This window comes from Sulfurimonas indica (genome assembly GCF_009192995.1).
In the GTDB taxonomy this organism is placed as follows: Bacteria; Campylobacterota; Campylobacteria; order Campylobacterales; family Sulfurimonadaceae; genus Sulfurimonas; species Sulfurimonas indica.
In genome coordinates this window covers 57,438-108,919 of record NZ_SDID01000009.1, presented here as the reverse complement: position 1 = coordinate 108,919, position 51,482 = coordinate 57,438, and the positions used below count along the sequence as shown (strand labels likewise).

55 protein-coding genes (1 of these 55 only partly in view) are annotated in these 51,482 nt (G+C 37.6%); 29 read left to right on the top strand and 26 right to left on the bottom strand.

The features are described from left to right. The first annotated feature begins 405 nt into the window (after nucleotides 1-405). Entirely contained in the window at nucleotides 406-1,626 is a 1,221-nt protein-coding gene (locus ES948_RS06440) for an OmpP1/FadL family transporter (RefSeq protein ID WP_152184129.1), read from the top strand. Nucleotides 1,627-1,819: 193 nt separating this feature from the next. Here ES948_RS06440 and purM read toward each other — a convergent pair whose 3' ends face one another. Together purM and ES948_RS06430 are read right to left on the bottom strand one after the other, a co-directional pair. Beyond that, a complete protein-coding gene (gene purM, locus ES948_RS06435; RefSeq protein ID WP_152184128.1) occupies nucleotides 1,820-2,818 on the bottom strand; it encodes a phosphoribosylformylglycinamidine cyclo-ligase in 999 nt (332 codons plus the stop codon). Then, the gene (locus ES948_RS06430; protein ID WP_152184127.1) at nucleotides 2,818-3,018 is read right to left on the bottom strand and encodes a YgaP family membrane protein; all 201 of its coding nucleotides are present in this window, start codon (nucleotides 3,016-3,018) and stop codon (nucleotides 2,818-2,820) included. The genes purM and ES948_RS06430 overlap by 1 nt, the downstream gene beginning before the upstream one ends. Nucleotides 3,019-3,213: 195 nt before the next feature. On the opposite strand from ES948_RS06430, the gene ES948_RS06425 reads away from it, so the two are divergent. The 3 genes from ES948_RS06425 to dapF all read left to right on the top strand — a co-directional run bounded on the left by ES948_RS06425 (nucleotide 3,214) and on the right by dapF (nucleotide 5,221). After that, nucleotides 3,214-3,762, top strand: coding sequence for a spermine/spermidine synthase domain-containing protein (locus ES948_RS06425; protein WP_152184126.1), 549 nt, complete (start codon nucleotides 3,214-3,216; stop codon nucleotides 3,760-3,762). Further along, entirely contained in the window at nucleotides 3,762-4,358 is a 597-nt protein-coding gene (coaE, locus tag ES948_RS06420; RefSeq protein ID WP_152184125.1) for a dephospho-CoA kinase, read from the top strand. The genes ES948_RS06425 and coaE overlap by 1 nt, the downstream gene beginning before the upstream one ends. A 104-nt stretch (nucleotides 4,359-4,462) precedes the next feature. Continuing rightward, nucleotides 4,463-5,221: a diaminopimelate epimerase gene (gene dapF / locus ES948_RS06415; protein WP_152184124.1), complete on the top strand. Its 759-nt coding sequence runs from the start codon at nucleotides 4,463-4,465 to the stop codon at nucleotides 5,219-5,221. Between the two features lie 11 nt (nucleotides 5,222-5,232). On the opposite strand, the gene prfA is transcribed toward dapF, so the two are convergent. Both prfA and rpsT read right to left on the bottom strand, forming a co-directional pair. Then, the gene (prfA, locus tag ES948_RS06410) at nucleotides 5,233-6,300 is read right to left on the bottom strand and encodes a peptide chain release factor 1 (protein WP_152184123.1); all 1,068 of its coding nucleotides are present in this window, start codon (nucleotides 6,298-6,300) and stop codon (nucleotides 5,233-5,235) included. A 12-nt stretch (nucleotides 6,301-6,312) separates the two neighbouring features. Further along, the gene (gene rpsT, locus ES948_RS06405) at nucleotides 6,313-6,573 is read right to left on the bottom strand and encodes a 30S ribosomal protein S20 (RefSeq protein ID WP_152184122.1); all 261 of its coding nucleotides are present in this window, start codon (nucleotides 6,571-6,573) and stop codon (nucleotides 6,313-6,315) included. Between the two features lie 208 nt (nucleotides 6,574-6,781). On the opposite strand from rpsT, the gene glmM reads away from it, so the two are divergent. From glmM to ES948_RS06370, 7 genes are all read left to right on the top strand, one after another. Continuing rightward, nucleotides 6,782-8,122 (top strand): phosphoglucosamine mutase, encoded by a 1,341-nt coding sequence (gene glmM / locus ES948_RS06400; RefSeq protein WP_152184121.1) that lies wholly within the window; start codon nucleotides 6,782-6,784, stop codon nucleotides 8,120-8,122. Further along, nucleotides 8,115-8,570, top strand: coding sequence for a signal peptidase II (gene lspA, locus ES948_RS06395; RefSeq protein WP_152184120.1), 456 nt, complete (start codon nucleotides 8,115-8,117; stop codon nucleotides 8,568-8,570). Before glmM ends, lspA begins: the two co-directional genes overlap by 8 nt. A gap of 48 nt (nucleotides 8,571-8,618) precedes the next feature. Further along, nucleotides 8,619-9,914 carry a trigger factor gene (gene tig / locus ES948_RS06390; RefSeq protein WP_152184119.1) on the top strand — a complete coding sequence of 432 codons (1,296 nt, stop codon included), beginning with the start codon at nucleotides 8,619-8,621 and terminating at the stop codon, nucleotides 9,912-9,914. Between the two features lies 1 nt (nucleotide 9,915). Further along, nucleotides 9,916-10,506 carry an ATP-dependent Clp endopeptidase proteolytic subunit ClpP gene (gene clpP / locus ES948_RS06385; RefSeq protein ID WP_152184118.1) on the top strand — a complete coding sequence of 197 codons (591 nt, stop codon included), beginning with the start codon at nucleotides 9,916-9,918 and terminating at the stop codon, nucleotides 10,504-10,506. Between the two features lie 12 nt (nucleotides 10,507-10,518). Beyond that, nucleotides 10,519-11,574 carry a GGDEF domain-containing protein gene (locus ES948_RS06380; protein ID WP_152184117.1) on the top strand — a complete coding sequence of 352 codons (1,056 nt, stop codon included), beginning with the start codon at nucleotides 10,519-10,521 and terminating at the stop codon, nucleotides 11,572-11,574. A 16-nt stretch (nucleotides 11,575-11,590) separates the two neighbouring features. Next, the gene (gene def / locus ES948_RS06375) at nucleotides 11,591-12,121 is read left to right on the top strand and encodes a peptide deformylase (protein WP_152184116.1); all 531 of its coding nucleotides are present in this window, start codon (nucleotides 11,591-11,593) and stop codon (nucleotides 12,119-12,121) included. A gap of 80 nt (nucleotides 12,122-12,201) precedes the next feature. Next, nucleotides 12,202-13,710, top strand: coding sequence for a YifB family Mg chelatase-like AAA ATPase (locus ES948_RS06370; protein ID WP_152184115.1), 1,509 nt, complete (start codon nucleotides 12,202-12,204; stop codon nucleotides 13,708-13,710). Here ES948_RS06370 and metH read toward each other — a convergent pair whose 3' ends face one another. Continuing rightward, entirely contained in the window at nucleotides 13,711-17,193 is a 3,483-nt protein-coding gene (metH, locus tag ES948_RS06365) for a methionine synthase (protein ID WP_152184114.1), read from the bottom strand. A 201-nt stretch (nucleotides 17,194-17,394) separates the two neighbouring features. Between metH and ES948_RS06360 the strand changes: the two genes are divergently transcribed. The 8 genes from ES948_RS06360 to aroC all read left to right on the top strand — a co-directional run bounded on the left by ES948_RS06360 (nucleotide 17,395) and on the right by aroC (nucleotide 24,892). Beyond that, nucleotides 17,395-18,030: a recombinase family protein gene (locus ES948_RS06360; RefSeq protein ID WP_152184113.1), complete on the top strand. Its 636-nt coding sequence runs from the start codon at nucleotides 17,395-17,397 to the stop codon at nucleotides 18,028-18,030. 19 nt (nucleotides 18,031-18,049) lie between these two features. Next, nucleotides 18,050-19,495, top strand: a complete 1,446-nt coding sequence (gene ccoG / locus ES948_RS06355; protein ID WP_152184133.1) for a cytochrome c oxidase accessory protein CcoG — start codon at nucleotides 18,050-18,052, stop codon at nucleotides 19,493-19,495. A 551-nt stretch (nucleotides 19,496-20,046) separates the two neighbouring features. Then, on the top strand, nucleotides 20,047-21,111 hold the full coding sequence (locus ES948_RS06350) for a YeiH family protein (protein WP_152184112.1): 1,065 nt from the start codon (nucleotides 20,047-20,049) through the stop codon (nucleotides 21,109-21,111). Nucleotides 21,112-21,209: 98 nt separating this feature from the next. Beyond that, nucleotides 21,210-21,677, top strand: coding sequence for a hypothetical protein (locus ES948_RS06345; RefSeq protein WP_152184111.1), 468 nt, complete (start codon nucleotides 21,210-21,212; stop codon nucleotides 21,675-21,677). Then, the gene (locus ES948_RS06340; protein WP_152184110.1) at nucleotides 21,677-22,723 is read left to right on the top strand and encodes a tetratricopeptide repeat protein; all 1,047 of its coding nucleotides are present in this window, start codon (nucleotides 21,677-21,679) and stop codon (nucleotides 22,721-22,723) included. Before ES948_RS06345 ends, ES948_RS06340 begins: the two co-directional genes overlap by 1 nt. Continuing rightward, a complete protein-coding gene (rnhA, locus tag ES948_RS06335; RefSeq protein ID WP_152184109.1) occupies nucleotides 22,698-23,126 on the top strand; it encodes a ribonuclease HI in 429 nt (142 codons plus the stop codon). Before ES948_RS06340 ends, rnhA begins: the two co-directional genes overlap by 26 nt. 12 nt (nucleotides 23,127-23,138) lie before the next feature. Then, on the top strand, nucleotides 23,139-23,819 hold the full coding sequence (rnc, locus tag ES948_RS06330; protein ID WP_152184108.1) for a ribonuclease III: 681 nt from the start codon (nucleotides 23,139-23,141) through the stop codon (nucleotides 23,817-23,819). Further along, nucleotides 23,819-24,892 carry a chorismate synthase gene (aroC, locus tag ES948_RS06325; protein WP_152184107.1) on the top strand — a complete coding sequence of 358 codons (1,074 nt, stop codon included), beginning with the start codon at nucleotides 23,819-23,821 and terminating at the stop codon, nucleotides 24,890-24,892. The genes rnc and aroC overlap by 1 nt, the downstream gene beginning before the upstream one ends. Before the next feature lie 6 nt (nucleotides 24,893-24,898). On the opposite strand, the gene ES948_RS06320 is transcribed toward aroC, so the two are convergent. The 16 genes from ES948_RS06320 to ES948_RS06250 all read right to left on the bottom strand — a co-directional run bounded on the left by ES948_RS06320 (nucleotide 24,899) and on the right by ES948_RS06250 (nucleotide 36,852). Beyond that, nucleotides 24,899-25,639, bottom strand: coding sequence for a DUF4395 domain-containing protein (locus ES948_RS06320; RefSeq protein WP_152184106.1), 741 nt, complete (start codon nucleotides 25,637-25,639; stop codon nucleotides 24,899-24,901). A 10-nt stretch (nucleotides 25,640-25,649) separates the two neighbouring features. After that, entirely contained in the window at nucleotides 25,650-26,354 is a 705-nt protein-coding gene (locus ES948_RS06315) for a DUF302 domain-containing protein (RefSeq protein WP_188109470.1), read from the bottom strand. Between the two features lie 308 nt (nucleotides 26,355-26,662). After that, nucleotides 26,663-27,103, bottom strand: coding sequence for an MOSC domain-containing protein (locus tag ES948_RS06310; protein WP_152184104.1), 441 nt, complete (start codon nucleotides 27,101-27,103; stop codon nucleotides 26,663-26,665). A gap of 164 nt (nucleotides 27,104-27,267) precedes the next feature. Beyond that, nucleotides 27,268-27,582 (bottom strand): thiosulfate oxidation carrier complex protein SoxZ, encoded by a 315-nt coding sequence (gene soxZ, locus ES948_RS06305; RefSeq protein WP_152184103.1) that lies wholly within the window; start codon nucleotides 27,580-27,582, stop codon nucleotides 27,268-27,270. A gap of 45 nt (nucleotides 27,583-27,627) precedes the next feature. Next, the gene (locus ES948_RS06300; RefSeq protein ID WP_188109469.1) at nucleotides 27,628-28,080 is read right to left on the bottom strand and encodes a thiosulfate oxidation carrier protein SoxY; all 453 of its coding nucleotides are present in this window, start codon (nucleotides 28,078-28,080) and stop codon (nucleotides 27,628-27,630) included. 19 nt (nucleotides 28,081-28,099) lie between these two features. Further along, the gene (locus ES948_RS06295; RefSeq protein ID WP_152184101.1) at nucleotides 28,100-29,245 is read right to left on the bottom strand and encodes a c-type cytochrome; all 1,146 of its coding nucleotides are present in this window, start codon (nucleotides 29,243-29,245) and stop codon (nucleotides 28,100-28,102) included. Nucleotides 29,246-29,247: 2 nt separating this feature from the next. Then, nucleotides 29,248-30,621 carry a sulfite dehydrogenase gene (gene soxC, locus ES948_RS06290; RefSeq protein WP_246153834.1) on the bottom strand — a complete coding sequence of 458 codons (1,374 nt, stop codon included), beginning with the start codon at nucleotides 30,619-30,621 and terminating at the stop codon, nucleotides 29,248-29,250. Between the two features lie 278 nt (nucleotides 30,622-30,899). Continuing rightward, nucleotides 30,900-31,169 (bottom strand): hypothetical protein, encoded by a 270-nt coding sequence (locus ES948_RS06285; protein WP_152184099.1) that lies wholly within the window; start codon nucleotides 31,167-31,169, stop codon nucleotides 30,900-30,902. Continuing rightward, nucleotides 31,169-31,309: a hypothetical protein gene (locus ES948_RS10855; protein ID WP_188109468.1), complete on the bottom strand. Its 141-nt coding sequence runs from the start codon at nucleotides 31,307-31,309 to the stop codon at nucleotides 31,169-31,171. Before ES948_RS10855 ends, ES948_RS06285 begins: the two co-directional genes overlap by 1 nt. Before the next feature lie 5 nt (nucleotides 31,310-31,314). Next, nucleotides 31,315-31,914 carry a DUF2231 domain-containing protein gene (locus ES948_RS06280; RefSeq protein WP_152184098.1) on the bottom strand — a complete coding sequence of 200 codons (600 nt, stop codon included), beginning with the start codon at nucleotides 31,912-31,914 and terminating at the stop codon, nucleotides 31,315-31,317. A 92-nt stretch (nucleotides 31,915-32,006) separates the two neighbouring features. Further along, nucleotides 32,007-33,035, bottom strand: a complete 1,029-nt coding sequence (locus ES948_RS06275; RefSeq protein WP_152184097.1) for a DUF6781 family protein — start codon at nucleotides 33,033-33,035, stop codon at nucleotides 32,007-32,009. A gap of 10 nt (nucleotides 33,036-33,045) precedes the next feature. Further along, nucleotides 33,046-33,321 (bottom strand): HP0495 family protein, encoded by a 276-nt coding sequence (locus tag ES948_RS06270; RefSeq protein WP_152184096.1) that lies wholly within the window; start codon nucleotides 33,319-33,321, stop codon nucleotides 33,046-33,048. Next, nucleotides 33,302-33,772: a cyclic pyranopterin monophosphate synthase MoaC gene (gene moaC, locus ES948_RS06265; protein ID WP_152184095.1), complete on the bottom strand. Its 471-nt coding sequence runs from the start codon at nucleotides 33,770-33,772 to the stop codon at nucleotides 33,302-33,304. The genes ES948_RS06270 and moaC overlap by 20 nt, the downstream gene beginning before the upstream one ends. Nucleotides 33,773-33,815: 43 nt before the next feature. Beyond that, nucleotides 33,816-34,394 (bottom strand): molybdenum cofactor guanylyltransferase MobA, encoded by a 579-nt coding sequence (gene mobA / locus ES948_RS06260; RefSeq protein WP_152184094.1) that lies wholly within the window; start codon nucleotides 34,392-34,394, stop codon nucleotides 33,816-33,818. Between the two features lies 1 nt (nucleotide 34,395). Continuing rightward, the gene (locus ES948_RS06255; RefSeq protein ID WP_152184093.1) at nucleotides 34,396-35,529 is read right to left on the bottom strand and encodes an OmpA family protein; all 1,134 of its coding nucleotides are present in this window, start codon (nucleotides 35,527-35,529) and stop codon (nucleotides 34,396-34,398) included. A 63-nt stretch (nucleotides 35,530-35,592) separates the two neighbouring features. Next, nucleotides 35,593-36,852: a 3-isopropylmalate dehydratase large subunit gene (locus ES948_RS06250; RefSeq protein ID WP_152184092.1), complete on the bottom strand. Its 1,260-nt coding sequence runs from the start codon at nucleotides 36,850-36,852 to the stop codon at nucleotides 35,593-35,595. A gap of 212 nt (nucleotides 36,853-37,064) precedes the next feature. Between ES948_RS06250 and ES948_RS06245 the strand changes: the two genes are divergently transcribed. From ES948_RS06245 to ES948_RS06230, 4 genes are all read left to right on the top strand, one after another. Then, a complete protein-coding gene (locus ES948_RS06245; RefSeq protein ID WP_152184091.1) occupies nucleotides 37,065-38,288 on the top strand; it encodes a NifS family cysteine desulfurase in 1,224 nt (407 codons plus the stop codon). A 175-nt stretch (nucleotides 38,289-38,463) separates the two neighbouring features. After that, nucleotides 38,464-39,444, top strand: coding sequence for an iron-sulfur cluster assembly scaffold protein (locus ES948_RS06240; RefSeq protein WP_152184090.1), 981 nt, complete (start codon nucleotides 38,464-38,466; stop codon nucleotides 39,442-39,444). 57 nt (nucleotides 39,445-39,501) lie between these two features. Then, entirely contained in the window at nucleotides 39,502-40,089 is a 588-nt protein-coding gene (locus ES948_RS06235) for a 2OG-Fe(II) oxygenase (protein ID WP_152184089.1), read from the top strand. Between the two features lie 53 nt (nucleotides 40,090-40,142). Then, nucleotides 40,143-41,384: an EAL and HDOD domain-containing protein gene (locus ES948_RS06230; protein ID WP_246153833.1), complete on the top strand. Its 1,242-nt coding sequence runs from the start codon at nucleotides 40,143-40,145 to the stop codon at nucleotides 41,382-41,384. On the opposite strand, the gene ES948_RS06225 is transcribed toward ES948_RS06230, so the two are convergent. Together ES948_RS06225 and ES948_RS06220 are read right to left on the bottom strand one after the other, a co-directional pair. Further along, nucleotides 41,365-42,507: a sensor histidine kinase gene (locus tag ES948_RS06225; protein WP_152184088.1), complete on the bottom strand. Its 1,143-nt coding sequence runs from the start codon at nucleotides 42,505-42,507 to the stop codon at nucleotides 41,365-41,367. The two genes, ES948_RS06230 and ES948_RS06225, sit on opposite strands and share 20 nt — an antisense overlap. Continuing rightward, the gene (locus ES948_RS06220; RefSeq protein WP_152184087.1) at nucleotides 42,500-43,153 is read right to left on the bottom strand and encodes a response regulator transcription factor; all 654 of its coding nucleotides are present in this window, start codon (nucleotides 43,151-43,153) and stop codon (nucleotides 42,500-42,502) included. Before ES948_RS06220 ends, ES948_RS06225 begins: the two co-directional genes overlap by 8 nt. Nucleotides 43,154-43,189: 36 nt before the next feature. Here ES948_RS06220 and ES948_RS06215 point away from each other — a divergent pair, with 36 nt between their 5' ends. The 4 genes from ES948_RS06215 to ES948_RS06200 all read left to right on the top strand — a co-directional run bounded on the left by ES948_RS06215 (nucleotide 43,190) and on the right by ES948_RS06200 (nucleotide 47,402). Then, nucleotides 43,190-43,966 (top strand): TrmH family RNA methyltransferase, encoded by a 777-nt coding sequence (locus ES948_RS06215; protein WP_188109467.1) that lies wholly within the window; start codon nucleotides 43,190-43,192, stop codon nucleotides 43,964-43,966. Between the two features lie 3 nt (nucleotides 43,967-43,969). Next, nucleotides 43,970-45,337, top strand: a complete 1,368-nt coding sequence (gene dbpA, locus ES948_RS06210; RefSeq protein ID WP_152184085.1) for an ATP-dependent RNA helicase DbpA — start codon at nucleotides 43,970-43,972, stop codon at nucleotides 45,335-45,337. Nucleotides 45,338-45,448: 111 nt separating this feature from the next. Beyond that, a complete protein-coding gene (locus ES948_RS06205; protein ID WP_152184084.1) occupies nucleotides 45,449-47,131 on the top strand; it encodes a sensor domain-containing diguanylate cyclase in 1,683 nt (560 codons plus the stop codon). Nucleotides 47,132-47,183: 52 nt separating this feature from the next. Next, a complete protein-coding gene (locus ES948_RS06200; protein WP_152184083.1) occupies nucleotides 47,184-47,402 on the top strand; it encodes a hypothetical protein in 219 nt (72 codons plus the stop codon). On the opposite strand, the gene ES948_RS06195 is transcribed toward ES948_RS06200, so the two are convergent. Genes ES948_RS06195 through ES948_RS06185 form a run of 3 tightly spaced genes read right to left on the bottom strand, consistent with a single transcriptional unit; the run spans nucleotide 47,393 to nucleotide 50,763 of the window. Continuing rightward, entirely contained in the window at nucleotides 47,393-47,944 is a 552-nt protein-coding gene (locus ES948_RS06195; protein ID WP_152184082.1) for an RBBP9/YdeN family alpha/beta hydrolase, read from the bottom strand. The genes ES948_RS06200 and ES948_RS06195 overlap by 10 nt on opposite strands. An 11-nt stretch (nucleotides 47,945-47,955) precedes the next feature. Further along, nucleotides 47,956-49,974, bottom strand: a complete 2,019-nt coding sequence (locus ES948_RS06190) for an EAL domain-containing protein (RefSeq protein WP_152184081.1) — start codon at nucleotides 49,972-49,974, stop codon at nucleotides 47,956-47,958. 3 nt (nucleotides 49,975-49,977) lie between these two features. Continuing rightward, nucleotides 49,978-50,763 (bottom strand): DUF234 domain-containing protein, encoded by a 786-nt coding sequence (locus ES948_RS06185; RefSeq protein ID WP_152184080.1) that lies wholly within the window; start codon nucleotides 50,761-50,763, stop codon nucleotides 49,978-49,980. A gap of 219 nt (nucleotides 50,764-50,982) precedes the next feature. Between ES948_RS06185 and ES948_RS06180 the strand changes: the two genes are divergently transcribed. Then, the gene (locus tag ES948_RS06180; protein WP_152184079.1) at nucleotides 50,983-51,231 is read left to right on the top strand and encodes a hypothetical protein; all 249 of its coding nucleotides are present in this window, start codon (nucleotides 50,983-50,985) and stop codon (nucleotides 51,229-51,231) included. 138 nt (nucleotides 51,232-51,369) lie between these two features. After that, a protein-coding gene (locus ES948_RS06175) for an HvfX family Cu-binding RiPP maturation protein (protein ID WP_152184078.1) crosses the window boundary here: on the top strand, nucleotides 51,370-51,482 show its beginning. It continues 328 nt past the right edge of the window; the window shows 113 of its 441 coding nt (coding positions 1-113); the start codon lies at nucleotides 51,370-51,372; its stop codon lies beyond the right edge, outside the window.

The following is a 51,482-nucleotide window of genomic DNA, read 5'->3' as shown; positions in this document are numbered from 1 at the left end:
TTTCCCTTTTTAAATCCCTAATCACTTTACTTTTTACACTCTTTTTACATTTTTTAAGTACTATTCTGTCATATATTTTTGTGATTAGAATGTGACAATTATGTTACAAAACTGCACAGTATTATTTTTTTATCACAATTTCCTTTTTATAAGATATCTTTTAATTTATGATGTTTTTTATCATTTTTACTGATATTTCCTCTTTAAAAGCCACTTTTATAAATAAAAACTATAAAAAAAACTACTATTTCCTATAATACAAGTGATTTTAATTGCAAATATAATATTTTTTTATATTGTTTACTTTTCATTTAAGATTCACTTAAAATTTAATCACCTATAATGCTTGCAATCGAAATAGCTTTATTGCTATCTCAATATTTTGATAACTCTTAAGGAGAGAAAATGAAAAAAACAATTAAATTGGCTCTAGTAGCTTCTTTAGCTTTAGGTGCAACTTCTGCATTTGCAACAAATGGTGCGGCATTAATCGGAATGGGTGCAAAAGCTCGTGGTATGGCTGGAACTGGAATCGGTATGAGCCATGGTGCAGAATCAGCTTTAGTGAATCCTGCTTTGATTACTTCTGTTGAGTCAACTGAAATCTCTTTTGGTGGTACACTTTTTATGCCAAATGTTAAAAACTCTAATGATTTAACACCTATTGGTGGAGCAAATGGAAGCGCAGACAGTGATGCTGATATGAATGTTATTCCAGAAGTATCTTTGGCTACAAAGATTAATGATAATTTTTATGTAGGTATCGGTATGTGGGGTACTGGTGGTATGGGTGTTGACTATCGTAAAGCAACAACTGATGCACAAATGAATATGGTTACAAATCTTCAATTAATGCAGTTTGGTGTACCTTTAGCATATAAATTGGATGCTTTTAGTATAGCAGTAACACCAATTTTACAATATGGTTCGTTGGATATCAACTATATTGCTCCAGCAGCATTTGGTGGTAATCAAAAAGGAGCAGGTGTTGCACAGGATTTACAATTTGGTTTTAATATAGGAGCTTCGTATGAATTAAATAATTTAACTGTTGGTGCTATATATAAATCTAAAATTGACATGAAATATGATGGAGTTTTATCAAATACTGTTGATTTATTTTCTTCAACAGGTGTATATAATAATGATAAGTTGTCTACACCTGCTGAAATTGGTATTGGTGCTTCTTATGTAATGGGTGAGCATACTGTAGCAATTGACTATAAGCAGATTCAATGGTCTGATGCAAAAGGGTATAAAGATTTTGAATGGGATGACCAAAATGTAATCTCTTTAGGTTATGAATATACAGCTGATACATGGGCTGCGCGTGTAGGTTATAATTATGCTTCAAGTCCAATTTCTGAGCAAAACTATACAGGTGTCAATTCTGCAAATTTATCTGCTGGTGTTGTTAATACATTTAACTTGTTAGGATTCCCAGGTATTGTTGAGTCTCACTATGCAATTGGTGGTACATTTAATCTTAATAAACAGACTTCAGTTGACTTAGCATTTAATTATGCTCCAGAAAAGACTGAAACATATGCTAACTTTGCTGGAAGTACAATTACAACGAAACACTCACAAACAGCTGTAAGTGCACAGCTAACATTTGACTTCTAGTCACTAAAAAGAAATTCTCCTCTCTTTTTAGCGTATCGCCTTTTGGCGGTACACTTTTCTTCTTTAAAAGTTTTTCATATTTATAAATTTACTTCTTTGGTTTTAGTGTTATGTTTTGTAGTAGTGATTGCAATATTTTGATTGTAGATTGAAGCCCAGATAGGCCTCAAGTTTTTTAGAAAGTAGTGTTGTATTAAATGAGTTTCGCTTCGCGAGGTCCCTCTTTTATCTCACCGATAAGATAAGAGCCATCTGCAGTTGCCAAAACTTTCTCGACATTAGCATCTTCTACAACGAAAATCATTCCTACACCCATATTAAATGCACGGAACATCTCATCTCTGTCGATGTGTTCACTCATAAGTTCAAAGATAGGAAGTACTTTGATGGCATCTTTTTGTACTTCTGCCATCAAGTTTTCAGGAAGTACACGAGGAAGGTTTTCTACGATTCCACCACCTGTGATGTGTGCCATGGCTACTATCTCATCTTTAAGTGCTTTAAATGTCTTTACATAGATGTTTGTAGGTTCTAGTAGAGTTTCGATGAGTGGTTTTCCATTAAACTCGTCATCGAATTTCATATTCATTTTTTCAAAAAGAACTTTTCTTGCAAGTGAGAAACCGTTTGAGTGCAGACCTGAAGATGGAAGTGCAATTAACTTGTGACCAGGGCGAACAAGGCTTACTCTATCCATCTCGCTCTTTTCTGCTACACCTACTGCAAAACCGGCAAGGTCATAATCATCTTCTGAGTACATTCCGGGCATCTCAGCCGTTTCACCACCAATAAGTGCACATTCACTTCTCACGCAGCCCTCAGCGATACCTGCTACTACATTTGTAGCGATATTTACATCAAGTTTACCTGTTGCATAGTAATCAAGAAAGAAGCTAGGAGTCCCAAAGTTACATATTAGGTCATTGACACACATAGCAACAAGGTCTATTCCTACAGTATTGTGAATACCGCTATCAATTGCAAGTTTGAGCTTTGTACCAACACCATCCGTTGCTGCAAGCATTACCGGCTCTGTAAATCCAGTTGGAAGCTCAAATGCACCTGCAAATGAACCGATGCCACCAAGAACACCTGGGATTTTTGTACTTTTGACTAAAGGTTTGATATTTTCAACAAAGTTGTTTCCTGCGTCTATGTCGACACCGGCATCTTTATAGGAAATTTGACTCATTATTTTTGCTCCGAATCTTGAGGTAAGTCACATTTTTTGCTGACAATGCAGAGTGGGCAGAAGTTTGCGATACCGGCTATGAGAGGGAGAATTCCCAAATAGAACCAGTAGATACCAGTAACAATACCAGCAGCGATAAGGGCAATGCCCAGGATGATACGAAAAACTCTACAAAACGATCTGATTTTATTAAAATCCATTGTGATACCTTTAGATTTATATTAATTTGTTGTAATTATATCTATAATTAAGTAAAATTAATCCAAAAGTGGATAAAATCCTCTTCAACTTCAGAAACTTATTAGTAAAATAAAAACGAGAACAAATCCTCGCTTCGATCATGAGCCTCTTATTTTATTTTACTAATAAGTTAAAAGTATAAGGATAATAAAATAATGAAAGATTTTATATATAATGAAATGATGGTACATGTACCACTATGTACGCATAAAGAGCCAAATAATGTACTTATAATCAGTAGTGAGGCTGCGCCTTTGGTAAGCGAGGTGCAAAAGCATATCGATGATATCAGCTGTGATGTAATCTCTGCAGATGCAAATGCTTTGCGTGAGGTAAAAGATGGTGCTTGTGATGTAGTGATTTGTGAACTTGAAAAAGACGCGGCAGTTTTAGCACATATCAATCGTGTTTTAAATGAGACAGGGCTTGTTGTTATGCCAATTAGCTCACTTGAAAATGAAGAAGAGAATAAAAACCTGATGAGTATCTTAGGCAAGTATGCAAAAATTGTAATGCCATATAATCTTGGGAATTGTGAGATGGCACTTTTGGCTTCAAAAGAGTACCATCCAACAGCGGACATCATCCTACAGCGTGCTGATATGCTTGATGGATTAGAGTATTATAATTCAGATGTACACCCTGCTGCATTTGCTATGGGAAACAATGTGCGTAAGGCATATAAAGGTATCATTAAAAACTAATGGCTTATGAGTATGCTATCGCACTGACCGGTTCCATCGCAACAGGAAAAAGCACTGTTGCTTCCCTGCTTGCTCTTAACGGAATGCGGGTTATTGATGCCGATAGTATCTCTCATAAGATTTTAGATGATTCGGTAGAGTGGGTGCGCGAGACTTTTGGGGATGAGTATATCTCCAATGGAAAAGTTGACCGTGCAAAACTCGGCTCTTTTATCTTCTCTCACGAAGATGCGAAAAAAATGCTTGAGGCATATCTGCATCCAAAGATAAAAGCAGAAATTGAGCGTCAAAGTGAAAAACAGGATAGCTTTAAATTTCCCTATCTTATCGATATTCCTCTCTTCTTTGAAAATGCCAACTATCCGATCAAAGATAGTGTTGTTGTTTATACGCCTAGTGAGATTCAGCTGGAGCGTTTTATGAAACGAAATGGCTACTCAGAGGAGGAGTCACGCAAGCGTATTGCTTCACAGTTACCGATTGATGAGAAACGCGATTGTGCAACATGGGTGATAGATAACTCAAAAAATCTCAAACACTTGCAAAATGAAGTAGAGAACTTTGTAGAGAAGATAAAAAAGATATATAATAAGTAAAAAAGAGTCGAAATAACTCTTCTTGCCGATAGGCAAAGCTTTAGTGACTGAATATAATTTTAGCTTTGCTGAAATTATATGAGATTTATTAATAGGAGACAAAGATGAAAGTAGCAAAATATAGTGCCAATGGAAATGATTTTGTAATATTCCATGCCGATAAAAAAGAAGAGCGCTATGATTTGGCACGTGAGCTTTGTCATCGTCAAGAGGGAATTGGTGCGGATGGGCTCATCGTTGTTGTGCCCCACGCAGAGTATGACTTTGAGTGGGAGTTTTATAACTCTGATGGAAGTCATGCAGATATGTGTGGTAATGGCAGTCGTGCTTGCGCGCACTATGCTTACAATAATAATCTCGCACCTGCAGTCATGGACTTTCTCACGGGTGCAGGTGTTATTCATGCAGAAGTGACAGACAATACGCCTAGAAGTGGTATGGTACTCTCAGAGCTTACTCCTCCTGAGATAATTGATGACTCTATAGAGTTTAATGGTCACTCTTGGTGGCTGGTAAATACAGGTGTTCCTCATTTAGTACGTTTTACAGATGATATTTCTCAGTTTGATATAGAAGAGGCACGTGAGCTTCGTTATGTCTATAATGCCAATGTCAATGTGATGTATGTTGAAGATGGCAACCTTCGTGTACGAACCTATGAACGTGGTGTAGAAGATGAGACTTTGGCTTGTGGAACTGGAATGGCAGCTTGTTTTTACAGAGCTTACAAAGAGGGTAAAGTACAAAATAACATTGAAGTTTATCCAACAAGTGGAGATACTCTTTATCTTGGTGTGAATGAGAGAACAATTACTTTTAAAGGGCGAGTGAAAAAGACCTTTGAGACGGAGTGGGAAGTTTAGAAGCGTGAGGACTAAAGTCCTGCAGCTTCAACAACTTTTGCTTGATTATCTGCGATAAGTGGTTCGATGATCTCATCAAAAAGACCACCGCTCATAATCTCATTTAAACGGTAAAGTGTCAAGTTGATTCTATGATCACTAATACGATTTTGCGGATAGTTGTAGGTTCGAATACGCCCGCTTCTATCACCAGTTCCTACCTGTGCAGCACGTTCTGCTGCATTTTCAGACTGTTGTTCTTGCATCTGTAGGTCATACAGACGCGCTTTTAAGACTTTCATCGCTTTTTCTTTGTTTTTATGTTGCGATTTTTGGTCCTGGTTTGTTACAACGATACCTGAAGGCAAGTGTGTGATACGAACAGCGGAGTCTGTAGTGTTTACCGACTGCCCACCACAACCACTTGAGCGCATAACATCGATTTTGAGATCATTTTCATTAATCTCAATCTCAACATCATCAACTTCAGGCATAACTGCTACTGTAATAGCAGAGGTATGAACACGACCTTGTGATTCTGTTTGTGGAACACGTTGAACACGGTGTGTTCCACCTTCATATTTCAACCGAGAATAAACCTGATCACCTTTAATGAGTGCGATGACCTCTTTATAGCCACCGGCATCACTCGGTGATGTACTCATAATCTCAATCTTCCAGCCTTTAAGGTCTGCATAGCGAGTGTATGCACCAAAGAGGTCACCTACGAAGATAGCTGCTTCATCTCCACCTGCACCTGCACGGAGCTCAACGATGATGTTTCTATCATCATTTGGATCTTTTGGAAGCATAAGCATTTTGATCTCTTCTTCGAGCTCAGGCACACGAGGCTCTAGCTCTTTTAGCTCCTCTTTTGCCATATCGCTCATTTCAGGGTCACTTAGCATCTCTTTTGAGTCTGCTATCTCTTCAATAAGTGCTTTGTACTCTTTTGCTTTTTCAACGATAGGTAAAAGGGAAGATTGTTCTTTTGAGAGCTCTGTCATCTTTTTAATGTCAGAAGTTATATCAGGTGAACTTAGCAGTTCGCTAAGTTCATTATAGCGGTTGATAAACGGAGTGAGTTTATCTGCTAACATATGGTGTTAGCCTTATATAGCGTTTACAGCTTTGTGAAGACGGCTTACTTTTCTAGCTGCAGTCTCTTTTTTAAGGATACCTTTACTAACAAATTTGTGAATCTGTTTGTTAGCGATTTGGAATGCTGCTTGTGCTTCTTCTTTGTTACCAGCTTCGATAGCTGAACGTACTGCTTTTACAATGTTTTTAAGACGAGTTCTATAGAAACGATTACGTTCTGTACGAACGATAGTCTGGCGAATTCTCTTAATTGATGACTTATGATTTGCCATATTAATGTGTCCTTTTTTGGGAAATAAGTGCGCAATAATAGCTTAAAGATAATTAAAATTAAGTTAAAGGGTGGTAAAATACTCGAAATTACTACAAATGTTTACACTAAGCTCCTAAAAAAGAGAGCAAATCCTCCCTTCGGTCTGAGTCTCTTTTTTAGAACCTTAAGTGCAAACAGAACGATTTTGAATATTAAAGTGAGCAAAAATGAGACTATTTGGAACAGACGGAGTGCGTGGTGAGGCTGGGAGTTTTTTAAGTGCTGAAGTGGCTATGAAACTGGCGATGGCAGCGGGAATATATCTCAAGCCTCACGCAGTAACAAACAAGCTTCTAGTAGGCAAGGATACACGAAGAAGCGGGTATATGATAGAGAATGCTCTTGTAAGTGGGCTTACGGCTGTTGGTTTTGATGTGGTTGAAGTAGGACCGATGCCGACACCTGCCATTGCATTCATCACGGAAAATATGCGTTGTGATGCGGGGATTATGATTTCAGCTTCACATAACTCTTTCGAAGATAATGGGATTAAATTTTTTGATGGACGTGGAGATAAGTTTTCAAGAGAGGTAGAGAAAAAGATAGAAGATATTTTCTTTGATGATGAAGCTCTGCGTGAGGCACAGGTCACTGGTAAAAAGATAGGAAAAGCAAAACGTATCGATGATGTTATCGGGCGTTATATTGTGCAGCTGAAAAACTCTTTTCCTGTAGAGATGACTTTGCAGGGCATGCGTATAGTACTCGATACTGCAAATGGAGCTGCGTACAAAGTAGGTCCTACTGTTTTAGAAGAGCTTGGTGCTGAGGTGATAGTATTACATGACAAACCGGATGGTTTTAACATTAATGAGGGGTGTGGAGCTCTGCATACAAAAGATCTGCAAAATGCAGTAGTCAAGTACAGAGCAGATTTGGGAATAGCCCTTGATGGAGATGCTGACAGGGTCGTTATCATAGATGAGCAGGGTGAGGTTGTTGATGGCGATCAGCTTTTAGGTTCACTGGGAGTCTATATGCATGAGAGAGGTGTGCTTCAAGGTGCTGGTATCGTTGCTACAGTGATGAGCAACAAAGGGCTTGATGATTATCTTGATGTTCACGGGCTCAAGCTCTATCGTTCGGATGTTGGTGATAAGAATGTTTTAGAGATTATGAAAAAAGAGGGTATTAATTTTGGTGGTGAGCAGAGCGGACATGTGATACTGCATGATTTTGCAAAGACTGGAGATGGTCTGGTATCTGCTCTTGCTGTTTTAGCACTTCTGATAGATAAAAAGAAAAAAGCTTCTGAGGCACTGCGTCCATTTGCTCTTTACCCTCAAAAACTAGTGAACTTGAATGTAAAAGAGAAAAAACCACTCAATAGCATTGAAGGTTTGTATGAAGAGTTAGCATCTCTTGAAAAGCAAGGTATACGTCAATTAATTCGCTACTCTGGAACAGAAAATAAGCTTCGAGTGCTGCTTGAAGCAAAAAATAGCAAGTTGATGGAAGAAAAAATGGATGTACTTGTGGCATTTTTTAAAAAAGCACTCAATGACTAACCATACACTACGACTTTTAGCAATACTCCTTTTTGCGCTTGCCGGTATCTTCATCATTGATCAAAATATAAAGTCCCTTTTTGTGGAAGGTTTTCGCTACTACACAGATTGTATTGATCTGATACTTGTATATAATAAAGGTGTGGCATTTTCGATGTTTGCATTTTTGGAGGAGTATCTCAAATATATTCAACTTCTTTTGGTTTTTGGTGTTCTTATCTATGTGATTTATCTGCAAAAAATCTGTTATGCACTTCCGGTTGGAATCCTTTTGGGAGGTGCATTTTCAAATATCTATGACAGATTTATTCATGAGGGTGTTGTCGATATGGTCTACTGGCACTGCGGATTTAATTTTGCTGTTTTTAATTTCGCTGATGTGATGATAGATTTGGCAGTGGTGTGGTTACTGATTTTGAACTTTAAACCTCACTTATGTAAAAGTTAGTACATTTTTGGTATAATTGCCCAAAATAATATAGTGCGAAGGAAATTGATGGAAATCAAAGCAAAAAAAATTAATGGCGCAAATGCTGAGATCGAAGCAGTAATCTCTATGGATGAGGTAAATGCTAATGTAGAAAAAATTGCTAAACAATTAAGCAAAACTGCAAATATTCAAGGGTTTAGAAAAGGAAAAGTTCCTGTAGCAATCATTAAAAAGCAGTATGGACAAAAACTTGTTGAAGATGCAGAAGCTGAAGCATTGCGTGAGGTGCTCTCTAAAGGTTTAGATGAGTTAAATGTTTCGAATGACTCTTTAATCGGTGAGCCGACTATTTCTAAGTTTGACAAAAGTGACGATAAAATCGAAGTAGCTATCAAAGTAGCACAGCGTCCGGAGATTAATCTTGATGATGTTGATAGTTTGGTACCAGACTTCAAAAAACCGGAAGTTACAGATAAAGAAGTAGATGAAAGAATCAAAGAGATCGCAGAAGGGCAAGCACCATTAGTAAACATCAAACGTAACCGTAAAATGAGAGAAGGTGATACTGCAGTAATCGACTTCGAAGGTTTTATTGATGGAAAGGCTTTTGAGGGAGGGGCTGCTGAGAATTTTGAACTTCTTTTAGGTTCAGGTCAGTTCATTCCAGGTTTTGAAGACCAGCTTATCGGTGTAAAACGTGATGAAGAAGTAGAGATCAATGTAACATTCCCAGAAAACTATGGTTCTAAAGATCTTGCTGGTAAAGATGCAATGTTCAAAGTAAAAGTAAACCAAATAAAAGTTAAAGATGAAGTAGAAGTAAATGATGAATTTGCACAAAAACTTTTAAGTAAAGAAGATGCTACAGTTGATGAACTTAAAACTGAAGTGAAAAAAGCATTAGAGCAAGAAAAACTTGCAAAACTTTACAATGAAGAGCTAAAACCAAAACTTTTAGAAGCACTTGTTGAAAAAATTGACTTTGATCTTCCAGAGTTTGTTGTTGACCAAGAGATCGATATGGCAGTAAATAAAAAAGCTTCTACTATGAGTGAAGATGAGATTAAAGAGCTGCGTGAGAACAAAGAGAAACTTGAAGAGTTACGTGAGTCTTTCCGTGATGAAGCAACAAAAAGTGTAAAAGCAACATTTATCATCGATGCACTTGCAGCAAAACTTGGTGTAAAAGTTGAAGAGCAAGAAGTAATGCAAACTATCTACTTTGAAGCAATGCAAATGGGTCAAGATCCACAAAAAGCATACGATCAGTATAAAGATGCAGGATACCTTCCGGCAATTCAGATGTCAATGGTAGAGGACAGAGTTCTCACTACACTTTTAAACAAGAAGATAGAAGAATAATATGAGCTATATTCCTTATGTAGTGGAAAAAACAGGGCGTGGTGAACGCTCTTATGATATCTACTCTCGTCTTTTAAAAGATAGAATCGTTATGCTTAGCGGTGAAGTAAATGATGCTGTTGCTTCTACAATTGTTGCACAGTTTTTGTTTCTTGAAGCAGAAGACCCTGAAAAAGATATCTACTTCTACATTAACTCTCCGGGTGGTGTAGTGACTGCCGGTATGGCAATATATGATACAATGAACTACATTCGTCCAAATGTAGCGACTATCTGTATTGGTCAAGCGGCGTCTATGGGTGCTTTTTTACTCTCTAGTGGAGAAAAAGGCAAGCGTTATGCACTGCCTCACGCACGTATCATGATTCATCAACCACTTGGTGGTGCGCAGGGTCAGGCAACGGACATCGCTATTCAGGCTGAAGAGATTCTTCGTATGAAAAAAGAGCTCAATGAAATCTTGGCAGCAAATACCGGTCAGGATGTAAAAACAGTGGAGCTTGATACAGACCGTGACAACTTTATGAGTGCCGCAGAAGCAAAAGAGTATGGTATGATTGATGAAGTTTTGCAAAAGAGCGACAAAGAGTAGAAGGAGTTAGAGATGGCAGGCACATTAAGAAAAAAAAAGAGTCGTAGAAATATTGATGAACCTAGTTCTGATGTAGATATGCCTGTTATCAGTGCTCTTGATATGGATAGTCCCTCAAGTGATATTGAAATCTATGCAAAAGAGGTTTTAAATGCCCTCACTGCAGATAATCTCCCACCGACACCAAATAACTTTTCACTTTACTTTGACAGACTTTTAGAAGATAAGAGTGAAAATCTTCGCAAACAGATTCACTCTATCTTGGAGCTTGAAGAGAATGATGAAGATGAAAACACCATTGCACTTGAACAAAGCCTTAAGCAGGGCTTTAGTTCTATAAAAGGCATCTTGGGAGTTACAGCTAATCTTTATAAGAACATGTCTTTGATGACAAAGATCTTAGAAAAAAGAAAGCAAGAGCTTGCTGATAAACCAGAAGCACAGGAAGCACTTGCAATCATTTCGACCTTAGAGAATGATGTAACAAAACTCAATACAATACTCAAAACACAAAGCATGCAGATGCGAACTATCTATGATGTTACTGCCAAGATAGTGAAAAATGTAGAGAATGAGACAATTTTTGACAATCAGTTTGGAGTTTACAATAAACGCTATCTTTTAACAAAGATTGAGCAGGAGATGGGGCTTATTAAAGAGTTCCATCATAAAAGTTCACTCATTATGATAGAGCTTTCTCGTGAACTTAAAAAGAGTGTTAACAATGAAAAAGCAGTACTCTTAATGGTTAGAACTATAGCAAGACTACTTCTGAAAACTTCAAGACGTAGTGATATAGTTGCACACTATGGCAATGGTGTTTTTTCAATGCTACTCAAACATACTGATATTGATAGTGCGAAAAAAGCAAGCGAACGTCTGTGTGAACTTGTTTCAAATTCAAACTTCTTCTTGGCAGACCGTGAGATTCAGCTGAAAATCTCAATTGGTGTAACAGACATCGACCCGGACTTTTCTGTCGAAGAGATAGTGGTGAGTGCATTAGATGGTATAGAAAAAGCGTATGAGTTAAAAAATTCAGATTATGCAGTTTCGCTTAGAAAATAGGAAACAGTTTTAAGAGATGAAGTTAAATATAGTAGAGTATCCAGATAAACGTCTGCGTGAGAAGTCCAAAGAGGTTAAAGTTTTTGATGAAAAACTTCATCAGCTTTTAGATGCAATGAACCCGTTGATGATAAATACAAACGGCATAGGGCTTGCAGCTATTCAAGTAGCACATCCTATTCGCGCGCTTATTTTAAACATTCCCGATGAGGATGGAGAGCAGCCTCCTGAAAATCTTTTAGAAATTATAAATCCGATTCTTGTAGAGAAGTCAGGTGAGACGACATATCAAGAAGGGTGTCTCAGTGTTCCTCAGTTTTATGAAGATATAAAACGCTATGAAAAAGTGACAATTAACTATCAAGATAGGGACGGTAATACTAAGACACTTGAAGCAGATGGGCTTTTAGCCATTGCGATTCAGCATGAGATGGACCATTTAGATGGTATCCTATTTATTGACAAACTCTCTTATGCACGTCGTAAAAAGTTTGAAAAAGAGTATAAAAAACTCCAAAAAGAGCGAAAAGCTAAAAAATCTGCATAATAAATATGGCATTTTGTCATATTCCTCCAAGTTAATTTAAAAACCCACTAAGATACAGATAACTACAATGAGGTTGCTGTATGAAAAAGATAAAGTGTGCTACAAACGAAGGTATAGAAGCCAAAGTTGTTGAGGTGGAAGCAACACTGACAAAAGGCTTACCGTCCTTTTCCATTGTTGGCATGGTCTCAACTGCCATATCAGAAGCTAAAGAGCGGGTAAAATCAGCACTGCTGAGTAATGAGTTTTCTTTTCCTCCAAAACGCATAACACTCAATCTCTCCCCAAGTGAACTCTCAAAATCAGGCTCTCATTTTGACCTGAGCATCGCACTTTTAATTTTGCTCAATGATGCAGTAGAAGATTTTGATGAGTGGTTCATTTTTGGTGAGCTTGGACTCTCAGGTGATGTCAAAGAGAACATACAGCTCTACCCTCTCATCCTCTCTTTGGCAAATCAAGGCTTGATAAGTAAGGTAATCGTACCGGCAGAATCATTAGAGAAGCTCTCTAAAATTCCAAATGTTGCTTTTTACGGAGTGAATACACTCAAAGAGGCAATGGAAGTTTTAAAAAATCAAAAGCAGATAACGCCATCAGTATCTAGCAGTGCTATAGAGTACCCTTTTTATGAACTGGGTGCTAAAAGATATTACTATGTTAAAGAGTATGAAGAGGATTTTATTGATGTAAAAGGTCAAGAAGTGGCAAAACGTGCAGCACTCATTGCAGCTGCGGGGATGCATAATCTGCTTTTAGAAGGTAGTCCCGGTTGTGGAAAAAGTATGATAGCCTCTCGGCTTCGCTATATCTTGCCACCAATGCAGATGTCAGAGATACTTGATTTTGCAAAACTGCAGGTCTTGGAAGGAAATGAACCGGACTTTAAACCGCATCGTCCTTTTAAAAATCCGCATCACAGCTCTACCCTTGCTTCTATTTTTGGAGGTGGGAGTCATAAAGCCCGCATCGGCGAAATAGGACTTGCGAATAATGGCATCTTATTCTTTGATGAGCTGCCATATTTTTCAAAATCAGTTCTAGAAGCTCTGCGTGAGCCTATGCAGGATAATAAGATCCGTATCTCACGTGTACATTCCAAAGTGGAATATCCGGCGAACTTTTTGTTTGTTGGAGCGATGAATCCATGCCCTTGTGCTAACCTTTTGGATGAGCACAAAGAGTGCAGATGTAATGAGCTAGAGATTCAAAAATATAAAAACAGACTCTCTGAGCCTTTTTTGGATCGTATTGACATCTCTGTGACGATGCAAAACGTCAAGTCTTATGATAAGCCAAGTTATTCTTCCAAAGAGTTGCATAAAAAAGTTGTTGAGGCACATATATTTGCAAGAAAAAGAGGACAAAACAGCTTTAATGCTAAGCTGGATGATGATGCGATAGAGCAGTATTGTGTAATGGATGAGGATGCAACAACTACTTTGGAAATGGCAGTTGAGCGTTTTCGTTTATCATTTAGGAGCATTAAAAAAGTACAAAAGGTTGCACGAACGGTAGCTGATTTGGATAGTTCGGAACGTATAAAAAAAGAGCACCTTTTAGAGGCACTCTCTTATAGACGTAGGTAGTTACACATTATAATATGTGGCTTCTGGATGATAAACCACTAATGCAGATGTTGATTGCTCCGGATGAATCTGAAAGGTTTCACTTAGCTCTATACCAAACTCTTGGGGTTTTAAAAGATTAAAGAGTGGACGATTAAGCTCTAAGTCCGGACAGGCTGCGTAACCAAAGGAGTAGCGACTTCCCTGATAGCGGTTCATGCGTACATCTGCTAATGTGTTTCCTTCATCTTTTGCGATGTTTAAATCAAGTCGTATCTGTTTATGAGCAATCTCTGCAAGTGCTTCTGCAAGCTCGACTCCTAGTCCGTGGAATTGGTAGTACTCTGTATAGTCTCCACGTTCATATATCTCACGCTCAACTTCACTCAGTTTGCTTCCTGCACTGACACAGGTAAGAGCAATGACATCATGACGGTCTGCATGGAAATAATCACTCAGAGCTCGGTGCGGTTTCTTTCTTTGTCTTGGGAAAGTAAATATCTCTTCTGCTCGCCCTATAACATTTTTGAGTGGCTCATGGTTTATTTCATCCTCAGAGTGCCACCCTTCACTCTCATCAAAGATAAGTAGAGAGTTGTCATCACTGCGACAAGGCCAATAGCCATAGAGGATCGTTGGTTCAAAGAGCTGTTCATCTATAAAGCGGCGTTTGAGCTTTTCATAAGCCGGCCAGACCACTTCATCAAGCTGTTTTTGATACTCCTCTTTGCTCATACCTTTTGATGTATATCCCCAGCGTGATTTAAAAAGAAGTTTATGGTTTATCCACTTAAAGGCCATCTCTACTTGTTGCTGTGTGAGCTTTATCTCACGGCGTCCCCAAAATGGAGGGGTTGGAATCGGAACCTCACGTGAAGGCATTTTTATCTCTTCGTAAGGAGGGATGATGACCTCTTTTTCCTCTTTCTTCTCAATTTCAGGAGCATCAGGATGGAGGTTTGTGTCCATATTGCCCGCCTCTATACGGCTCATGGCAGTAACCCCGTCAAAGGCATCCTTACAGTAAAAAATAGGACCGCTGTAAGCAGGACGACAAAAATCATCGATAAAACTGCGTGTCAGTGCCGCACCGCCAAGTAAAATCGGGATAGTGATGCCTTTTTCTTCCAATGTTTTAAGATTTTCAAGCATAACTTGTGTTGATTTTACAAGCAGCCCACTCATTCCAAGGGCTGAAACATGCCCCTCATTAAGAGTCTCTAAATACTGCTCAAGCTCTACTTTGATACCAAGGTTTTTCACTTTGTAACCATTATTAGAGAGAATGATATCAACAAGGTTTTTCCCAACATCATGTACATCTCCTTTTACCGTTCCAAGGACAAGAGTTGTATCGACCTCTTTTTCAACTTTTGGTAGGTAAGGGTTAAGATAATCAACCGTCTTTTTCATTGTTTCTGCAGATTGGAGTACAAAAGGAAGCTGCATCTGTCCTGAACCAAAGAGCTCACCGATAACTTTCATCGCATCGATTAAAATTTCATTGACAATGACTTCAGGAGCGATGCGGTGACGCACCTCTTCAACAAGAGGGATCATTCTATCTTTATCGCCATCCATCAAGAGTTTTGCAATTTTCTCTTCATCGCTCATCGCCAGATATTCAGCATCTTCAGCTTCATTATCAACAGCTTCTTTTGAGCTAAAGTGCTCAATGAATTTAAAGAGCGGGTCTTCTCCACGATTAAAGATAAGGTTGTCACAAATCTCTTGGTCTTCTTTGCTTATTTTGTTAATCGGAATGATATGTTTAACATTGATAATAACGGATGTCAGACCTGCTTCGAGACAGTGGTGTAAAAACATAGAGTTAAGGTATGGGCGTGCATCTTTATCAAGACCAAAAGAGATATTGGAGAGCCCAAGAGTAGTACCAACTTCAGGATGACGCTTACGCAGCTCACGAATGGCTTCAATGGTATTGATACCGGCATCAAGATACTCTTCATCACCAGACCCAAGTGTAAAGGTAAGCACATCAAAGACAAGGTCCTCTTTTTTAAGCCCATGACGCTCAGTTGCAAGTTTGATGATACGCTCAGCTATGGCGAGTTTATTTTCAACTGTTTTTGCCATTCCCACTTCATCGATAGTAAGACATACGAGGGCAGTACCAAACTTTTTAGCCAGTTGGCAAACCGCATCGAATTTTTCTTCACCATCTTCAAGATTTACAGAGTTTAAAATTGGACGACCACCGATGTTTTTCAGTGCGGTCTCTAATCCTTTTGTCTGTGTGGAGTCCGGCATAAGAGGGATAGGAATCTTTTGGTTGTACATCCCCATGACGGCATTCATATCTTTTGTCTCATCGCGACCGGCAAAACCGACATTGACATCAATAACATGTGCCCCGGCACGTACCTGTTGCTGTGCTACAGAGAGGGTACCTTCATAATCTTCGGCAAGCAGAAGCTCACGGAAGGCTTTTGAGCCTGTTGCATTTGAGCGTTCTCCCATAAGCAGAGGAGCAGGCTGTTGCATCAGTGGAACAGTATTAAAAAGAGAAGCCAGTGAGTTCTCCTGAGAACCACTTGGTGCTTTTGGTGTAATGTTTGCAACTCTGTCAACAAGAGCACGGATGTGTTGCGGAGTTGTTCCGCAGCAACCACCTAAAAAGCTCACACCATCATACTTTAAGAAATTTTCCTGCTTATCTGCAAACTCATTTGGTCCCATTGGGTAGTAGGTGTAACCTCCACGGTTTTGTGGCAGACCTGCATTTGCATGTACACTTATAGGTTTCCCCCAAAGCTCGGAGAGTGTTTTAACATGTTTTTCAACCTGCTCAGGTCCTGTTCCACAGTTAAACCCTAGAGAGATGATGTTAAAAGGTTCCATGATAGTTGCAATAGTTTGTGCATCTGTACCTATGAGCATCGAACCACTGAGCTCAATAGTAACAGAGACCATAATTGGAATATCTACCTCTTTTTGACGACAGGCTTCTTCACAAGCATGAAGAGCAGCTTTTATCTGAAGCGGATCCTGACAGGTTTCAAGAAGAAAAACATCTACACCACCATCGATGAGGGCGAGACAAAACTCTGTGTAGCCTTCATACATCTCATCATAAGTAATATGTCCGAGTGATGGCAGTTTTGTTCCTGGACCGATAGAGCCAAGACAAAAACGTGGATGCTCGGGAGTTGAGAACTTTTGGCACTGTTTTTTTACAAGCTCTGCTCCAGCCTTTGTGAGCTCATAGGCACGATGACCAATCTGATACTCATCCAAGACCCAGCTAAAAGAACCAAAAGTATTTGTCGTGATAAAATCTGCTCCAGCTGTAAGATAGGCACTGAAGATATCATTCATAATCTCGGGTGCTGTAACATTTAAGAGCTCATTACACCCTTCATTGCCTTCCCATGCCTCTTTTGGAATTTGATCGTCACGCTGTTGGAGTTGTGTACCCATTGCTCCATCAATGATAAGCGGGCGCTTCTTTATAGTCTCTAAGATATACTCTTGTGTTGTCATTGACACTCTTTTGCTTCTAAAATATTGAGGATATTTTATCGCATGAGGACATAAAAACTGCTGTAACTACTATGAAAAATAAATCTTTTAAGACAAATAATAGATAAAATGACGAAATAAACTAAAAAACTATTGACTTAATTCGTCAAAATAGTGTATAATGACGATGAAAATCAATAATAAGAGAGGTTTAATCGTTAAATGGTAATTGCATACATAAGACCAGATAAGAATTTTGCACCTGCACATGAACAGCTGCAGCTGATAAATTCTTATGCTATTTCAAACAACCTTGTTATTGATGATGAGTTCGTTGACTACACTTCACAAAACAAGCGTCTTGAAGCAAGAGGTGAAGTGACAAAATATTTTCAATCCAAAAACAGAGCAACACTGCTGATTTATGATGTATGGGTGCTAACAACAAACATGGAAGATCTGATTCAGATGTTTTCATGTTTACTTAAAAATGAGTTTAGTGTCCATTTTATCAAGCAATCTGTTATAATGACACAACAGAGTAGTGTGATGCTCGTTTTAGGATTGATGGACCAACTTCGTCAAAAACTGCAGAATGAGTCCAAAAGGGTTATTGGCCGACCTAAAGGAAGTCGCTCGAATTCAAAATTTGATGTTTATATAAATGATATTATCGCATTTATAAAAGATGGTAAAAGTGTGAGCGAAATGGCAAGACTTTTAGATGTGAGTAGAAGTTCACTTAAGGATTATATCGAATCACGTGAACTCAAACAGGTCGCATTTGGGTCATTGCTGCCAGAAGCACCAAAAGATGCAGAAGAGCAGGTAATTAACACAATTACCTGTCCAAAATAATAAATTGGGAGAATTATATATGAGTGAAGAGAAAAAAGGTATAAAGATACCTACTCCATGGAGAATAAAGCGTTATTACGTATATGCTTTGGCAACAGTTGTTTCTTTAGTCTTGCCTTGGATTAAGATAGACGGAAATCATTTTTTCCTTTTAAGTTTTGATAAGATGAAACTCCATCTTGCATTTGTTCAGTTTGATATGCAAGAGCTCTATTTGATGCCGTTTTTATTGATGATACTTTTCTTGGGTATCTTTGGTATGACGGTTCTTGGAGGACGTGTTTTTTGTGGATGGGTATGTCCGCAAACAGTATTTCGCGTCATCTATCGTGATTTGATTGAGACAAAACTTTTAAAGCTGCGCAAGCGTATTGGGAACAAGCAGCAAGAGCCGGATATGTCCAAACCTGAAAACAAAGCGAAAAAAGTAATCGCTATTTTAATTTGGACTGTTTTAGCACTTATTGCAGGTGCAGACTTTATGTGGTACTTCATTCCACCGGAAGATTTCTTTAAATACTTGAACAATCCTGGTAATCATATGGTTATGATTGGTTTTGTTGTAGGTGTTGCGGCATTTTTGATATATGACATTATATTTTTAAAAGAGAACTTCTGTATCTATGTCTGTCCATATTCTCGTGTGCAGTCAGTTCTTTATGATGAACATACGGTTATGGCTATCTATGATGAGCACCGTGGTGGTAAAATCTATGATGAAGAGCATCATAAACTTGTCACGAAACAAAAAGACCTGCAGGCAATTGACCCTGAAGCTGAGTGTACGACCTGTGAGAAGTGTGTGACGGTATGTCCGACACATATTGACATTCGTAAAGGTCTGCAGCTTGAGTGTATCAACTGTCTTGAGTGCGTAGATGCATGTACGACAGTTATGGGTAAACTTGGCAAACCGTCTCTTGTTACATGGTCGAGTGAGTATGAGATTGTTGAGAGAAAAGGAAAAACAAGATATTTCCGTCCGAAAGTTATTGCATATATGGTGCTTCTTGTAGGTATCAGTATTATCTTGGGCTTTATGGGTAGTACAAAAGAGCATATGCTTTTAAATATCAACAAAGAGACAAGACTCTACTCCATCAAGCATCAATCAGCTGATAAGTTTACGGTAGATAACTCTTATATCTTCTTATTGCAAAATACTGAGAATGAGCCAATGGAATTTTTCTTTGAAGTTATTCCGCCAAAAGGTATGGAAGGTAAAATCAAAATTGTGAAACCTTCAAAACCATTTAGAGTTGTACCTGGTGTGAAAAAGAAAAAAATCGTTACACTCAGAACAACAGAGATGTTAGTAGATGACCCTAGAAAAGATACTATCATTCCTATTACTATCCATGCATATGCACTGAACAAAGATGGTAAACCGAGTGAAAAAATCTCCGTATTACGTCACTCTACATTTGTTTTCCCAAAAGAGAGTGTTTTAGGAGTTACAAAGTAATAACTCTACTTTGACACTAAATTAGCTAAACTTCATTAGATACTATAACTAATGAAGTTTAGCTTTGTTTGTTAAATTCATAAAATACCTCTCTTATCTTTTTCTAGCCTATCCTTTTGTTGGGTTTTTCTTCATTCCAGTCATTGTAAAATCACAACTTATTAAAACTTTGGAAAATGAGATAAATGCCAAAGCATCGCTATGCGTCAATAAACAAGGGATGCTCTATACAAAAGGGAAGCTAAGGCATACACTCAGGTAGACGATGGAGCGCTTTCATTTAAAATCAATGAGAGTTATCAGTAATACAAATGATGCAAATGCTTCACTCTTTTCCCTTAATGAATTGCGGGTATAACCTTTTGCTTTAAAAATCTTGACTTGCAAAGTAAAGAGCAAGAGCGATTAAATCATATCTTGTAAATGAAAAAAGCACTACAGCCGCAAAGAGTAGTTGTTAGAGTTGTAGTAATATAGAGGTCAAAAGCCAAGATAAATAATTTTTTGCTATAATTGCACCTCTCGTTTATAAATTTCTACAAAGGTAAATAATGGCATTTTCAAAGGAAAATAGAAAAGGTACTATTTCTGGTATCATCTTTGTTGCAATTTTTGCAGCTGCTGCAACGTCGATTGCACAAATTTCATTTGTAAAATCTCTTGGGATTTCTCCACTCGTAATCGGTATTGTTTTAGGTATCTTTTATGCAAATACACTTCATAATCATATCCCTAGCGAATGGGGAACAGGTATTACATTCTCTGGTAAAAAGATTCTGCGTTTTGCAATCGTGTTTTATGGTTTTAGAATTACATTTCAACAGATTATGGAAGTGGGTATGAGTGGTTTTATGGTATCACTTATTATGCTCTCAACGACTTTTATCTTAGGTACATATCTTGGTATCAAAGCTTTTAAAATGGACAGAGACACATCAATGCTTACGGCAAGTGGTGCTTCTGTTTGTGGTGCTGCTGCAGTTTTGGCAACAGAACCGGTACTCAAAGCTGAAGGACATAAAACTGCAGTAGCTGTTTCTATGGTTGTTCTCTTTGGTACAATTTCAATGTTCTTATATCCGGTACTTTATTCAACGATTATCGAGCCTGCAACAGGGTTTTTACATATGACACCGGAGCAGTTTGGTATCTATGTAGGTGGTACGATTCATGAGGTGGCACAGGTTGTTGCTGTTCCTGCTTCTGTTCCAGGTGCTCCTGAAACGATGGCTAACTCTGCAGTTATCGTAAAGATGACACGTGTTATTATGATTGCACCGATGCTTATCGTTCTTGGCATCTATCTTTCAATGCAAGCGAAAAAAACTGGTGGAGCTACAAGTGGTGTAAAACTTGTTATCCCATGGTTTGCGGTTTATTTTATCGGTATGGCAGGATTTAACTCTTTAGATCTGGTTCCGCATAATATAGTAAGTGTTATCAATGAGATAGATACATTCCTCTTAACAATGGCGATGACAGCACTTGGTATGGGAACAATCTTCTCAAAATTTAAAGGGCTTGGTCTTGCACCGCTTTATACTGCCGGAGCAATGTTTGTTTGGCTTATTGCAGGTGGATTTGTTGTTACAAAATTTGTAACGGCTGCTTTTTAAAAAGTCTAAAAAGAGGACTCTTTTTAGCACTTTAGAAAACTCTAGGAAAAAAGAGTATATAATCTACTCTAAGAGATTAATAAAGGAGCTAAAAAGAGATGTCAGCACTTCCCAACACCCTTAACTCTTTTTGGCTATGGCGTGAAGTTTATGCAAAACTTGGCGTCTCCAATCCTGCTTATAAATACTGGAGAAATACACAAACTTTAAAACTCAACAACAAGTACATTTTTATTCAAAAAAATACGCTTCCAAAAAAACATGAATATGTAGAAGAGATTTTGACAGACCTTTCAGGATATCTGCCAATCAAGTACGCATCAGACCAACTGCATGTTAATGAACATCTGTTCACGACCGATAAGATGAAGCTACACAGGGAGTTTGAGTACAAGTTTGTAGAAGATGTAAAGTTCGTAAATATCCGTAAGTTCTTTCGTGAAAACGGTATACAGGTCTCACGCAACTCTTTTATTCAACTCGGACGGATGAAAGATTTGGAGATTACGCACGATTGTACTTTTTATAACTTGAAAAATGATTATGGCATAGTGGTGTATGATTAATGGATATGTTTTTTATTGAATTTCGTGACCCACTTTTTTCTATTATTATCTTTTTTGCCATTATTTTCATCATCACTTTTTTTTCCTATTGGTGGGGGCGTTATAAGCGTACGCAAGACTCTCGTCATTTAGACAGATTTTTACGACAGTTTAAAACACTCCCTTCAAAAGATGAGTTGCAGGTACTCATCTCAAGTGGAGAGCTTTCTGAAAAGTCATGGCTGTTACTCGCAAACTCTTATTATAAAAACGGAGAGTATGAAAAGAGTATAGAGATATACAATGAGATACTCAATGTTGGAGGAAGTATTAATACGAGAGAGACAATGTTTTTACTCGGAAAAACCTACTTTAAAGCTGGTTTCTTAGAACGTTCCAAGCAGATCTTTTTAGAGATACTCAAATCAAGCCCCCGTACGCCGCAAGCACTGCACTACTTACTTTTGGTGTATGAATATATGCGAGATTATCAGTCTGCATTAGAAGTTTTAGAACCACTTGATGAACTAGATGAAGATATCGCATTGGAGCGAGCATATCTACAGGCTCTTGCAATACTCAGTGATGATGTGACAGATGAGCAGGAAAAGGTGGAAAAACTTTTAGAGATTTACCAGCAAAACCACTATCTAAGTTACCTTATTTTTGAGTATCTCTTTAGAGTGAACCCTAAAAAAGCATGGGAAAACTTGGATATTTCAAAGAGTGAGTTACTCACGGAAGTACTTTGGAGATGCGATAGAAAGGATCTGAATTTAGATATAATTTCACAAAACTCTTTTCTGCGTGAGCTTTACAGTGCTCGTGGTGATGTCAAGCTTAGTGACAGAAGTTCTGTTTTTGAGTTTGATCTTTTAATTAAACTTGATGCAAAAGCAAATGCAACACTGAGCTTTGAGTATATCTGCAGCAGCTGTAAAAGTGTTGCCCCTTTTGCATTTAGTCGTTGTAGCTCGTGTCATGCCATTGATACGGCAATGGTAGAGTGGAGTTTAAGTCGAGACTATGCAAAGGATTTTGGTGAAGAAAATAACTCTTTTCAGTGATGGCAGTGCTCTTGGAAATCCAGGTCCTGGAGGATATGGCGTCGTTCTTCGCTATGGAGACAAAGAAAAAGAGCTTAGTGGCCAAGAGTTTCATACTACAAACAACAGAATGGAGTTAAAAGGGGTTATTGAAGGGCTGAAAGCTTTAAAAGAACCTTGTGATGTCGATATAGTATCGGACTCTTCTTATGTTGTTAAGGGTATCAATGAGTGGCTTGATGGCTGGATAAAAAAAGATTTTAAAAAAGTGAAAAATCCAGACTTGTGGAGAGAGTATGTTGAGGTGTCAAAACCACATAAGATTCATGCGATTTGGGTGCGTGGACATGATGGACATATTGAGAATGAGCGTTGTGACAAACTAGCTCGTGATGCAGCTCAAAAAGCGAAGGATTCACTGTAAAATGAGGACAATATGCATAAAAACATAGAGACATTAGAGAAGAAGTTAGGATACGAGTTTAAAGACAAAAAGCTCATTATCGAAGCGCTGACACATAAAAGTTATAAACAGCCCTACGATAATGAGCGCTTGGAGTTTTTAGGAGATGCGGTACTTGACCTTGTGGTAGGCGAGTATCTTTTTAGAAAGTTTCGAGATTCTGATGAAGGGAAACTCTCAAAGATACGTGCATCTCTTGTCAATGAGACAGGTTTTGATAAATTGGCACGTGCTCTTAATCTTGGGGATTATATACTACTCTCCAATGCGGAAGACAATAATGGCGGACGTGAGAAATCATCGCTGCTCTCCAATGCCTTTGAAGCGATAATGGGGGCCATTTATCTAGAAGCCGGTCTCAAGAGAGTCCAAGAGATAGCTATCAAACTTATTGAAGAAAATCATAAAGAGATCTCTTTAGATTCACTCTTTAGAGATTTTAAAACAACACTTCAAGAGCTCACGCAGGCACGCTTTGGGATCACTCCGGAGTATAAGGTTATAGCCTCACGTGGACCTGACCATAAAAAAGAGTTTGAAGTAGCAGTATATATCGAAGATAAAGAGTACGCACGAGCAATTGGTAAGAGTAAGAAGATAGCGCAGCAAGAGGCTGCGAAATTGGCAGTTGATATATTAAAAGAGGAAAAATAGTGAACAGTTTTGGCATGAAATTACGATTTTCTACATTTGGAGAGTCTCACGGAAAGGCACTTGGATGTATCTTAGATGGTGTGCCGGCAGGATTAGAGATTGATGAGGCTTTTATTCAGAGTGAGCTAGATCGTAGAAAACCGGGTAAGAGTGAGTTTGAAACGGCTCGTAAAGAGGCTGACAAAGTAGAGATACTCAGTGGTGTTTTTGAAGGAAAGAGTACAGGGACGCCAATAGCGATGATTATCTATAACACGAATCAGAAATCGCGTGACTATTCAAATATAAAAGATATTTTTCGCCCTGGGCATGCAGATTTTACCTATTTTCATAAATATGGTTTGCGTGATTATCGTGGTGGCGGGCGAAGTTCGGCTCGTGAGACTGCGGCTCGTGTTGCAGCAGGTGCGATTGCAAAACTGATGTTGCGCTCTCTTGGCATTGAAGTACTCAGTGGTATTAGTGAAGTTCATGGCATTAAAGCAGAGTCGTATGATTATGCAAGGGTGAATGAGAGCATTATCTATGCACTTGATGCAAAAGTAGAAGAGGCACAAAAAGCAGCAATACTCGAAGCAAAGAGTAGACATGACTCTGTTGGAGGTGTTTCTCGTGTACTTATTAAAGGTGTTCCTGTTGGACTTGGACAGCCACTGTACTATAAACTTGATGGTGTTTTAGCTGATGCAATGATGGGAATCAATGCTGTAAAAGCAGTAGAGATTGGTGATGGAGTGCTTAGCTCACGTCTGCTTGGATCAGAGAATAATGATGCGATCCGTGCCGATGGATTTGAGTCTAATCATGCAGGAGGGATTTTGGGTGGCATTAGTAATGGTGATGATATTGTGCTCAATGTTTACTTTAAACCAACACCTTCTATCTTTCAAGAACAGCATACGATAACAACAAATAATGAAGAGGTTGATTTTGCCCTTAAAGGTCGTCATGATCCTTGTGTTGCCATTCGCGGTACTATTGTTTGTGAAGCTATGGCAGCACTTGTTATCGCTGATATGCTGCTTTTAAATATGGGCTCACGTATGGATGGAGTTGTAAAGTATTATCAGTAGAAGAGTTTAGAAGTCATCATCTCCAAACTCTTTTTCCAACTCTCTTTGATAAGCTTCTTCTTTCTCTTTTTCTAGTTGTGCTTTGGTGAGTACTGCTTCATGTAAAAAAGCCCCAAAGAATGTTTTTGACTCTGTCTTTGCAAGAAAGAGATATATCCCTATAATAAGCCCAACTGTCGTTATTACAGCTATAGTTGCCTGCAGAGGATTAAATTTTTGTATAGGCTCTTTTTGACGAATCTCACATACTCCACCCGGACAATGTTTCGCATTTTCTCTTGTGATGGCTTTGTATATCATGCACCCCACGCAGATAGAAAAGGCACTCTCAAGAGTCATCAGCGTAAGACACAGTACACAGATCATGACTTTGTAAAAGGTAATGTCCCAGTGTAGCACAAACCAGTAAAGCATAGGCCAGGATACTATCCAGCCAAGTGTCCATGCGAAGCGCTTTTGTAGGCCTCCTACATATTCAGGTTTTTGATTGCGGACAATAAATTTTCCCAGTAGTAGAGAAGGGGAGTATGTAGGGCTTATAACCCTTGCTGTAAAATCGATAAATAAAAATGCCAAATAGACGCGCGCAACGATAATATGGTTGTATCCTATACCCACAAATATTACAATCATTCCAAGTGTTGCAAGAATCCCTGCTGCTGCCCGTGCTTCTCTTTCGTTGATGACAGTAACATCGTAACCGGGAACTTTTTCTCCATATTCCCATAAAAAACTCTGTAGGTTCAAATCTATCCTTTTATTGTGCTATTTCATCTAAAACTTTTACAATCATACCTTGTGCTTCTTTGAGCGGCTTTATTGATTGTCTATCTTTTATATCTAGTGTTGTAATCCAGTTCTCAACACCTAAAAAGCCCATATGCATACTTTTTTCGCCTTTTTTCTTATAAAGATAAAAAGAGCAAGGTGCCCAGGCACCGGCTTCTGGATGGTATTTTGATACAGGGTAGATTACATCAAATTTACAAATGGAGTAGGTATGGTAAAAATCATACGCATTGTATTCATAATCATCGAAAATCTCTTCCTGAACATTTGTATAGTTTGGAAATAAGAAACCAAGTGGTTCTAATTCTCCTTCAAATTCACTCTCAAAATCTTCAATGAAATCTTCGACAGTTGCATCATCTTCAAGCTCAACTTCGGATGTGAAGTTTATTTGAAAAGATCTGTTTTGATGCGTTGGTTTTGTAAACATCTTTTTAAAGTGTCCATTTGGCATTGCTTTTCTCAACGCTTTATGTACAAGAGCAGCGTATGCACGTAAATCTTTGTCATTTGGAGGTATCTTTGTTGCTCGTGCCATGCCGTTATACGTAAGTGTAGCGATGTTCATATTACCACTGCTGTCCTCCCAAATAGACATTGTCAAAGGTGTAAGAGCCCCAAAAGAAGGATATTTTTTAAGAAGTTTATATGTAAGATCAGTGTTCATAAACATAGCAAGATTATAGACCTTATAGTGTCTCTTTTTAAACCTTTTTTCAAAAGGTATGTTCATATTATTATTACCGGCGACACTTAAGCCTACTGTATCAAAAGCTGCCTCTATGCTCTTTGTAGTTATGGTACCGCTGCTGTTTGCAGAAGTATAAATTTGAACATCTTATAATGTTTTCGCTGTAGCATCATGCAAAGTAAAAGCAAAGATACTCACAAAAGTTATAATAAATCGTAATAAAAGTCTTTCCACTATATAGCCCCTTTGATAAATTGTATAACTGTGGCATTATTAATATTATTTATATATTAATAAGTTTGTATTTTGACTTCATCTCCTGTTTTTATTCTATGAGGTCCATTGACGACTTTTGCGAAGATACCCCTGTCATCTTTGAGAAGTTTTGGGAGTTGAGAGTTTAATGTCGAGAGCCCTTTGCAGAGTGTACAGTTTTGAGTGATTTCTAGAAGTGTATCACCAACACTCAACCTCTCTCCCGGAAGCAGATGATATGGGTTTATGTCTATAAGAAGATTTTCTCCCAAAGAGCCCTCAGTGATATCTATACCATTCTCTTTTGCGAGTTTGTAACTGTCGGTTGCTGTGATTAAAATTGCTCTTTGCATATCTTTTGCATAAAATTTATCACCGATAATGCCATTCTCATCTAGATCTATTATAGAGGGTCTCTCTCTTGTTTTATCGGCATCGTTTTTTGTAATGTAGAGTGCTACTACTTTTCCTTGCATTGTCTGTCCATTGTAATTTATATCACTGTTTTTTCAAAATCTACTAGTCATTGAGGAGCACATAGAACTTGAAAAAAGAGTGTATGAAGATTAAGAGGTTAAAAATGTATGTTGGTAAAGAGCAGCATGTATGCTTGCTCTTTTAAGAGGGTAAAATCAAAAGATTATTTGATTTTACCTTTACCTTTGTAAGTTTTTCCTTTAAGGTCAACAGCAAGCATTTCTACTTTGTCGCCTTTTTTACCGATTCCTTTAAATTGGAATTTAAAGATAGGGTTTTTAGATAAGAACTGAGACGTTGACATGTCAAATACAGTTTCACCGTTTACAGTTGCACTGATATGCGTAATGAAGTTTGCATTATCTCTGCTTCCAGTTTTTTTCTCTGCCATGTTGTATGTCATCATTGCATGTTTAGCCATAGCTTTAACATTAACTACACCATTTTTTAATTTTGCTTTTACTTTAATACCAGCCATTTTATTTCCTTAATATTTATTTGTTAATTTTAGAAATGGAAAGGATTAACCTTCACATCCACCAAGTGCAACATCTAAAGTTTTCTTAGCTGCGTAAAGTTTTCCGTCTTTACCTTCAGCAACGATAGTGATAGTACCAGATTTAGCCATTTTGATTTTGATAGAGTATTTGTTTACACTATATTTGTTTGGCTCAACTACAAGTACTGCAGCTTCTGGGTTAGCATCTTGGAAAACAGCGATAGTTTTAACATCTTTGTCAGTTGAAAAATCAACAGGAATAGCGCCACCGTTACTTGCAACATCTGGAGCAGTAAGCTTAACACCTTCCATAGTTAATGCAGTAGAACCATACATAGCTTTAATAGCATCATCAACAGTGTGTGCTGTCCATACATTTGGCTTTGATTTTCTGAAATCTTCTGCTCTAACACTTGCAGGAACCGCAGCTAACGCTACAGCACCTAAAGTCATACTTAAAAATTGTCTTCTTTCCATAATTTTTCCTTTATTGAATTTATTTGCTTTTGCTGATCATATAATCAACAACAGATTTAAAGTCAGTGTCTGATAAATCAGCACCACCTTTTGGAGGCATGCCATTTATACCATTTATACCATTAGAATAAACTTTATTTTTTCCTTTAGTTAAAACAGCAGACCATGCAGCCTTATCACCTACTACCGGAGCACCCATACCATCTGCACCGTGACACATTGCACAGCTTTCAGTATATACCTTCTCAGCATTGAATGCAGTGTTTTCTTCTTTTGGAAGGTCACGTACAGCTGAAAGTGGTGGATGGAAATCACTGATCCCTGCACCTTGGATATATACAACTTTTGCAGTTGGTTCTTGACAGTTTGTCATACAACGCTCAGACGGTTTCACTTTTACAGCACCAAAGTTATCTGGATTTGCAAAGTATTTACGTACATTCTCTGGGCCATTTGGACCTGCGATGTTTGGTTCAAAACCATTTGCATTTGGCATTTTGATTTTTAAGAATTTTTCACGATTTAGTACATACTCATCGTCAACTTCTTGTCCGTCGATTTCCATCTCATTGATGTTTAAGATATACGCAACAAGTGCATATACTTCATCATCACTTAAAGAGTCAGTTAGTGGATGCGGCATAGCATCTTTAATGTACCACCATAGTGTACTTACTTGTGGCCAGTATGTACCAAATACACGTACAGGACCATCAGTGTCTGGTTTGATTCTTTGGTAAGTTAATGTCTCATGAAGCTCATAAGCATTTCCTTTGGAGAGTGACGGATATCCACCGCCACCTGAACCAAAGTCACCATGACACATTACACATTTAGATTCATAAACCTCTTCACCCTCTTCAACAGAGCCTTCACCTTCTGGTAAACCTGATCCATCTGCCATAACATCAGAGTTCCACTCTTCATACTCTTTTTCTGTAGGAGTACGACCGAACTTGATACCAGCATTATGTGCTTTTTCGTTTACGTAATACGGGCCAGTTTTTCCATTGACTACAGGGTACATAACACCACCGTCAATAGAAGCTGTTGAAGGTGCATTTGTACCTGCTGGTGCAGCACTTTCCATACATGCAGAGAGACCTAAAGAGAGAGCCGCTGCTGCAGAAATTGATATTAATAATTTTTTATTTAATTTAAACATTATTACGCCTTCCCTTCGATAACTAACTCACCATTTGCTTTACGGTCCAATTGTGAACGTACTTCAACGTGAGTTACTTTACCATCTTTTTCAACTTTCCAAGTCTCAACCGCATTTCTGTGATAAACAGCTTCAACACCGACTTTTACGATTTCTTGATCGATTGTTGGTTGAATATATCCTGCATCATCCATAGCACGAGAAGTAAGAAGTAACTCTTCTCCTTTTTTATACGTATGGACATAGCTCCAACGAGTCCAACATTTAGGAAGTACTAAACCTTTAAGGCTAGCTTCTTTGTATGTTTTTCCACCGTCAAAAGAGATATCAACACCAGTGATAGTACCCATACCAGACCATGCAAGACCTTCAATTTCTACAATATCACCATCTTTTAAATCTGACCAATCAATCTCTGGAGATGGAGAAGTTACTGTTGAGTTCACTTCATTTGCATAGAAGTGCTGGATTGCTTTTCCGCTAGGTTTTAAAACTGTATATTTAGAAGTCTCTTCTTTACAGTACCAAGGCTCACTTGCGAAGTCTAAACGGCGTAGCCATTTAACACATAAGTTACCTTCCCAACCTGGAACAAGAAGACGGATAGGATATCCTTGTTCTGGACGTAATGCCTCACCATTTTGTCCCCAAACAATCATTGCATCATCTAAAACTTTTTCCATAGGAATAGTTCTTCCCATTTTAGAAGAGTCTCCACCCTCTGCAAGCATCCATCTTGCATCTGGTTTAACCCCTAGGTCTTTAAGGATATCTTTAATATAAACACCTGTCCACTCTGCACAAGACATAAAACCTTTTGCAAACTGTACTGAGTTATATTGTGGACCTCTCCACTCTTGACCGCCATTTGCAGGACACTCAATAAAGTGCGTACGTGTCACACTCGGATAGCGCTTGAGCTCTTTCATAGTAAGCACAAGAGGTTTCTCTACCAACCCTGTAATCATGAGTCTGTGCTCATTTGGATCGATATGTGCAACACCACCGTGAGAACGACTGAAGAAAAGACCGTTTGGCGTGATGATACCCATAGATTCTTGAATAGGAGTAACTGCGATAGATGCTCTGAAGTTTCCAGAAGCGAGAAGCTTTGTATATCTTCTTGTTACATTATGCTCATACTTAGAAGGCATACCATAAAGGTTTTTTGTTACAGGATCACCCCATTTTGTTCCCCACTCTGTAGGTTCAACAATAGCTGGATCATCTGCTTTTGCGTTTGATGAGAGAAGAGATGTTCCAGCAAGAGCAGTCACAGAAAGTGCTGCCGATTTTGCTAAAAACTCTCTTCTGTCAACACTTGAACTCTTTGTATCAAAAGAGTCTAAGTCTTGTTGAGATTTTTTAATATCCACAATTTTCTCCTTAATAAGATTGTTTGTCATATTTATATTATTTCACTTTGTAAAATTTTTACAGATACAAAGAGTTTTACTATGGCATTATGCCATTTTTTGCTTAACAATAAATATATATCAGAGTTTATTATACAAAATTGTGAGATAAAAATGTGATAATCGAAGTATAAATAAGAAAGCGTGTTTCAATTTGTAACTCAGAGAAAATATAAAAATTATTAATATTTTAAAAGGTAATTTTTATAATAATATAAGCTTATTAATATGAAAAAAACTTATTTTTTTACAATTCCGAGAATGATATAATTACCCGTTTCTTCGTCAATATAGAAGGGGATGATATGACCTTGATGTTCAATATCTTTAATATTTTCCTCATCAAAGTAGATAGATTTTTTAAACTTTTTAACTTTTGTCGGCATATTTAAAATGATAGTATCAAGATACATTTTATAGTTCTTAGTCGCTGAAAAATCCTCTTTGGCATACTCTTGAAGGAGTGCTTTAAGCTGTCTCTCAAAACTATTTGTACAGAGTATCTGCATTACTTCTTTTTCTCCTTGAGCCAGAGTGAGATTTCCTGTGAACAAGGATAAAACTCTTTAGCAGAGCTTTTATCCTTTTTATAGGCTTCTAATGCCTTTTGCATTGCAGTTTGTGCGCTTTTATCGATTTGTGTAGACATTGCTGCTATTCATCATCCTCTTCATCATCATCTTCATGAGTATTTCCATAGATTGCATCTACCTCTTCAGAAATTGTACTAATTTCATCTATTGCATCTTCATACGCTTCAACTTTTGCGTCATCCTCTTCAGACTCTTCAGCCGTTGCAACAGCCTCTTTAAGAGTATCTTCGATCAGGTAAGCTTTAAAAGGCATACCATAGTTGTAAACTATTTCTCCACCATGTTTTCCTTGTAAAAAGGTTGTTGCCATCGCTCCAATAAGCAGAATAATCGCAAGTGCTTCAAGACCGAATTTTTTAAGTTTGCATCCTACGATTTGCAGAAGTGCAATAACGCCCATTGCAATAGCAAGATAGAGCCCGAGAGATTTATGTTCAAGAAGCTCTTCTTTGCCTTCTTTGGAGAGATAATCAAATATCTCCGGTCCTGCTTGATTTCCTGTATACCAGGCTGCTATCATAGCAAGTGCTGCGATAAGGGTTGTACGTGCTGCTATTTTTGACATTCCTTCTTTTTTTGTTGCCAGATAGATTAAACCAAAAGTTGCTGCTACAACAGGTAAAACCATAGCAAAGTGAACGGAAGCTGGATGTATCATCATTAGATGTCCTTTTATTTTTAGTGTTTTGCAAATATTATATTAAAAATATTGAAATGATATTTTAGTTTAATATAATAATTTGTTATTTTAAGCTATTTTTTATCTATAACATCTTTTGCTGATTTAATAGCATTTCCCAAAGCCTCTTTGGCAACTGTGAACGCTTGGATTCCCATACGTTTTGCCTCTTTCGCTTTTGGAGAGTTGAGTGCTGAATCAGCTTTTTTGACTGCAAGCTTTGCAAATGATGAGAAACGCTCTTTCATCACTTCAGCCGTCTCTTTAGAGATATGTACAAGCTCTTCGAGGTCATATTTCATCTCATTGTTTATATCGAGAAGAATTTTTCGAATCGTTTGTGAGCTCTCACTTGCTTGAGTAACCACAACCTGAGCAAAGAGCGTATCGGTCTGATGCAGATCTTCTATGATCGTGTCATAATCTTCTATAAGGATGTGTTTTGCTTCTACCGGCATATAAGCAAGGCGTTTTTTAAATCTGTCAATGGACTGAATAAGTCCAGCACGCATACCTTTGAGCGTTGCCGATAAAATTTCATCGGCACGATTTGGTGTTGCTTCTGATACATCTATAGCAGAGGCCAAAATAGTTGAGAGTATTTTTCTCACACGAATGGTATTGAGTGAGCCCTCTTTGATAGATTCAAATGTGATCTCTTTGATTACCTCTTTTACTGGTTCTGTAATATCACCGTCTCTGTCTTTTTCAAGTGCGGTAATGATCGTAGACTCTACCATCTCTGAGAGAATGTCATACAGATCAATTGATTGGAGTTTTATCTGATGGAGTTTTACAAGAAGCGAGTTGTCAGCTTTGAACTCCTCTTCAAGCGCATTAAATACTTCATATTTTTTCTCTTGAAGCTCTTCAGACTTTTTCTCTAGTGCGCGCTCTATTGCCTCTTTTTGTGCCAAAAGCTTTTCAACATCATTTTCTAGATTCTGTGTCTCTTTTTCTATAATAAGGTTTGCTATTGCTTTTATATCTTCAAGGGAGAGATGCTCTTCATCTATTTGGGCATCACGAAAAGCAGTAGTTACTCTTTTTTCAATACTCTTATAGCGTTTGTTGTATGCTTTTTGTAGTTTTTCTAATTCCATTATGAACTCCTTACAGTACCATTTTGATATGTTGATGTTTCTTTAGAGCATCATAGATAAATTGTCGATCGTCTTCATTATGTACAAGCAAATCAAGATTCATACTGATATATTTGCCTGTTTTTGATTTGTTAGAGTCACTTAATTTGTGCTCTCTTTCGTTAATAACATCTTTGATAGCATTTTGCAGTGCTTCTCTCTCACTGGCTATTACTTTATAACACCAGTTACAAGGGTACTCCAGTTCGAGTTTTTTACCTTCAAGCTTATCGTTTAAAGTCTCCACTTTTTCCTCCTGATTTGGATTCTAGTTGCACATTTCTGATTATCATTCCCTTGTCAATCGCTTTTACCATATCATAGATAGTTAAAAGTCCGATAGATGTTCCAGTGAGCGCTTCCATCTCAACTCCGGTCTGTCCTGTAAGTTTTGCAGTGACTGTGAGTTTAAATCCAGGAAGTTTTGGAAGCTCCACAATATCACAGTTGATACCGCTGAGATTGAGTGGATGGCACATTGGGATGAGCCTACTTGTCTCTTTTGTTCCCATAATCGCCGCTATTACAGCAGTCTGCAAAACGGGACCTTTTTTTGTCTTTTCACTTACAATGGCATCATAGGCATCTTGACTCATCTCTATAATACCACTTGCTACAGCAACGCGGGTTGTGTTTTGTTTCTCACTGACATCGACCATTTTAGGTCTTTGGTTTTCATCTAAATGTGTTAGGTTCATAAGTATATCTTTTTTGCTTTTTTACTATTATAGCAAAGAGGTGTTAACAATGTATAAGGCTGAGGGCTTTTTTATAATCCTCAGGGTGATTCATATTTAAAAAAGATTTTCTCTCTTCAAAGAGACAGTAGGCTGTTTTTGCATTTTTGAGTAAAAGTCCAAGCTTATGGTTCTCTTCATCAAGCATTGTTTGAAAAGTTTTTTCAAGACTTCTGTGATAGATACCGCAGAGTGGTTGTATACCTTCAGGGGTTTTTGCAATGGTAGCATCAACATTATCTCTATCGCAATGGAGCAGTTTTGTGATGATGTTTTCATCTATAAAGGGAGAATCAACACTGATTGCAAAAAAACGCTCATCAGGGATGGCTTTATAGATTGCTACAAAACCTGCCGTTGGTGCGTATACATCACTTTTTTTATCATCTTCGATAAAGTTTGCTTCAAAAGGAAAAACAGAAGCATCTTTGCATGAGATATAAACAGTTTGAAAGATTTTTGAGAGTCTTGTATATTGATACTCTGCTAATGTAGAGTGGCCCGCAAAGGGGAGAAGTGCTTTGTCTTCTCCCATCCGTGAGCTTTTGCCACCTGCAAAGATGACACAGGGAATTGTAAGCATATTAGTTACGTGTCAACTCTGCTTCAATACGTCTGTTTTTTGCACGGCCTTCTGCAGTCTCATTGCTAGCAACCGGATTTGCTTCACCCATTCCAAGAGCGCTCAGTTGAGAAGGGTCTACTCCTCTTTTGACCAATGCTTTCATAACAGCAGCTGCTCGTCTTTGAGAGAGTTTTTTATTGTAACTCTCACTCCCTCTGCTGTCGGTGTAGCCTACAATTTTTGCAGAGTAGTTTGTATGCTTTTTCAGAAAATCTGCATATTTGTCAAGTTTTGCATTGGAGCTTGAAAGAATTTCTGCCGAATTGTTCTCAAAATTAATATGAAGGTTTACAGTTGCTGGACAACCATCAGAGTTTACTGCTTCACCGGCAGGTGTATTTGGACAGATATCATTTTCATTTAAAACACCATCATTATCATCATCTAAAGAGATTGCACATCCGTCAGCACCTACAGTTGATCCTGCTGGAGTATTTGGACATTTGTCAAGTGCATCATACACACCATCGCCATCGCTATCTATCTCTTTTGGCGCTACAATAACTGCTTCCTCTACAACTTCTTCAACAACTTCCTCTTTTGGAACCTCTTTCGTCTGTGTCGCACCAAATGTATATGTAAGACCAAGCATTGCGACAAGATTATTGTCTGCATTGTCATTATGTGCACTGCTTACTTTTGCAAGGTAAAGTGCTTCTGCTTTGAATGACCAAGATGGTGCAAATGGAACTTTCAGACCGGCACCAGCATCAAGTACAAGACCATCTTCATTTTGATTTGGAACTTCAGTACCAACAAACTCATAACCAAGACCGGCTTTTGCAAAAGGAGTGATTTTGCCTACTTTGTCAAATGCATAAACGCCATTTAATAAAAGACGAGTTACAGAAGTGTCTCCGCCTCCATCATAGTCTGCACTTGGAGAGTAAAGAACAGAGATTTCCGGAGAAATTTTTGAATCTTTATAGTTGTACTGTAGTTCAAGAGCACCTAAGTAATGGTCATCACCTTTGATGCCAACATTGCCTTCTGCAAGGTTGTAGCCTATCATTGGAGAGATTTCATATCTTGCATCAACTGCAAACGAAGCACTGCCAAAAAGTAGTGCAGGGAGTAAAAGTAAACGTTTCATAAATTGTCCTTAAAATGTGATAACAAAATTATAACATAGAATAATGAGCTTTGGGTGAGCTCATTATCGTGGATCTGTGATATAGCCTGTAATCGCAGAGATTGCAGCAACTGCCGAGTTGGCAAGGTAGACTTTCGAACTGCGTGAGCCCATACGACCGACAAAGTTTCTATTTGTTGTAGAGATTGCTACTTCGCCATCACCTAAAATCCCCATGTATCCTCCAAGACAAGCACCACAAGTAGGGTTACTAACAACACCACCTGCATCGACGATGATGTCGATATAGCCTAAGTGATTTGCCTCACGCAAGATCTTTTGTGTTCCCGGTGTGACGATAAGACGGACATCAGGGTGCACTTTTTTGCCCTTTAAAATTTCAGCTGCGACTTTTAAATCAGCCAAACGACCATTGGTACAGCTTCCGATAAAGGCCTGATCTACTTTGATCTTGTCTGCAACTGCCTGAACAACTGAGTGACCGTTTGATGGTAAGAACGGATACGCGATAACCGGGTCTAGGTTTGCAACATCGATCTCTAAAATTTGTGAGTACGAGGCATCATCATCAGAGTAGTGAATACGAGGCTCACGTGCCAAATCTTTATCGCTCAAGAACTCCTTTGTAATGTCGTCATATGCAACGATACCACTTTTAGCACCTGCTTCGATTGCCATATTACACATAGAAAATCTGTCATCCATACTAAGATGCTCAATCGTGCTTCCTGTAAACTCTAATGTCTTATAAAGTGCACCATCAACACCAATCATACGAATGATCTCTAAGATGATATCTTTTCCTGTTGTATATTTTCCAGGTTTACCAGAGAGTACTACTTTGATAGACTCAGGAACTTTAAACCAGTTGCCTCCTGTAATCATTGCAAATGCAAGGTCTGTTGAACCCATTCCTGTTGAGAATGCTCCAAGAGCTCCGTGTGTACAAGTGTGGCTGTCAGCTCCGATGATAACATCACCAGGAACTACAAGACCCTTTTCAGGCAGAAGTGCATGCTCGATTCCCATATCTTTTTCATCAAAAAAGTTTTTAAGATTATGTTTTTTTGCAAAATCACGAGAAATTCTTGCCTGATTTGCCGAAGCGATATCTTTTGCAGGGATGAAATGGTCCAGTACAATTGAGAATCCGTCTGGATTTGCCAAAGATGCTGCACCGCTCTCTTCAAAAGCTTTGATAGAGATAGGCGTAGTAATGTCATTTCCGATAACCATATCGATAGGTGAGCGAACAATCTCACCTGCATATACATCGTGACCGACATGTTCAGAAAATATTTTTTCAGTTATAGTTTGACCCATAGTATGTAAACCTTTTATAGTATTAATAATTGTGCGATTATAGCATAGTGCAATTTAAGAATAACTGCATAAAAAACTTAAGCCAAAGATAAACTCAGTTAGGCTTAAGCTAATCATAATGACAAAGCTATTATCATGTCATAAGTAAAAGAGGACAAAAATTGTCTTATTTAAAAAGAGTGATAATCATTCTTAAATTTAAAGAGGTAAATATGCAAGTATATTTAGATAACAATGCTACTACGATGTGTGATCCACAAGTAGTAGAAGTGATGCAACCATTTTTTAGTGAACTTTACGGAAATCCTAGTTCACTTCATAAGTTTGGTACGGCAACACACCCTTACTTAAAAAAAGCGATAGATCAGGTATATACTGCACTGAATGCCAGTGATGATGATGATATCGTTTTCACTTCATGTGCGACTGAGTCAAATAACTGGGTTTTAAAATCAGTATTTAATGATCTAATCGTTGGTGGTGAAAAAGACCATATCATTACAACAGAGGTAGAGCATCCATCAGTGCTTTCTACTTGTAGATGGTTAGAAGAGCAAGGTGTAAAGGTTACTTACCTTCCTGTTAATGAAGAGGGAATTGTGGAGCCGCATGTTGTAAAGAGTTTTATTACAAACAAAACAGCACTTGTTTCTGTTATGTGGGCAAGTAATGAGACAGGGATGATCTTTCCTATTAAAGAGATTGGTGAAATCTGTAAAGCAAATGGCGTACTTTTCCACTCTGATGGTGTTCAGGCTATTGGTAAGATTCCTGTTGATCTGCAAGATGTTCATGTTGACTTTGTTTCAATGTCAGCTCACAAGTTCCATGGTCCAAAAGGAATAGGGGCACTTTACATTAAAAATTCTCAAGCGCTCTCTCCGCTGCTTCATGGTGGTGAGCAGATGGGTCATCGTCGTTCAGGAACACTCAATGTTCCATATATTGTTGGTATGGGTAAAGCGATAGAGCTTGCTACTACAAACATCGAAGAGACAATGGCAAAAATCAGAGAAAAACGTGACCGTTTAGAAGATGCTCTTTTAGAGCTGAGTGATACTTTTGTAGTTGGTTCACGTGAGAACCGTACACCAAATACTATTTTAATCTCGATCCGTGGGGTTGAAGGTGAAGGTATGCTTTGGGATCTGAACAACTCAATGATTGGAGCTTCAACTGGTTCTGCTTGTGCTTCAGAAGACCTCGAAGCAAATACAGTTATGCTTGCAATCGGTGCTGATAATGAATTGGCTCACACAGGTATTCGTCTTTCTCTTTCTCGTTTTACAACAGATGAAGAGATTGACTACACAATAGAGCAGTTTAAAAAAGCAGTTGCACGTCTAAGAGCGATTTCTAGCTCATTTGCAAAAGTGCAACCAACTCCAGGTGGTGAAGCAGGTGAATGTCACATTCCTCACCATATGGCACATTAATTAAACTATTAAAAAGTGACTAGTCGCGTGAGCTTTCCGCTGAGGATGTAAGTGCCCTTTAGAGTGAAACCAATCGTTAGCGTAGGCAAAGGAATTGCTTCCTTTGACGTGACAAAAAGGGAATAAGATAAAAAGGTTCCCTTAAAATTTTGAAAAAATTTAAAGGAAGAATATTATGGCTAAAGATGATTTATTAGGCGCTTCTTTATGGGATGCGTACTCAAATAAAGTAACAACCTTAATGAATAACCCACAACACCAAGGAGAGATTACTCCTGAGGAAGCTGAGGCACATGGTAACAAGCTTATTGTTGCTGATTTTGGTGCTGAGAGCTGTGGTGATGCAGTAAGACTTTACTGGGAAGTTGATCCAAAAACAGACAAGATTGTAAACTCTAAGTTTAAATCTTTTGGTTGTGGTACTGCTATCGCATCAAGTGATGTTATGACAGAGCTTTGTATTGGTAAAACTGTTCAAGAAGCAGTAAAAATCACAAATATTGATGTTGAAAAAGCACTGCGTGATGATCCGGATACTCCGGCAGTTCCACCGCAAAAGATGCACTGTTCTGTTATGGCGTATGATGTTATCAAAAAAGCAGCTTCACTTTACCTAGGTGTTGATGAAGAGAGCTTTGAAGATGAGATCATTGTTTGTGAATGTGCTCGTGTATCACTTGGTACTATCCAAGAGGTAATTCGTCTCAATGACCTTAAAACGGTTGAAGAGATCACAGACTACACAAAAGCAGGTGGCTTTTGTAAATCTTGTATCAAACCGGGTGGTCATGAAGACAGAGAATACTACCTTGTTGATATCTTGGAACAGACACGCAAAGAGATGGATGAAGAGAAGATGAAAGCAGCGGCAGATGCGCAAGCAGCTGGTGGTGGAAACTTCGAAGAGATGACACTTGTTCAGCAGATCAAAGCTGTTGATGCAGTAATCGATGAGAATGTTCGTCAGTTCTTAATCATGGATGGTGGCGATATGGAAATCATCGATATTAAGAAAAATGATGACTATATCGATATCTATATCAGATATCTTGGTGCATGTAACGGTTGTGCTTCATCTGCTACAGGTACACTCTATGCAATCGAGTCAACGCTCAAAGAAAAACTCTCTCCAAAAATCAGAGTTTTACCAATCTAACAGCTCCTTTTTCTTTTTTACTTGACACCCGTAGGGGTGTCAGTGTAAACTTCCTGTATGGAAATACTCTACGAAAAAATTACCGATGCTCTTGTAAATGAGGGTTATATTATTATTGAAGATGCCTTAGATAAAGAGCTTTCACAAAAACTACTCCAAAAAGCACAAAAACAACAGAACTATAAAGAGGCAGGCATATCAAGCAGTAATACTTTGCATCTTGATAAAAAGAGGCGTCGTGATAAGATAGTCTGGCTAGATGAAGATGGCGAAAGTGTGAGTGAATTTCTTACTTTTGCATCGGGCTTGCGTGAGTATCTCAATCGCTCTTTGTTCCTTGGTCTTACATATTACGAAGCACACTTTGCTCACTATGAAAAGGGTGATTTTTATGAAAAACATCTTGATGCTTTTAAGAACTCCAAAAACAGAGTTGTCACTACGGTTTATTATCTCAATGAGGAGTGGAATCAGAGAGATGGTGGAGAACTGCTCATCTATGATAAAGAGGACAAGCTCATCAAAAAAGTACTTCCAAAGCAAAATACTCTCGTTGTATTTATGAGCGAAGAGTTCCCTCACGCAGTTGATATTGCAAAAAAAGACCGTTATTCAATTGCAGGATGGTATCGCATAGACAAATAGATTTTAGCAACCTAATAAAAAAATGTTGTATAATGTTTTTATAGGATATAAAAATGATAAAACATGTATATGTTGCAAGACAACCGATTTTAGATAAAAACTTTAATATTTTTGCCTATGAGATACTCTATCGGGATTCTCCAAAAAGTACCAAAATAGACAATGACAGATATGCAAGTGCTGCTGTCGTTAGCAGTGTACTCAATAAATTCGGTACGAAACAACTGCTTGGAGATAAAAGGGCTTTTGTCAAAATAGATGAGAAGTTCCTGCTGAATGATATTATTTTTTCAATTCCAAAGGAGTTTTTTGTTTTTTCTATCTTTAGCAATGTTGCAATGAATGAACGGGTCGTTGAACGACTCCATCAACTCCATACAAAGGGCTATATTCTGGCTATAGATAATATAAAACTCAATGACGAAGTATTTGAGAAGTATATATCTGTGTTAGATACTTTTACCTACTGTAAAGTATTTATTGAAGAGGGTATACAAGAGAGCATGGAGAAACTGCATGCCAACGGTATAAAAATCATTGGTGTGAAGATAGAAGATGAAAAGAGACATGAGAAGGCAAAAGCTTTTGGCTGTGATGCATTTGAGGGTTATTTCTTCGCACAGCCAAAAATCATAGAAAATGCACAGTACAATCCGACACGTATGGCGGTACTACGGCTTTACAATATGCTGATGGAAGACAGAAACATTGATGAAGCAGCAGACGAGTTTGAGAAAAATCCTGAAATTACGGTGCAACTTCTGCAGTTTATCAACTCTGCAGCATTTTCGTTTCGAAAAAAAATCTCCTCTATTCATCATATTATTGTGCTCATTGGAAGAATTCAGCTTGCAAAATGGCTGATGCTGATGATCTATTCCAAGTCGGTTGCTTCAAATTTTGAGATATCGCCTTTGATGCTGATGGTAAAAAACAGAACGGAGTTAATGGAGAGGATTTTAAAAGAGATACGACCGGATGCAAGGTCAAATATGCTAGGCGAAGCATACATGGTTGGAGTACTCTCGTTGATGGATACGCTTTTTTCGATGCCACTTGAAGAGATACTCGAAAATATCAATATCTCCGATGAGGTTGAAGAGGCACTCTTACAACAGAAGGGTATTTTTGGTGATATCTATAAAGTGGTTCGCAGTATGGAGCATATGGATATCAATGCAATTGTAGATTTTGAGATGAAGTATAAGCTTGCACCCAACAGAATCAAAAATATTATCGTGAGTTGTATTGAAGAGGTCGCAAAACTTGAAAATACTAACGAAAGTGTAGCGTAATCGTTGTACCTTTGTTTTTCTCAGACACTATTTCAATTTTGTAGCCATACTCTTTGACAATAGAGTCTACGATATTTAAACCCACCCCAAATCCTCCTGCATAAGAGTTTGCACGGACAAACCGCTGGAAAATCAAATCTAGCTTTTCTTTCTCTATGCCAATACCTTCATCTTGAATGATAAAAGAGTCACTTGTCGTTGTAATGGATATGGTAGTTTTTGGTTTTGAATATTTGATAGCATTGCTTAAGAGATTGTTTATAAGCATTTTAGACTTTGTCGGAGCAATAGTAATCTCACAAGGCTCAAGATTGGCTTTGAGCTGAATGTTCTTTTTCTCTAAAAGTTCGCTAAAGTAATTAATATCCTCTTTTATGACATTGTCAAATCGAAGTTTTTGCGCTGCTTCACTTTGGGAATCAAAGCTCAAAAAGCTGAGTGAGGCATAGATATCATAGAGTTGTTTTGTACTGATAGAGATGTTTTTGACAATTTTTTCATCATACTCTTTTTTTGATTTTATGCGTGAGGTACTCATCATAAGAGCTGTTAAGGGAGTATTGAGCTCATGGGTAGTATCTTTTACAAAAGATTCAATCTCTTCCATTTTCTCTTTGATGGGTTTTAAAAAGATATAGGAGAGAAAAATAGCGATAAGAATAATAAGGATAGCTGTGATAATGACAGCATAGGCAATCTTGTTTTTTATCTTCTCTACATTTTTGACACACTCATTACTCTGTACAACTACATACTGTACATCAAGATGTCCTGCTGTCCTTTGAGAAACAAGGGTAAAGATGCCCTCTTTCATATAAAAATCATTGGAAAAATCGACATCCTGAACACTCATACCATAGAGAAGTTTATGTTCTTTGTCATAAAGGCCTACAACAGCACGCTCAAATTTTTGTAATTTAAACGGTCTCTCTTCCATTTGTGCGTGAATTACCTCGGCACTGACAAGGTCTGCTATGTGATTCATCTTGTAGAAGTTGGCATTTTTCTCCATGGCAACCTGTGAGGTATAAAACCAGTAAGCAGCAAGGGTAAGAAAGATAAAAGAGCTGACAAGATAGAGTGCCAAAAAGGAGTAGAAAGATTTTTTTGTGATTTTATTCATAGAGATAGCCTTCTCCACGAATGGTTTTTATCTTCTCTTTCCCTATGATTTCACGCAGAGTACGGATATGTGAACGGAGTGTTGCATCACTTGGCAGGGAGTCAAAGTCCCAGATGTTTTGTATAAGCTCTTCATTGGAGATAAGTCTTTTTCTGTTTTTGAGAAAATAACTCAGTAGAAGAGCATCTTTATTGCCTAAAGTGATAGATTTATCTTCTTTACGAATCTCTTTTGTCTGTGGGTGGAAGTAGATACCTTCTGTAATGAGCAAGGTATCACTCTCTTCTATGTGAAAGAGGCGTTTTGTATTTTGAATGCGCAGTGCCAACTCTTCAAGAGCAAAAGGCTTTTTGATGTAATCGTGGGCACCGACATCAAAAGCCTTTTGCAGGTGCTTTGTATCGGCGTAAGCTGTGATGAAAATAGCAGGTGTGGTATCACTAAAAGAGCGTAACTCTTGCAGAAGTTCAAGACCGTTTTGCCCTGTTACATTGATATCAAAGATAAAAAGGTCATACTGTTTGTTTTGGAGCAGTTCGTAAACCTCTTCGGCATTAAAAGCATAATCAACTTCCCAGCTCTCACGCAGAAAATCAAGCAAAATATCAGATAAAACGGGGTCATCTTCCATAAGTAGTAATTTCATAGGAACCATTTTATCATAATAATATATAATGCCATTATGAGAGTAGCTATAGAAAATATTGAAGATAAAAGACTAAAAGTGTATCATGCACTGCGTGATAAAGGAATATTAAATGACGGGAGCTTTATTGCCGACTCGCCGAAGGTAGTGAATCTTCTTTTAGAAAAAACAGATATCAAGATAGAGAGCATTTTAGCTACACGTGAATATTTTGAAATGTATCAAGCATTGATAGGTTCACGTGAGGTTCCCTTACTTTATGAAGCAGGTAAAGAGCAGATGAGCAGGATCGTAGGACACAAGATCCACCATAACTGTATGATGCATGCAAAACGCCCGGTTGATGTTAATTTAGAGGAGTTGGATGATAATATTGTACTGCTTGATAACATCACATCGAGTGAGAATGTCGGAGCGATTGCACGGAGTATGGCAGCACTTGGCGTGAACTCTTTAATGCTTGGAAAAACCTCACCACATCCTTTTAACAGAAGAGCACTCCGTGTTTCGATGGGATATGCCGCAATGCTCAAGATTCATGTTTATGAAGATATAAAAGAGAGCATAAAAGCATTGAAAGAGTTAGGGTATACAATTTATGCGGCAGAGGTGACAGAGAATTCCCAGCCGCTCTTTTGTGTAAAAACAGCAGAGAAATGGGTGCTTATTATGGGTCATGAGGGTTTTGGAATAGCCGAAGATATTTTAGCGTTATGTGATGAAGTCGTAAATATTGAGATGCAAGAAGATGTAAAAAGTTTCAATGTTGCCATAGCAGCTTCAATAATGATGTATAATTTCAAAAAAAGATAAAATATGAATCTCTCAAAATTCTCAAAACTTCCCCTCACGCAAGCAATGCTTCAAAACCTTGATACACTTGATTATAAAATGATGACACCTATTCAGGCAGAGGCACTGCCTGCTGTTTTAGAAGGCAGGGATATCATGGCAGAAGCCAAAACAGGCAGTGGCAAGACAGCTGCTTTTGGTATTGGGCTTTTACATAATCTGGATGTGAAAAAATTTAGAGTGCAGGCTTTGGTGCTCTGTCCTACACGTGAGCTTGCAGACCAAGTGGCAAAAGAGCTGCGCCGTTTGGCACGATTTGCACATAATATCAAGATTTTGATGCTCACGGGTGGTGAGTCCTTTGGCAAACAGCTCGGTTCACTCTCTCATCAGGCACACATAGTTGTCGGAACTCCCGGACGTGTGCTCAAACACCTGAACAAAGAGAGTCTATCACTAGAAGATCTGAATACTTTTGTACTTGATGAGGCAGACAGAATGCTTGATATGGGCTTTATGGAAGAGGTAGAGTCGATAATGAAGTTTTTACCCCGATATCACCAGACACTTCTTTTTTCTGCTACTTATGATGATGCGGTTAAAGTAGTTGCACACAAACTTTTGGATAATGCGCTGCATATCAAAACAACAACAGAAGAAACTCCAAATGATATAGAGGAGCTTTTTTACAAAACTGATGATAAGCTGAGTACACTGATTAATCTGCTTGGCAGTACAAAGCCAAAAAATGTCATTATCTTTACCAATACAAAGTTCGAAGCAAAAGAGCTCTCAGAGAAACTTGTTACACGCAAGATAGATGCGCTTGCACTCCATGGGGATTTGGAACAGTATGAGAGAAATGATGTACTTGTACAGTTTGCAAACAGCTCAACACCTATCTTGGTGGCAACGGATGTTGCAGCTCGGGGACTTGATATCAAAGCACTCTCCATGGTAGTCAATTATGATCTGCCACATACAAAAGAGACCTATACACACCGTATAGGACGTACTGGACGTGCCGGTGCAAAAGGAGTTGCACTTACACTTTATGAGAACTTTGAAGAGGAAAAAGTAGCAGAGTATAAAGAGGAGGCAAAACGGCAGTTTCTTGATGCTAGTGATATAGAAGAAGTGGACTCTTTTGAGATGACGCCGGAGTTTGTAACGCTTGTGATTGAAGGCGGTAAGAAAGATAAACTGCGTGCTGGGGATATTTTAGGAGCGTTGAGTGGTGAAGCAGGGCTTGCAGGTAGTTCAATCGGTAAGATAGATATTTATGAGAGGCAAGCTTATGTAGCTGTGGCAAGTGATGATATTGATCGTGCATTTAAGTATTTAAAAAGTGGAAAAATTAAAAACCGTAAATTTTCGGTTTGGACATTATAAAAATCTATGAGGCAAAATGTGATACTTTAAGTTTTTTTATGTTGCTTGAATGATATAATAGTCTATAAGATCTAAGGATATCTTTTAGATTCCCTTATAAAAGGAGAGTCTGTGACAAGTTATAACACGGTATATACAAATGAAGCAGAGCTTCAAAGATTTATAGAACTTCATGAACTAGAAAAAGAAGAGAGGCTTTTTGTTCAGATATTCAGTGGTATTGTTGATGCAGAGTATTGTCTGGAATTAGCTGGAGTAGTTAAAGAAAGACTACCAAAAGCCAATATTATTGGTACTACAACAAGTGGTGAAATCTGTAATGGTGCAATGTATGATAATACGGTGACACTCTCATTTAGTATATTTAACAAGACATCCATAAAATCAAAACTCTATCAATTAGACAAGAATTTCCATCTTGAAGATATTCAAAAAGAGCTTTTAAGTGATAATACAAAGGCAATGATAATTTTTAGTGATGGGCTTAAAAGTGATGCAGAAACACTGCTAAAAGATATTTATAAGATGGCTCCTGACATTGTTATTGCAGGTGGTCGAGCAGCAGATAAAAGCTTCAAGCAAACATATGTTTTCACAGAAAAAGAGTATAGTGACAACGGTTGCGTTATAGCGACACTGAGTGGGGATGAACTTTTCGTTAATAGTGATTATATATTGAAATGGACTCCTATTGGCAAAGAGATGAGTGTTACAAAAGCAGACGGTTCTACTCTTTATGAACTTGATGGTATTGCGATTATTGATGTGTATAGAAAGTATCTTGGTGATGATGTTGTAAACAATCTTCCGGCTTCCTGTATGGCTTTTCCATTACTCTTAGATAAAGAGGGTGTTTTGGTGGCAAGGGATCCTGTCGCTGTTACAGAGAATCATGCTTTGATGTATGCAGGAAAATTTGATGTAGGGGATAGTGTTCGCTTTAGTTTTGCAAATATTGAAGAGTTGACAGATAATCTTTATGAATATTTTGAAAAGATTAAAACAAAAGCCGCCGAAGCTGTCTATATCTACTCTTGTGCCGCAAGAAAGGCACTGCTGGAAGATAAGCTGAGGGATGAGATAAATATTTTGGAATCACTTGCTCCTACGGTTGGTTTTTTCACATTTGGAGAGTATTTTCACGCAGGAAAAATAGCAGAGCTTTTAAATGTCACTACTACTTTTATGCTGCTTTCAGAGACTAAAAAGAGCTTAAAAGAGAAGAGGTTAATTACTGTAGATACGAAAGATTTTGACCCTATTAAAAAAGCTTTGACCCATCTTGTCAAAGTGACAACAAAAGAGTTGGAAAATCTCTCAACACATGATGCTTTAACCTCCCTTTATAATCGTAGTGAGTATTTGCAAACGATTAAAAGAAAGATAAAAAGCGCACAGCGCTATGGTAGTGAGTTTGGATTGATACTTGTTGATATAGATTTTTTTAAACTTGTTAATGATAATTATGGACATAAGATTGGTGATGAAGTTTTAAAAAGATTTGCCAAGGTTCTGCAGAAAAATGTAAGAGAGGATGATTTTGTAGCACGATGGGGTGGAGAAGAGTTCATTATTATTGCTAACTATACCAATAAAGAGGGGTTGGTGCACTTAGTTGAAAAATTGCAAAAGAAAATAGCTAAAGTTGTATTTTCACCTGTTCCAAAGATTACAGCATCATTTGGTTTGACAACATATAAAAAGGGAGATGACTATGAAGAGCTCTTTAAACGAGTGGATAATGCACTTTATATGGCGAAGCATAATGGAAGAGATCAGTATATAATCGGTTAATTTTTTATGATTTTTGTGCTATAATTTTTATATAGGCACAAAGGAGGATGATATGAAAGTGGTACAGTATACATTTCAATCTCCATATCCTAGCTCTATGCAGGTAGGGAGATTAGACCCTAATTCTGTAAAAGATGATAATACAAAAAATAGTTCGCAAGGCTTCAATGCCCAAAATGAAACAGTGCAAAAAGCCAAAATCGTGCAAGAATCACTCAAACAGGAAGTAAAACCGACTCTCAGTAGCAATCAACTTGATATCTATGCGTGAGATGTGGTAACAGCTTTTAACTCTTGAAGCATCCACTCCCACTGACCATAACCGCTGTCTGCATTTAAATGACCACCGTTTTGTATAACTTTCATAGGAATGTTTAGCTTTTTCTCTAAATCATTTGCCTCTTTTTGGGTCATATAAGGGTCATTTGTTGAGGTAATAAGCAGTGTTTCTTTGGCATAAAGATTTGGCGGTATATCTACAGGAAAAAATTCACTTAATTCTGTAATAGTGCAATTCAAACTAGGTGGTGCAACCAGGTAGAGTTTTTCTATTTCACGCAGCTCTTTTTTCGCACAAAGATGAAACCAAAGTGTATTTGCCAAAGAGTGACAGATAACAATGTCGGGTCTGAAATCTTGTAGTGCATCTTGAAGCTCACGCAACCAGATATCAAGTTTAGGATTGTCAAAATCCCAAAAACGCAAAAAATTTACACAGCCATAATCACGTGCCAATTCACCTGCAAGCCAGCTCTGCCAATGAGGAAAATCACTTCCTCCCCAACCATGAAGCAGTAAAATTTTTTTATACATGAGAAGATCCTTTATTTTGAGACTATTGTAAGAGATGGTTCACCAAAGAGGTATCCTTGGAACTCATCAATACCTAAACTTTCACAAACTGCAAGTACTTCTTTGGAGTGAATAAACTCTGCAATAACCTTGATATTAAGTGTATGGGCAAAAGATACAACTGTTTTTACTATATTGTAAGACTTGTCATCGTGATCTATATTTTTAATTAAAGAGCCATCTATCTTGATATAATCAGGCTCTAAATCTAAGAGATAAGAGAAGTTAGAGTAACCAGTCCCAAAATCGTCGATGGCAATTTTTGCATTATGTTTTTTTATGAGTGCAATAAATTTTTGAAGGTTTGGAAGATGATGAATATCTTCACTCTCTACAATTTCAAAGATGACACGAGAAGTATCTGAAAAATTTTCTAAATGATACTGGATAAAACCAAATGTTTCTTGGTTGATAAGGTCATCCCCTGATATATTTATCGAAAAGGAGAGTGTTGATGATTTAAACTCTTGAAAAGCTTGAGCGATAATACTACGTGTAATATATTTATAATACTTGGTTTTTTTAGCAATATCAATAAAACTGTTAGGTGATAATATTTCATGATTATATTGCATGCGTACAAGTGCTTCGTATTTAACAATCTCTTTTTGTTTATTAAGAATAGGCTGGTAATAGGCTATAAAATTATCATGATTAACAGCATCTTTAATTTTTTTAATCATTTTCAAATTTTGTATTTGTATATCTTCAGTATGAGTTTTTTCATTAAAAACACGTAAATCAACATAGCTTTTTTTAGCTTCTAGTAAAGCGATATTGGCATGTTCAAGTGCAGACTTTTGATTTAAAGATATTCCCGCATGCAGGGAAACATTAATTTCAAGATCTTTATCCTCAAAGTAAATTGTTTCATGCTCAAGGCTTTTAATAAGCTGTTGGATAATTTGAACAAACTTTTTTGCATTATATTCATAGTTGATAATGGCTATTTCATCACCACCAAGTCGATATATCTTAAGTTGTGTATTATCAAGATAGAATTTTATTTTTTGTGCCAAAACTTGTAAAACACGGTTCCCTATATCAACACCATAGGAGTCATTAATATCTCTAAATGATGCGACATCTAAAATTGCCAGATGAAAAGATGAGAATTTTTTCATATCTTCATAAAGGGCATTTCTATTTGGCAGAGTTGTTAGTGAGTCAACAAGATATTGTGTTTGGAGTTCTTTTGTTTTTATATCTATCTGTTCTTGCATTGAATTGTACAGTATATGAAGTTCATCAGCCATAATATTAAATGTGGCTGCTAACTCTCCTATTTCATCATTGGAAGCTATTTCAATTGGAGTAAACTCTTGTTTTGAAAAAGATCCAATAGCATTTTTTAAAGTATGTAAAGGGGAGATAATTTTACGTATAACAAGTAGACCGATAATAAGGGAGAGAATCAAAGCAGTCATAATAATTAAAAGGATGTTGTATAGCGTATCTTCTTTCATTTTTTGAATTGCGTTCGCAAGAACTTTGTCTGATTCATAAAGTGAAACAGTAGCCCCTATTGCTGCTATAGCTTTGAGATTGTTATCAGTAATGGGATAGGTTATATCAAGTAACTGTCCTCCATTTTTACCCTTTTCATATAAAAGTGTTGTTTTCTTATAAAGTATTGCATCAATATCTTCTTGATGAGAAGGTATCTGCAAATATTTTCTAACAGTACTGACGATAGGCTTAAAATGCCCATTTTCAGGATTTTGTACATGTAATGTTAAACGTTTTACATGAGGAAGTTTTTCTACTGTTTCATCAAAAAGCTTTTGAATAGTTTGTGTATCTTTAAGTTTGTTCTTTTCAAGAATAACAGCATTGAGGACTTTTACAAAGGAGGTAGTTTCTCTTTCTCTGTATGCTACAAGATAAGAGGAGTTTTTGTCTATTGTATAGATTAGCAATAGCGTTGAAAAGGAACCAATAAAAATAATAATTAGAATATATCCAAGTAAAAGTTTATGTAAAAGCTTCATTCTTTAGCCCAGTAGTTCTTTAAAGTTTTTGAGTGTATAGAGTCTTAGGTTTTCATTTTTGAGTGCTTTTAGCTCTTTTGAAAAACCTGTTTTAGCAACGATAACAAGCATATCGGCATCAATATTTGCTTTTTGTGCAAGTTCTGCAAGCTTTGAAAGTTCACTCTTTTTTATTTTGGAGTTTGTATATTTACATGAGCCGATTATACGCTTTTTGCCTTTTGTTTTCGCATAGATGTCGAGTGTAAGACCATCATTTTTCCAATACTCTGATATCTCCATAATGGAGTCATCTTTGAGTTTTTTTCGCAGAAGTGCGTGTGAGAGCTCTGTAAAAATAGGATGGGTAAACTCATTTTCGTAACTTTGCCAACGCTCTTTTACCTCTTTGTACTCTCCATCACGAATCCCTTTAAAAAGAGGTGATACAAAGGCAAACCAAAAACGTAAAAAGGGCAACGTAAAGCTAAATCTGTCATCTGCACCTTTAGAGCGTTTGAACCGAATAAGTCCACGCTCAAGAAGCGTCTCAACTGCTTTTTCTCCAACACTCTCTTCAACATGGGCACGTTTATAGACCGCATGAGCTTTACCATCACTCAGTGCAATAGCTGTGAGAATAGAGTGGTAAAGTGGTTGCCCATCTGTAAGTTCATTGATATCGTTACGAATGTAGGAGTAATCATCCAAAATAAGCTTCTCAATAAGCTCAAAAGATGGTTTGGAAGTATCGATTTCCCCCCAGGAAACACCTCCAAAGATGGCAAATTTCTCTACTGCATCTTCCATGCTTTTTGGTTTGTGTTCTTTGTAAAAGTTTTTGAATTGCTCTTGAAGAGTCTCTTTTTTTGATAGAATAGGGAAGCCTTTAAATAAATTATCTAATTATACACCATTACACAAATACTACACACTATTTCTATAAAATAGTTCCAATGTAACAAGTATCACATAAATATTTCTTATTTTGTGTTACACTTGTTCAACTTAAAATCAAAGGATGAGAAGATGAAAAGATTAAATGTAGCAGCAATGCTTTTAGCAGCGGCTTTTTTTGTAGGATTTGGAACAACTGCGAGTGCAGAGGGCATGAAGTGTGGAGCTGGAAAATGTGGTTCTAAAATGGAAAAGCCGGTTAAGAAGATGAAGTGTGGTGCTAAAATGGATAAAGCAGAGGCGAAAAAGTGCGGCGATGCAAAAAAAGCAAAGAAAAAAGCTATGAAGTGCGGTGTCGGTAAATGTGGCGGTAACAAATAGAGTTATATTACTTCCCCTATTAGACTTCTTGCATAATTATAGATAAGCAAGAAGTCTATACCTTGCTTCTAAAATCTTCTACACACTTCCTACACAAATAAAAGGTAGACTTATCTTTTATAAACGAAGGAGTTTATTATGAATATCAAAAAAATTTATTTAGAGTTTTCCCGTTTGAGCGAGTATCTGCAGTCTGTCAGTTTGTTACTAGCACGGCTTGTTGTTGCTTATGGATTTTACCAACCGGCTAT

Excerpts from the sequence above, each read along its gene's own strand:
- ccoG (WP_152184133.1), top strand. The coding sequence starts at position 18,050 with ATGAGTGAAGAGAAAAAAGGTATAAAGATACCTACTCCATGGAGAATA.
- dapF (WP_152184124.1), top strand. The coding sequence starts at position 4,463 with ATGAAAGTAGCAAAATATAGTGCCAATGGAAATGATTTTGTAATATTC.
- prfA (WP_152184123.1), bottom strand. The coding sequence starts at position 6,300 with ATGTTAGCAGATAAACTCACTCCGTTTATCAACCGCTATAATGAACTT.
- ES948_RS06215 (WP_188109467.1), top strand. The coding sequence starts at position 43,190 with ATGAGAGTAGCTATAGAAAATATTGAAGATAAAAGACTAAAAGTGTAT.
- ES948_RS06440 (WP_152184129.1), top strand. The coding sequence starts at position 406 with ATGAAAAAAACAATTAAATTGGCTCTAGTAGCTTCTTTAGCTTTAGGT.
- ES948_RS06235 (WP_152184089.1), top strand. The coding sequence starts at position 39,502 with ATGGAAATACTCTACGAAAAAATTACCGATGCTCTTGTAAATGAGGGT.
- tig (WP_152184119.1), top strand. The coding sequence starts at position 8,619 with ATGGAAATCAAAGCAAAAAAAATTAATGGCGCAAATGCTGAGATCGAA.
- ES948_RS10855 (WP_188109468.1), bottom strand. The coding sequence starts at position 31,309 with ATGTCTACACAAATCGATAAAAGCGCACAAACTGCAATGCAAAAGGCA.
- ES948_RS06240 (WP_152184090.1), top strand. The coding sequence starts at position 38,464 with ATGGCTAAAGATGATTTATTAGGCGCTTCTTTATGGGATGCGTACTCA.
- ES948_RS06310 (WP_152184104.1), bottom strand. The coding sequence starts at position 27,103 with ATGCAAGGAAAAGTAGTAGCACTCTACATTACAAAAAACGATGCCGAT.
- rpsT (WP_152184122.1), bottom strand. The coding sequence starts at position 6,573 with ATGGCAAATCATAAGTCATCAATTAAGAGAATTCGCCAGACTATCGTT.
- ES948_RS06370 (WP_152184115.1), top strand. The coding sequence starts at position 12,202 with ATGAAAAAGATAAAGTGTGCTACAAACGAAGGTATAGAAGCCAAAGTT.
- ES948_RS06180 (WP_152184079.1), top strand. The coding sequence starts at position 50,983 with ATGAAAAGATTAAATGTAGCAGCAATGCTTTTAGCAGCGGCTTTTTTT.
- ES948_RS06295 (WP_152184101.1), bottom strand. The coding sequence starts at position 29,245 with ATGTTTAAATTAAATAAAAAATTATTAATATCAATTTCTGCAGCAGCG.
- metH (WP_152184114.1), bottom strand. The coding sequence starts at position 17,193 with ATGACAACACAAGAGTATATCTTAGAGACTATAAAGAAGCGCCCGCTT.
- ES948_RS06425 (WP_152184126.1), top strand. The coding sequence starts at position 3,214 with ATGAAAGATTTTATATATAATGAAATGATGGTACATGTACCACTATGT.
- ES948_RS06275 (WP_152184097.1), bottom strand. The coding sequence starts at position 33,035 with ATGGAATTAGAAAAACTACAAAAAGCATACAACAAACGCTATAAGAGT.
- ES948_RS06220 (WP_152184087.1), bottom strand. The coding sequence starts at position 43,153 with ATGAAATTACTACTTATGGAAGATGACCCCGTTTTATCTGATATTTTG.
- ES948_RS06340 (WP_152184110.1), top strand. The coding sequence starts at position 21,677 with ATGGATATGTTTTTTATTGAATTTCGTGACCCACTTTTTTCTATTATT.
- dbpA (WP_152184085.1), top strand. The coding sequence starts at position 43,970 with ATGAATCTCTCAAAATTCTCAAAACTTCCCCTCACGCAAGCAATGCTT.
- glmM (WP_152184121.1), top strand. The coding sequence starts at position 6,782 with ATGAGACTATTTGGAACAGACGGAGTGCGTGGTGAGGCTGGGAGTTTT.
- ES948_RS06255 (WP_152184093.1), bottom strand. The coding sequence starts at position 35,529 with ATGAAACGTTTACTTTTACTCCCTGCACTACTTTTTGGCAGTGCTTCG.
- ES948_RS06200 (WP_152184083.1), top strand. The coding sequence starts at position 47,184 with ATGAAAGTGGTACAGTATACATTTCAATCTCCATATCCTAGCTCTATG.
- ES948_RS06430 (WP_152184127.1), bottom strand. The coding sequence starts at position 3,018 with ATGGATTTTAATAAAATCAGATCGTTTTGTAGAGTTTTTCGTATCATC.
- ES948_RS06315 (WP_188109470.1), bottom strand. The coding sequence starts at position 26,354 with ATGTTTATGAACACTGATCTTACATATAAACTTCTTAAAAAATATCCT.
- purM (WP_152184128.1), bottom strand. The coding sequence starts at position 2,818 with ATGAGTCAAATTTCCTATAAAGATGCCGGTGTCGACATAGACGCAGGA.
- ES948_RS06225 (WP_152184088.1), bottom strand. The coding sequence starts at position 42,507 with ATGAATAAAATCACAAAAAAATCTTTCTACTCCTTTTTGGCACTCTAT.
- ES948_RS06300 (WP_188109469.1), bottom strand. The coding sequence starts at position 28,080 with ATGGAAAGAAGACAATTTTTAAGTATGACTTTAGGTGCTGTAGCGTTA.
- ES948_RS06280 (WP_152184098.1), bottom strand. The coding sequence starts at position 31,914 with ATGATGATACATCCAGCTTCCGTTCACTTTGCTATGGTTTTACCTGTT.
- ES948_RS06380 (WP_152184117.1), top strand. The coding sequence starts at position 10,519 with ATGGCAGGCACATTAAGAAAAAAAAAGAGTCGTAGAAATATTGATGAA.
- ES948_RS06360 (WP_152184113.1), top strand. The coding sequence starts at position 17,395 with ATGGTAATTGCATACATAAGACCAGATAAGAATTTTGCACCTGCACAT.
- ES948_RS06250 (WP_152184092.1), bottom strand. The coding sequence starts at position 36,852 with ATGGGTCAAACTATAACTGAAAAAATATTTTCTGAACATGTCGGTCAC.
- lspA (WP_152184120.1), top strand. The coding sequence starts at position 8,115 with ATGACTAACCATACACTACGACTTTTAGCAATACTCCTTTTTGCGCTT.
- soxZ (WP_152184103.1), bottom strand. The coding sequence starts at position 27,582 with ATGGCTGGTATTAAAGTAAAAGCAAAATTAAAAAATGGTGTAGTTAAT.
- mobA (WP_152184094.1), bottom strand. The coding sequence starts at position 34,394 with ATGCTTACAATTCCCTGTGTCATCTTTGCAGGTGGCAAAAGCTCACGG.
- moaC (WP_152184095.1), bottom strand. The coding sequence starts at position 33,772 with ATGAACCTAACACATTTAGATGAAAACCAAAGACCTAAAATGGTCGAT.
- ES948_RS06230 (WP_246153833.1), top strand. The coding sequence starts at position 40,143 with ATGATAAAACATGTATATGTTGCAAGACAACCGATTTTAGATAAAAAC.
- ES948_RS06195 (WP_152184082.1), bottom strand. The coding sequence starts at position 47,944 with ATGTATAAAAAAATTTTACTGCTTCATGGTTGGGGAGGAAGTGATTTT.
- ES948_RS06245 (WP_152184091.1), top strand. The coding sequence starts at position 37,065 with ATGCAAGTATATTTAGATAACAATGCTACTACGATGTGTGATCCACAA.
- def (WP_152184116.1), top strand. The coding sequence starts at position 11,591 with ATGAAGTTAAATATAGTAGAGTATCCAGATAAACGTCTGCGTGAGAAG.
- coaE (WP_152184125.1), top strand. The coding sequence starts at position 3,762 with ATGGCTTATGAGTATGCTATCGCACTGACCGGTTCCATCGCAACAGGA.
- rnc (WP_152184108.1), top strand. The coding sequence starts at position 23,139 with ATGCATAAAAACATAGAGACATTAGAGAAGAAGTTAGGATACGAGTTT.
- ES948_RS06345 (WP_152184111.1), top strand. The coding sequence starts at position 21,210 with ATGTCAGCACTTCCCAACACCCTTAACTCTTTTTGGCTATGGCGTGAA.
- ES948_RS06350 (WP_152184112.1), top strand. The coding sequence starts at position 20,047 with ATGGCATTTTCAAAGGAAAATAGAAAAGGTACTATTTCTGGTATCATC.
- ES948_RS06190 (WP_152184081.1), bottom strand. The coding sequence starts at position 49,974 with ATGAAGCTTTTACATAAACTTTTACTTGGATATATTCTAATTATTATT.
- ES948_RS06285 (WP_152184099.1), bottom strand. The coding sequence starts at position 31,169 with ATGCAGATACTCTGTACAAATAGTTTTGAGAGACAGCTTAAAGCACTC.
- ES948_RS06185 (WP_152184080.1), bottom strand. The coding sequence starts at position 50,763 with ATGGAAGATGCAGTAGAGAAATTTGCCATCTTTGGAGGTGTTTCCTGG.
- clpP (WP_152184118.1), top strand. The coding sequence starts at position 9,916 with ATGAGCTATATTCCTTATGTAGTGGAAAAAACAGGGCGTGGTGAACGC.